The 56739-nt window shown below is 67.9% G+C and carries 48 protein-coding genes (2 of these 48 running past the window's edge); 14 read left to right on the plus strand and 34 right to left on the minus strand.

What is annotated here, in order from left to right:
* Positions 1-336: the 3' portion of a pyoverdine maturation tyrosinase PvdP gene (pvdP, locus tag PcP3B5_RS15225; RefSeq protein ID WP_061561754.1), read on the plus strand. The gene continues 1293 nt to the left of window position 1, outside the view; the window shows 336 of its 1629 coding nt (coding positions 1294-1629); its start codon lies beyond the left edge, outside the window; it ends in the stop codon at positions 334-336.
* Positions 337-389: 53 nt separating this feature from the next.
* Here the strand turns inward: pvdP and PcP3B5_RS32175 are convergent, their stop codons facing one another.
* From PcP3B5_RS32175 to PcP3B5_RS15270, 9 genes are all read right to left on the minus strand, one after another.
* Positions 390-1247 (minus strand): hypothetical protein, encoded by an 858-nt coding sequence (locus PcP3B5_RS32175; RefSeq protein WP_237143033.1) that lies wholly within the window; start codon positions 1245-1247, stop codon positions 390-392.
* Positions 1248-1377: 130 nt separating this feature from the next.
* Positions 1378-2328, minus strand: a complete 951-nt coding sequence (locus PcP3B5_RS15235) for a hypothetical protein (RefSeq protein WP_070065499.1) — start codon at positions 2326-2328, stop codon at positions 1378-1380.
* Between the two features lie 3 nt (positions 2329-2331).
* Positions 2332-5097, minus strand: a complete 2766-nt coding sequence (locus tag PcP3B5_RS15240) for a toxin VasX (RefSeq protein ID WP_061561755.1) — start codon at positions 5095-5097, stop codon at positions 2332-2334.
* Complete coding sequence (locus tag PcP3B5_RS15245) at positions 5094-5657, minus strand: DUF4123 domain-containing protein (RefSeq protein WP_061561756.1); 564 nt, start codon at positions 5655-5657, stop codon at positions 5094-5096. Before PcP3B5_RS15245 ends, PcP3B5_RS15240 begins: the two co-directional genes overlap by 4 nt.
* A complete protein-coding gene (locus PcP3B5_RS15250; RefSeq protein ID WP_061561757.1) occupies positions 5654-7705 on the minus strand; it encodes a type VI secretion system Vgr family protein in 2052 nt (683 codons plus the stop codon). The genes PcP3B5_RS15245 and PcP3B5_RS15250 overlap by 4 nt, the downstream gene beginning before the upstream one ends.
* Before the next feature lie 137 nt (positions 7706-7842).
* Complete coding sequence (locus PcP3B5_RS15255) at positions 7843-9255, minus strand: efflux transporter outer membrane subunit (RefSeq protein WP_061561758.1); 1413 nt, start codon at positions 9253-9255, stop codon at positions 7843-7845.
* A gap of 11 nt (positions 9256-9266) precedes the next feature.
* Positions 9267-11246: a MacB family efflux pump subunit gene (locus PcP3B5_RS15260; RefSeq protein ID WP_061561759.1), complete on the minus strand. Its 1980-nt coding sequence runs from the start codon at positions 11244-11246 to the stop codon at positions 9267-9269.
* Positions 11247-12419 (minus strand): efflux RND transporter periplasmic adaptor subunit, encoded by a 1173-nt coding sequence (locus PcP3B5_RS15265; RefSeq protein WP_061561760.1) that lies wholly within the window; start codon positions 12417-12419, stop codon positions 11247-11249.
* A 131-nt stretch (positions 12420-12550) separates the two neighbouring features.
* Positions 12551-13564, minus strand: coding sequence for a FecR family protein (locus PcP3B5_RS15270; protein WP_061561761.1), 1014 nt, complete (start codon positions 13562-13564; stop codon positions 12551-12553).
* Between the two features lie 284 nt (positions 13565-13848).
* Between PcP3B5_RS15270 and pvdQ the strand changes: the two genes are divergently transcribed.
* The 4 genes from pvdQ (at position 13849) to PcP3B5_RS15290 (ending at position 19104) form a co-directional block, all read left to right on the plus strand.
* Positions 13849-16137, plus strand: a complete 2289-nt coding sequence (gene pvdQ / locus PcP3B5_RS15275) for a bifunctional acylase PvdQ (protein WP_082816337.1) — start codon at positions 13849-13851, stop codon at positions 16135-16137.
* 127 nt (positions 16138-16264) lie between these two features.
* Positions 16265-16567 carry a transcriptional repressor gene (locus PcP3B5_RS15280; protein WP_051879225.1) on the plus strand — a complete coding sequence of 101 codons (303 nt, stop codon included), beginning with the start codon at positions 16265-16267 and terminating at the stop codon, positions 16565-16567.
* 164 nt (positions 16568-16731) lie between these two features.
* Positions 16732-18054 (plus strand): lysine N(6)-hydroxylase/L-ornithine N(5)-oxygenase family protein, encoded by a 1323-nt coding sequence (locus tag PcP3B5_RS15285; protein ID WP_043272787.1) that lies wholly within the window; start codon positions 16732-16734, stop codon positions 18052-18054.
* A 57-nt stretch (positions 18055-18111) separates the two neighbouring features.
* A complete protein-coding gene (locus tag PcP3B5_RS15290) occupies positions 18112-19104 on the plus strand; it encodes a GNAT family N-acetyltransferase (protein WP_061561762.1) in 993 nt (330 codons plus the stop codon).
* Between the two features lie 557 nt (positions 19105-19661).
* Here the strand turns inward: PcP3B5_RS15290 and fhuE are convergent.
* From fhuE to PcP3B5_RS15305, 3 genes are all read right to left on the minus strand, one after another.
* Positions 19662-22088, minus strand: a complete 2427-nt coding sequence (gene fhuE / locus PcP3B5_RS15295; protein WP_061561763.1) for a ferric-rhodotorulic acid/ferric-coprogen receptor FhuE — start codon at positions 22086-22088, stop codon at positions 19662-19664.
* Between the two features lie 99 nt (positions 22089-22187).
* Positions 22188-23186, minus strand: coding sequence for a FecR domain-containing protein (locus PcP3B5_RS15300; protein WP_420820172.1), 999 nt, complete (start codon positions 23184-23186; stop codon positions 22188-22190).
* Positions 23153-23677, minus strand: a complete 525-nt coding sequence (locus tag PcP3B5_RS15305; RefSeq protein ID WP_009622003.1) for a sigma-70 family RNA polymerase sigma factor — start codon at positions 23675-23677, stop codon at positions 23153-23155. Before PcP3B5_RS15305 ends, PcP3B5_RS15300 begins: the two co-directional genes overlap by 34 nt.
* 184 nt (positions 23678-23861) lie before the next feature.
* Here PcP3B5_RS15305 and PcP3B5_RS32440 point away from each other — a divergent pair, with 184 nt between their 5' ends.
* On the plus strand, positions 23862-24011 hold the full coding sequence (locus tag PcP3B5_RS32440; RefSeq protein WP_202816942.1) for a hypothetical protein: 150 nt from the start codon (positions 23862-23864) through the stop codon (positions 24009-24011).
* Positions 24012-24288: 277 nt separating this feature from the next.
* Here the strand turns inward: PcP3B5_RS32440 and PcP3B5_RS31480 are convergent, their stop codons facing one another.
* On the minus strand, positions 24289-24693 hold the full coding sequence (locus PcP3B5_RS31480) for a hypothetical protein (RefSeq protein WP_145923907.1): 405 nt from the start codon (positions 24691-24693) through the stop codon (positions 24289-24291).
* A 113-nt stretch (positions 24694-24806) separates the two neighbouring features.
* Positions 24807-26039, minus strand: coding sequence for an NADH:flavin oxidoreductase/NADH oxidase family protein (locus PcP3B5_RS15315; protein WP_061561765.1), 1233 nt, complete (start codon positions 26037-26039; stop codon positions 24807-24809).
* A 204-nt stretch (positions 26040-26243) separates the two neighbouring features.
* Here PcP3B5_RS15315 and PcP3B5_RS15320 point away from each other — a divergent pair, with 204 nt between their 5' ends.
* Positions 26244-27239 carry an acetoacetate decarboxylase family protein gene (locus PcP3B5_RS15320; protein ID WP_061561766.1) on the plus strand — a complete coding sequence of 332 codons (996 nt, stop codon included), beginning with the start codon at positions 26244-26246 and terminating at the stop codon, positions 27237-27239.
* A gap of 324 nt (positions 27240-27563) precedes the next feature.
* Here PcP3B5_RS15320 and PcP3B5_RS15325 read toward each other — a convergent pair whose 3' ends face one another.
* Positions 27564-28025, minus strand: coding sequence for a MerR family transcriptional regulator (locus PcP3B5_RS15325; RefSeq protein WP_009621970.1), 462 nt, complete (start codon positions 28023-28025; stop codon positions 27564-27566).
* Between the two features lie 133 nt (positions 28026-28158).
* On the opposite strand from PcP3B5_RS15325, the gene PcP3B5_RS15330 reads away from it, so the two are divergent.
* Both PcP3B5_RS15330 and PcP3B5_RS15335 read left to right on the plus strand, forming a co-directional pair.
* Positions 28159-28989, plus strand: a complete 831-nt coding sequence (locus PcP3B5_RS15330) for an alpha/beta fold hydrolase (RefSeq protein ID WP_061561767.1) — start codon at positions 28159-28161, stop codon at positions 28987-28989.
* A gap of 130 nt (positions 28990-29119) precedes the next feature.
* Positions 29120-30106, plus strand: coding sequence for an NAD(P)H-quinone oxidoreductase (locus tag PcP3B5_RS15335; protein ID WP_061563273.1), 987 nt, complete (start codon positions 29120-29122; stop codon positions 30104-30106).
* 183 nt (positions 30107-30289) lie between these two features.
* On the opposite strand, the gene PcP3B5_RS15340 is transcribed toward PcP3B5_RS15335, so the two are convergent.
* From PcP3B5_RS15340 to PcP3B5_RS15360, 5 genes are all read right to left on the minus strand, one after another.
* Positions 30290-31063, minus strand: coding sequence for an alpha/beta fold hydrolase (locus PcP3B5_RS15340; protein ID WP_061561768.1), 774 nt, complete (start codon positions 31061-31063; stop codon positions 30290-30292).
* A 66-nt stretch (positions 31064-31129) separates the two neighbouring features.
* Positions 31130-31633, minus strand: coding sequence for a cytochrome P460 family protein (locus PcP3B5_RS15345; RefSeq protein ID WP_061561769.1), 504 nt, complete (start codon positions 31631-31633; stop codon positions 31130-31132).
* A gap of 13 nt (positions 31634-31646) precedes the next feature.
* Positions 31647-32636: an alpha/beta fold hydrolase gene (locus PcP3B5_RS15350; RefSeq protein ID WP_061561770.1), complete on the minus strand. Its 990-nt coding sequence runs from the start codon at positions 32634-32636 to the stop codon at positions 31647-31649.
* Between the two features lie 45 nt (positions 32637-32681).
* Positions 32682-34031, minus strand: a complete 1350-nt coding sequence (locus tag PcP3B5_RS15355) for an epoxide hydrolase family protein (RefSeq protein ID WP_061561771.1) — start codon at positions 34029-34031, stop codon at positions 32682-32684.
* Between the two features lie 249 nt (positions 34032-34280).
* Complete coding sequence (locus tag PcP3B5_RS15360; RefSeq protein WP_043272815.1) at positions 34281-34697, minus strand: organic hydroperoxide resistance protein; 417 nt, start codon at positions 34695-34697, stop codon at positions 34281-34283.
* A 225-nt stretch (positions 34698-34922) separates the two neighbouring features.
* On the opposite strand from PcP3B5_RS15360, the gene PcP3B5_RS15365 reads away from it, so the two are divergent.
* From PcP3B5_RS15365 to PcP3B5_RS15375, 3 genes are read left to right on the plus strand one after another with little or no spacing between them, the layout of a single operon-like run.
* On the plus strand, positions 34923-37310 hold the full coding sequence (locus PcP3B5_RS15365; RefSeq protein ID WP_061561772.1) for a PAS domain-containing protein: 2388 nt from the start codon (positions 34923-34925) through the stop codon (positions 37308-37310).
* Positions 37307-37678 (plus strand): response regulator, encoded by a 372-nt coding sequence (locus PcP3B5_RS15370; RefSeq protein WP_009621952.1) that lies wholly within the window; start codon positions 37307-37309, stop codon positions 37676-37678. Before PcP3B5_RS15365 ends, PcP3B5_RS15370 begins: the two co-directional genes overlap by 4 nt.
* Positions 37679-37705: 27 nt before the next feature.
* Positions 37706-38377 carry a response regulator transcription factor gene (locus PcP3B5_RS15375; RefSeq protein WP_061561773.1) on the plus strand — a complete coding sequence of 224 codons (672 nt, stop codon included), beginning with the start codon at positions 37706-37708 and terminating at the stop codon, positions 38375-38377.
* 20 nt (positions 38378-38397) lie between these two features.
* Here PcP3B5_RS15375 and PcP3B5_RS15380 read toward each other — a convergent pair whose 3' ends face one another.
* Positions 38398-39603 carry an MFS transporter gene (locus PcP3B5_RS15380; RefSeq protein ID WP_237143035.1) on the minus strand — a complete coding sequence of 402 codons (1206 nt, stop codon included), beginning with the start codon at positions 39601-39603 and terminating at the stop codon, positions 38398-38400.
* Between the two features lie 281 nt (positions 39604-39884).
* On the opposite strand from PcP3B5_RS15380, the gene PcP3B5_RS15385 reads away from it, so the two are divergent.
* A complete protein-coding gene (locus PcP3B5_RS15385; RefSeq protein WP_061561775.1) occupies positions 39885-40634 on the plus strand; it encodes a creatininase family protein in 750 nt (249 codons plus the stop codon).
* Between the two features lie 91 nt (positions 40635-40725).
* Here PcP3B5_RS15385 and PcP3B5_RS15390 read toward each other — a convergent pair whose 3' ends face one another.
* The 9 genes from PcP3B5_RS15390 to PcP3B5_RS15430 form a co-directional block, all read right to left on the minus strand.
* On the minus strand, positions 40726-42165 hold the full coding sequence (locus PcP3B5_RS15390) for a catalase (protein WP_237143036.1): 1440 nt from the start codon (positions 42163-42165) through the stop codon (positions 40726-40728).
* Positions 42166-42420: 255 nt separating this feature from the next.
* A complete protein-coding gene (locus PcP3B5_RS15395; RefSeq protein ID WP_061561776.1) occupies positions 42421-45288 on the minus strand; it encodes an ATP-binding protein in 2868 nt (955 codons plus the stop codon).
* A gap of 108 nt (positions 45289-45396) precedes the next feature.
* The gene (locus PcP3B5_RS15400; RefSeq protein WP_043272823.1) at positions 45397-45813 is read right to left on the minus strand and encodes an organic hydroperoxide resistance protein; all 417 of its coding nucleotides are present in this window, start codon (positions 45811-45813) and stop codon (positions 45397-45399) included.
* A gap of 40 nt (positions 45814-45853) precedes the next feature.
* Positions 45854-46252, minus strand: a complete 399-nt coding sequence (locus PcP3B5_RS15405) for a hypothetical protein (protein WP_051879234.1) — start codon at positions 46250-46252, stop codon at positions 45854-45856.
* A 106-nt stretch (positions 46253-46358) separates the two neighbouring features.
* Complete coding sequence (locus PcP3B5_RS15410) at positions 46359-47627, minus strand: MFS transporter (protein ID WP_061561777.1); 1269 nt, start codon at positions 47625-47627, stop codon at positions 46359-46361.
* Between the two features lie 225 nt (positions 47628-47852).
* Positions 47853-48548 carry a ribonuclease activity regulator RraA gene (locus PcP3B5_RS15415; RefSeq protein WP_009621935.1) on the minus strand — a complete coding sequence of 232 codons (696 nt, stop codon included), beginning with the start codon at positions 48546-48548 and terminating at the stop codon, positions 47853-47855.
* 10 nt (positions 48549-48558) lie between these two features.
* Positions 48559-49344 (minus strand): SDR family oxidoreductase, encoded by a 786-nt coding sequence (locus tag PcP3B5_RS15420; protein WP_009621933.1) that lies wholly within the window; start codon positions 49342-49344, stop codon positions 48559-48561.
* A 135-nt stretch (positions 49345-49479) separates the two neighbouring features.
* The gene (locus PcP3B5_RS15425) at positions 49480-50826 is read right to left on the minus strand and encodes an amidase family protein (protein WP_061561778.1); all 1347 of its coding nucleotides are present in this window, start codon (positions 50824-50826) and stop codon (positions 49480-49482) included.
* A 40-nt stretch (positions 50827-50866) separates the two neighbouring features.
* On the minus strand, positions 50867-51334 hold the full coding sequence (locus PcP3B5_RS15430) for a RidA family protein (protein ID WP_043272826.1): 468 nt from the start codon (positions 51332-51334) through the stop codon (positions 50867-50869).
* A gap of 173 nt (positions 51335-51507) precedes the next feature.
* On the opposite strand from PcP3B5_RS15430, the gene PcP3B5_RS15435 reads away from it, so the two are divergent.
* Positions 51508-52410, plus strand: coding sequence for a LysR substrate-binding domain-containing protein (locus tag PcP3B5_RS15435; RefSeq protein WP_009621927.1), 903 nt, complete (start codon positions 51508-51510; stop codon positions 52408-52410).
* Between the two features lie 23 nt (positions 52411-52433).
* Here PcP3B5_RS15435 and PcP3B5_RS15440 read toward each other — a convergent pair whose 3' ends face one another.
* The 4 genes from PcP3B5_RS15440 to PcP3B5_RS15455 all read right to left on the minus strand — a co-directional run.
* The gene (locus PcP3B5_RS15440) at positions 52434-53195 is read right to left on the minus strand and encodes a maleate cis-trans isomerase family protein (protein ID WP_009621924.1); all 762 of its coding nucleotides are present in this window, start codon (positions 53193-53195) and stop codon (positions 52434-52436) included.
* Positions 53196-53207: 12 nt separating this feature from the next.
* Positions 53208-54542: a type III PLP-dependent enzyme domain-containing protein gene (locus PcP3B5_RS15445; protein WP_061561779.1), complete on the minus strand. Its 1335-nt coding sequence runs from the start codon at positions 54540-54542 to the stop codon at positions 53208-53210.
* Positions 54543-54553: 11 nt separating this feature from the next.
* Positions 54554-55696, minus strand: coding sequence for a M20 family metallopeptidase (locus PcP3B5_RS15450; RefSeq protein ID WP_061561780.1), 1143 nt, complete (start codon positions 55694-55696; stop codon positions 54554-54556).
* Between the two features lie 288 nt (positions 55697-55984).
* Positions 55985-56739 carry the 3' portion of an aldehyde dehydrogenase family protein gene (locus PcP3B5_RS15455; RefSeq protein WP_043272827.1) on the minus strand. Its footprint extends 721 nt past the window's final position, so 755 of the gene's 1476 nt are visible here — the last part of the coding sequence; the start codon falls outside the window, past its right edge — the gene reads right to left on this strand; it ends in the stop codon at positions 55985-55987.

Below are 56739 nucleotides of genomic sequence, written 5' to 3' on the forward strand. Positions count from 1 at the left end.
TGCTTCCACGGCTGGATCGACGACCGCATCGAGGACTGGTTCCGCGCCCACGAGCGCTTCCACCCGGGCGAGGTGCGCCGCGCCGAGGTGCTGGGCATGCCCTGGTTCGCCCGCGGCCGCTGGGTGGAGATCGACGACCCCTGGCTGGGCCCATCCACCCACGGCTGCGGCCTCTCCGACCTGCAGGCGAGCAGCAGCGACCTGGCCCTGGACGTGGAGACCATGAAACTGGCGCTGCGCGTCATCCTCACCGAAGACGACGAGCGCAAGGGCTGGCTCAAGCGCGCGCCGCGGCGGCCGTGGTACGCGCGCAACCTGAAGCTGGCGGAGCGCTGAGCCGGGCGGCGAGTCGCTGGTGCGCAAGGGGCGTGTCGTTGCGAGGTGGGGGCTCAGACATCCAGCCCCTGTTCCCGCTCCAGATCGATCAGCCGGGTGCTGGGACCATCGGGGCGCAGGCGTTCGCGGACCAGCTCGGGCCATTGGCGGCGGGAGCGGCGCTTGGCGACGTCGTAGGTAAACTTCTGGATGGCGAACATGGGCGCAAAAAAAGCGCCGCCCACTATGCCTACAACATCGCTGTATTCGAGATAGTTACGCCCCTTGTTGGCCTTGTATTTTTCGACGAGCACTGCCCAAAAGGCGCCTATGAGCTGACCGGATGAGTTCGTGTCCGTCAGGCTTCGTATCAACGCATCCGACTCGCTGTGTCGTCCCTGTTCATCGAACCAGGGACCGTTGTCCATGAAGGCCCGCAGGTATTCCCAGAAGCCTTGCTGCATCGACAGGCGCTTGCCGATGGGTAGGCCCACGGGAACGATGACTCGCTCCTGTGGGTGGCCGTAGCGGTGCATCAGCACTTCCAGCGCAGCATGGCGCATCCGGCCATAGTTAGGGCCCACGGTGGCGAACTCGTAGGCTGCCGCCGTAATGCCATCCCAGGGGGAGTGATACAGCTTGCCGTCCTGCTCGTAATACAGCTCACGGGTTCGGCGGTTGATAACCAGGGGGAGGGGGAGGGGGCGTAAAACTTCCCAGAGAAAGGGGACAACTAGCGAAATCAAAACGAACAGTAGGCAATAGGTAAGCCATTCCCAATCCCTTTCCATGTAGGAATGCAGCGCTCCTACTAATCCAAGGATGCCGTTTATCTCCCCTATCATTCCGGTTGGAATACCTTTGAACGAACTATCCCCATGCTTGATGGCGATATGGCTCTGCGTATGTTCCTCCACATCCGGCAGGCTCATCAGGGGAACGCCGGTGGGCTGGTCGGCATGCAACAGGCAACTATCGGATGCCCCGCGCAAGCGAGGTTCGAAGGGGTGTGGACGGGGTTCGGTCATGGACTGGCCCGAGTTGGGTTTGCCGGGGAGTCCCTCAGACATTTGGCCCTTGCTCCCGCTCCAGATCGATCAGGCGGGTGGTGGGACCATCGGGGCGCAGGCGTTCGCGGACCAGTTCTGGCCATTGGCGGTGGGAGCGGCGCTTGGCGACGTCGTAAGTGAAATACTGGATCACTTCTATGGGAAACATCAGCGGGCCGGAGAGCAGCAGTAGGAAGCGGGTCGCACTTAGGAAGTTCTTTCCATTGTTGGCCTTGTATTCTTCTTTCAGCAGCATCCAGTCCAGGCTGAGGGAAGTTCTTCTCTTGTTGATGACCAGGCTGAGGTTGAACTCAGACGACTCGCTATGTCGGCCCCGCGCATCGAACCAGGGCCCGTTGTCCATGAAGGCCCGCAGGTATTCCCAGAAGCCTTGCTGCATCGACAAGCGCTTGCCGATGGGGAGACCCACGGGAACGATGACTCGCTCCTGCGGGTGGCCATAGCGGTGCATCAGCACTTCCAGCGCAGCATGGCGCATCCGGCCATAGTTAGGGCCTACGGTGGCGAACTCGTAGGCCGCCGCCGTAATGCCATCCCAGGGGGTGTGGTACAGCTTGCCATCCTGCTCGTAATACAGCTCACGGGTTCGGCGGTTGATAACCAGAGGGAGGGGAAGAGGACGTAAAACTTCCCAGAGAAAGGGGGCGATAAAGGACATCAAACCTACCAGTAGACAGCAGGTGACCCACTCCCAGTCTCGATCCAAATAGGCAGCCCAAGCTGTTACCAGCCCGAAGATACCGCCCAGCCCTCCCAGCATCCCGGTTGGAATGCCTTTGAACGAGCTATCCCCATGTTTGATGGCGATATAGCTCTTCGTATGTTCCTCCACATCTGGCAGGCTCATCATGGACGCACCGGTTGGCTGGTCGGCATGTAGCAGGCAACTGTCGGATGCTCCGCGCAAGCGGGGTTCGAGTGGATGCGAGTAGGGTTCGGTCATGAATCAATCCAGGTCGATATCGATGGGCGGCAGGCTCAGGCCGTCGATGGGCTGATACACCAGGGTTCCGCGGATGCGCTTGAGCGCCCGGGTGTCGTCTTCCTCGTGGTAGACCCGGCGCAGGCGCAGGCTGCCGTCCGGTTCCGGCGGCAGGGCGCGGGAACCCTGGTCCAGCTGGAAGGGGATGGGGTCGTCCTCGCCCCAGGCCAGGGGCCGGCAGCCGGCCGGCTCGCTGCCTAAGCCGAACAGGCCGCCCTGTCGCCATTCCTCCTGGCCGTCGAAGCTGAGCATGCCCTGGCGGTACTGGCGCTGGCCGGGCAGGCGGATGAACAGGTAGAGGCTGCTCAGGGCGCCGGTGTAGGGGTTGATTTCGTCGAGTCGTTCCAGGCTCATGCGCACCGGCAGCACCACCTGGTAGAAAGCCTGCAGGGTGGTGAGGTAGCTGCCGGCCCAGTCGGCCGGGCGGATACCGAAGCGGGTGCCCTTGATCCAACGCTCCAGCGGAGTGTCCTGGGTGAAGAGCAGCGATACCAGGCCGGCCAGTATGGTCACCGTCAGCCCCAGCAGGCTCAGGCGCAGGGGCAGCGAGAGCACGCGAACGCCGGTGGTCAGAGCTTTGGTCTCGCCAGCCAGTACCGCGGCGCGCGCTGCCCGGTATGTCTGCATGGCCTGCCACGAGACACGGGCATAGGCTGCACTGGTCCCCGACAGGCCAGCATAGGTGGCGCTACTATCCAGGTCGCCGGCGCGGTAGGTGTCCAAAGCTTTCCAGCCGAAGAGTAAGGTATCGAGGCCAGCGGTTACTGCTTGACCAAACATGGTGGCTGCACCAACTCCCAGCGCTTTCTCCAGAAGTTCCTGAGCTGCTGAATCAATTTGACTAAGCCGTGAGGTGTAGTGCTCCCAATCCAACTCCCTAATTTGTTGAATAGTTGAGGTATAAGCAGTTCCTACTGCCAACGTAGCGCTTCCTGCTGCGATAAAGTTCTGAGCCCTTCTCTTGTCAAACCACTCTTCCCCGGACTGCCAAAGATTCCACGCCGCTACCAGGAAAATCAGCGACTTCAGCGGCGCCTCTTCGATTATCTCGCCAATACTTCTGGGTAATTCCAGCGACACTCCTTGACCCCTGAGTAGCGTGGCCGCCTCCGCAGGAGGCAGCGGAGCAGCATGGCCGGGCCGGGGGCTGGGCAGGAGTTTCAGGTGTGGCACGGCGCGCCCTTCCTGGCGCGCCAGTTCCTCCATTTGGTTCTGCAGGTTGCGGCGGCGGCCCTCGCCGTGCTCCTGGCCCATTTGCAGGCTGAGCCATTGCAGGGCCTGGCGCGGGGTCAGGGGGTCCGCTTCCAGGCGTTGCTGGCTGCGGGCGAGCATGGCTGCCATCAGGACGTAGGCGGTCTCGTCGGTCTGCTCGGCGAGGTTGCGCAGGTGGCCGCCCAGGACCGGCGCCAGCGCTGCCGGTAGGGGTTCGCTGGCTGCCGCCACGGCCAGGCGTTCGAGTTGTCCGGCGCTGTGGTTGAGGGCGGTGCTCAGGGCAAGGGCCCGGGCCATGTTGGCGCCGGCCTCCGCCAGGTCGCCGGTGAGCGTTTCCAGGGTTTCGGGAATGTGCAGCAGTTGCTTGAGTTCGGCGCCACCGATGCGTTGGGCAACGCCCAGCACCGCCCATAGCAGCCAGGGTTCGTCCTGGGCGCCGGGGCGCAGGGCCCGCTCGATGGCCTTGATGCCCGACGCGGTGGCCGAGGGACCGAGGAGGGCGGCGGCGAAGCTGGCTTCGAGGCTGCTGCGGGCGGCGGGGTCGCCGATGTCGAAATGGCTGCAGGCGCTTGCCAGGCTGTGGCAGGTGTCCGCCTCTAGGGTGTCGAACCAGTGGCTCCAGCACTCGGCGATGCGCCGCCGGTCCTGTTCCAGGGCTTCGAACTCCCTTTCCTGCTCGTACAGGGTCGCTTGCAGGCGCGGGTAGTCGACCATGTCGGGCAGGCGAATGCCCTTGTCGCTGTCGCCGACCGCTCTTATCACAGAGGCCACTGCCCAGTCGTCATTGCGGTGCCGGGTGAGTTTGTCGAACGCCTGGTTGCGGGCGCGCAGCAGGCCGGCCAGGTCGATCAGCACCGCCCAGGGGTCGTCGACCACGGCGTAATGCTGTTGTTCGCATTCGCGGAGTCGCCGCAATTCCCGCTCGCTGAGCGCCCAGTAGGCCGGCTCGCGGGCGCAGCTCCAGCGGAAGTTCTCGGGCGCGTTGTCGGCGATCTGCGGGTGGAATGCGAGCAGCGGACCGCTGGCCGGCGCCAGTCCGGGGGTGATTTTGCGCATGCAGCGCTGGCGCAGGTCGGCCTGTTCCCTGGCGGCCTGGAACCGGGCATCGCTCCAGCGGATGGGCGACCAGGCCAGGCTAGCCGGGCTGCCGGCGACGAGCATCAGGTAGTGCAGGGCATCGTGTTGCAAGGTCGCCGGGTTGCGCCGAGTCGCCTTGAGCAGCGCTCCCTCGACCTGATATTCGTTGAGCGTCTGCCGGGCCTCCTCCCACACGTACAGCCAGCCGTCCCGCAGCAGCCGCGGTACGTAGCCCAGGGCGCGGTCCTGCAACTGCGGGTGATCCGGCCCCAGGTCCGGGATGGCCCCGGCCAGCGCCGGCAGGCCCAGTGTCTTGGCTTCCAGGCTGGATGGATGGCGGGGGTCGAGGGGGCCGATGGCATAGCGCACGGGCAGTACGGCGGCCAGCAGCGGGCAGGCCGCGGGCTTGAGTTGCTCGGCGGCGCTTGGGGTGTGAGTCATGCCTGGCTTTCCTGTTCGTCGTGGGGTTCCTGGGCCAGGCTTGCCAGCAATGGCCAGCCCAGTACGATTCGCGCTTCCAGGGCCGCCGTAGCGGGGGCGCAGTCGAGTTCCGGCGCGGGATTGCTCCAGGCCCGGATCGGCCCGTCGGCGCCCGGCAGCCAGACCGCCGCCACGCCGTGCCAGAAGCCGTCCGGCCAGGCCTCGGCATTCGCCCAGGCGTTGCGCAGGGGGTTGGCGTCCGCGAGCCTCAGCCAGAACTCGCGGCCATCCGGGGCGCGGATGCGCAGGCGGCGTTGCAGGCTGGCGCACAGCACCTTGAGTGGCACCGTTCTCTCCAGCCAGACCGCCCGCTCCAGACCCGGCGCCGCTTGCGCCCAGGCCTGCTGGAGCACGCCCCCTGCCGGGGCATCGAGGAGAAATGGCCCGGCGCTCTCGATCGGCGCATAGGGCGTGCCGCGCAACAGGGGAAGCGGGGCCTGGCCCGGATAGTGACGGCGCAGCCAGCCGCCGGGATCGTCGAAGGCTGCCCCGTCGAGCAGCAATGCGCCTTGCTCGTTCATCGGGCCTCCTGCTCCTGCCTGGCTGCTTCGCAGACTTCGCAGAGGCCGCCTTTGGCTTCCTTGAACAGCACGTGTTGCTTGACCAGGGCGCTGAGCGGCAGTCCTGGCTGGGACTGGTCCGCCTGTTGCTGCGGCCCGGGCAGCAGGGGCGCGGCCGGCGTGCCGACACCGGGGCTGCCGCCACTGTTGAGCTTGACGTCGGCGCCGCTGAGGGTGACGCCACCGGGGTCGAGCTTGACGAAGCTGCCGCCGGCCTTGAGCGTCAGTTCCTGGCCCGCGTCGATCGTCACCTTCTCGCCGGCGTAGTAGTGGATCTCGTTGCCGGCCTCGATGAACTGGCCACTGCCGAGCTTCAGGTGCTGGTCGTTGCCCACCGTCAGGTGGTCGTCGGCGCGCACCTCGACCTTGCGGTCGCCATGGGTGGTGCGGTGTTCCTCGGCTTTGAACTCGCTGTAGGCGTTGGCTTCCACGGTGTCGTGGCGTTCGTGGCCGACGCGGATCTTCTGGTCGTGCTCGATGTTCTCGTCCCAGTCGCGCTGGGCATGCAGGTAGATCTGTTCCTGGCCCTTGCGGTCCTCGATGCGCAATTCGTTGTAGCCACCGCCGCCGGGGCTGGAGAGTGTCTTGAACAGGCTGCGGGTCTTGTTCGCCGGCAGTTCGTAGGCCGGCAGGTGCTCGGCGTGGTACAGGCAGCCGCTGATCAGCGGCTGGTCCGGGTCGCCCTCGAGGAAGGTCACCAGCACTTCCATGCCGATGCGCGGGATGGCGATGGCGCCGTACTGCTTGCCAGCCCAACTGGAGGCCACGCGCAGCCAGCAGCTGGTCTTGTCGTCGGCCTGGCCCTCGCGGTCCCAGTGGAACTGCACCTTGACCCTGCCGTAGCGGTCGCAGTGGATTTCCTCACCCTTGGGCCCCGTCACCACGGCGGTCTGGCTGCCCAGCACGCGCGGCTTGGGATGCGCCAGCGGCGGGCGGTGGGGCACGTCCCAGGGTGTGGCGAGGAAGCGGTTGCGGTAGCCCTGCTGGAAGTCGTCCTTGCCGTCGCGGGCGTCGCTGGTGACCGACTCTTCCAGCACCTGCGGCTGCTTGCCTTCGTGCCGCACTTCGGTGAGCAGCCAGAGGTCGTTCCACTCGCCGCGCGGGTGCTCGCGCAGGGGCAGGAAATGGCCGCTGCGCAGGCCCGACTGGTCGCTGCGGCCTTCGGCCTGGCGGTAGTCGGCGCGGTGCCTTTCCAGGCTGCGCTGGCTCAGCAGCTTGCCGCGCTCGCGGTCGGTGAAGCGGCCGGGGTAATTGTAGTCCTCGAGGTCCGGGCGACTGTCGCTGCGCGCCATGCTTTCCAGTTGCAGCCTGGGCTTCTCGAAGTCGTAGTCGCGGCGGCTGACGCGGGCGGTACGGGTATCCAGACGCTGGCCGAAGCGCTTGATCACCGGCAGGTCGGCGACCAGGCCGGAGTCCTGCTGGTAGGCCACCGGCGCCAGCTTGGGGAAGGCGGTCTGGTCGTCGCCGAACACCAGCAGGTGCCCGTCGGGGCTGTGCTCGAAGTGGTAGTGGAGGCCTTCCTCTTCGCACAGGCGCTGGACGAAGTGCAGGTCGCTCTCGTCGTACTGGGTGCAGTAGTCGCGCGGCGGGTAGACGGTGGGGCCGAGCTGGAAGCGGTAGGCGTCGGCGAGGATGCCGTGTTCCTCCAGCACCCGGGTGATGATCTGCGGCACCGTCAGCTGCTGGAAAATGCGCTGGTTATGTCGATGCGCGAGGTAGGCCAGGCGTGGCACCAGGCTCACCTGGTAGCGAGTCAGGCGCTTGCCGGATTCGCCCTGGGCCACCCGGTGCAACTGGCCATGGATGCCGTGGCCCTGCCCCAGGTCCAGGTAGGCGCCCTTGTGCAGCAGGCTTTCCAGGTCCAGGTCGGGACGTTCGCTGACCAGTTCGATGTCGAAGCGGTAGGGCTGGTTCAGGGCTTCGCGGCCATGGAATTCGAGCACCTGCAGGTCGCTGTCGAGGCCGTCGATATTCAGGCTGAAATGGGGCTGGTTGGCGAGGGAGAACATGGCTGGCTTCCTTTCCAAGGAAAGCCGCTATCACAGCAGGTCCGCACTAGGCAGGCCTGTAGGGGGTATCCGTCAACGGAGGATGAATCGGCTGAAGAAGGCAGGAGTGTCAGTGCCTGGGTGTGAAGAGCGCGGCGTCAGGGCCGCCGGGCGAGGCTGCCGCTCTCTTCCCAGCCGCCCCCCAGAGCCTTGAACAACCCCACCGCCGCCTGCAGGCGCGCCAGGCGCAGCTGCACCGCGGCGTCCTGCGCCTGGTAGAGGGTGCGCTGGGTGTCCAGCACCGTGATCAGGGTTTCCGCGCCGGCCTGGTAGCGGCTGTCGGAGAGTTCGAAGGCGCGCTGCGCCTGTTCCAGTTCCTGCTGCTGCCAGTGCAGCTGGCGGTCGATGCCGTCGATGCCGTTGAGCGAGCGCTCGGTGTCGGCGAAGGCGCCGAGGATGGCCTTGCGGTAGTTCTCCAGCAGCTCGCGTTGCAGCGCCAGGCGGCGGTCGCGCTCGGCGCCCAGGCGGCCGTGGTTGAAAATGGGCGCGAGCAGGTTGGCGCCCAGGTCGTAGTAGGAGGTGCGCAGCAGGTCGGAGGCGTGGTTGGCGCCGGAGGACAGGTTGGCCGTCAGCGTCAGGCTGGGCAGCATGGCGGCGCGGGCCACCTGCACGTCGGCCTGGGCCGCCGCCAGTTGCGCTTCGGCGCGGGCGATGTCCGGGCGGCGGGTGAGCAGTTCGCTGGGCAGGCCGGCGCCGACCTGCGGCCACTGCACGCTGTCGAACGGCTGGCCGCCCAGTTTCAGGGCCGGCAGCGGTTCGCCGATCAGGGTGGCCAGGGTGACCTGGGCATCGCGCTCCTGCTGTTGCAGCAGCGGCAACTGGCGCTGCTGGGCGGCCACCAGGCCGCTCTGCTGGGCCACTTCCAGTTCGGTGGCGGAACCGGCCTCGCGGCGGCTGCGCACTAGGCCCAGGACCTGCTCGGCATTCTCCAGGTTGAGCCGGGCGATGCGCTGCTGTTCGCGCAGGGCGAGCACCTGCAGGTAGGCGTTGGCGACCCCGGCCACCAATGTCAGTTCGACGGTGGCGCGGTCGTACTCGCTGGCCTTGAGGCTCTGCAATGCGCTGCGGTAGGCGGCGCGGCGGCCGCCCCAGAAGTCCACTTCGTAGCTGGCGCTGAGGCCGGCGCTGAAGGTATCCACCGCTTTGTCGTCCTCGCTGGCGTCGATGCCGCTGTAGCCGGCGCCGTGCAGCAGCTTCTCGCGGGTAGCGCCCAGTTGCGCGTTGACTTCCGGCAGCAGCGGCGCGCCGGCGATCACCGCGCTGGCGCGGGCCTGGTCGACGCGGGCGATGGCCGCCGCCAGGTCCTGGCTGTTGTCCAGGGCACGCTGGACCAGGCCGTCCAGCTCGCCGGCGCCGAAGCGCGTCCACCAGCGCTGCAGCTCGCCGCGGCGGGTGTCGCCGGCGCCATACTGCCAGGCGGGCGGGGCGGCGATGCCGCTGTCGAGGGGTTGCGGGGCGCCGGCGCAGGCGCCCAGCAGCAGGCAGGCGGGCAGTAGGCTCAGGGCTTTCATTCGGGTGTCCGTCATTGGCTGGCCAGGGCGGCCACCGGGTCGAGGCGGGCGGCCTTGCGCGCCGGCATGAAGCCGAACACCAGGCCGGTGGCCAGGGCGCAGGCGAAGGCGCCGAGGATGGCCGCCGGGGAGAACGCCACCGCCACCTTGCCCAGCAGCAGCGCACCGCCGATGCCCAGGGCGATGCCGACGCCGGCCAGGCCGCCGACCACCGAGAGCAGCGTGGCCTCGGTGAGGAACTGGCGCAGGATGTCGCTCTGCCGCGCGCCGGTGGCCATACGGATGCCGATCTCGCGGGTGCGTTCGCGCACGGTCATCAGCATCACGTTCATCACCCCGATGCCGCCCACCAGCAGGGAGATGGCGGCGATGGAGCCGAGCATCAGCGACAGGGTGTTCTGGGTGTGCGCCTCGGCCTGGATCAGCGCGGCGTTGTTGGTCAGCTCGTAGTCGCGCTGGCCGCGGTGCAGGCGCTGCATCAGGCGGTCGATGGCCTTTTCCGTCTCGTGCACGCGGCGCGCGTCGGCGGCGGCGATGATCACGTATTCCGGGTTGCGCGTGCCGAACAGGCGGATGCTGGCGGCGGAGTAGGGCACGGCGATGCGGTTGTCGGCGTCCTGGTCGCCGGAGCTGGAGCCCTTGGCCTGCAGCACGCCGACCACCTGGAAGGGCACGTTCTCGATGAGGATGTAGCGGCCGATCGGGCTGGCGGCGCCGAACAGCTTCTCGCGCACCTTGGCGCCGATCACCGCGACCGTGGCGGCGTTGGCCTCGTCGCGTTCGGTGAAGTAGCTGCCCTCGCTCACCGGCCAGTTGAGGATGGCCGGGAAGTCGGTGTTGTTGCCGCCGACGTAGGCGTGGTAGTCGAGGCTGCCGTGGCGCACCACCAGTTCGCCGCCGTTCACCGGCATGGCCATCTTCACCTGGGGCAGGGTGGCGATGGCCGCGACGTCGTCCAGGCTGACGACGCCCATGGGCGTGCGCGGGTTGGGCGAGTAGCCGCTGAGGTAGATGATGTTGGAGCCGAAGGCACCCATCTGCGCCATCACCTGGCGCTTGCTGCCTTCGCCGACGGCGAGCATCACCACCACCGAAGCCACGCCGATGACGATGCCCAGCAGGGTGAGGGCGGTGCGGAAGCGGTTCAGCCACATTACCCGCCAGGCCGCGCGGATGGCTTCCAGCAGTTCGGCGCGCCAGGCCCCGGCGGGCTCGGTGCTGCCCTGCTGCAGGCGCTCGCGCAGCTCCTCGGCGCGCAGGCCGGGGGTGGCCGGTTGCAACGGCGCGCCATTGGCGCTGTCGCTGACGATCTCGCCGTCGAGCACCTCGATGACGCGCTTGGCGCGGGCGGCGACGTCGCGGTCGTGGGTGATCAGGATCACCACGTGGCCCAGGGCGGCCAGCTCGTCGAGTAGCGCCATGACCTCGGCGCCGCTGTGGCTGTCGAGGGCGCCGGTGGGTTCGTCGGCGAGGATGATGTGGCCGCCGTTCATCAGGGCGCGGGCGATGGACACGCGCTGCTGCTGGCCGCCGGAAAGCTGCTGCGGGCGGTTGCCGGTGCGCTCGCCCAGGCCCAGGCGCTCCAGCAGCTGGCGGGCACGGCCGTGGCGCTGCAGGGCCGGGGTGCCGGCATAGATGGCCGGCATCTCGACGTTTTCCTGGGCCGAGGCCGAGGGGATCAGGTGGTAGCCCTGGAACACGAAGCCGAAGGCCTCGCGGCGCAGCCAGGCCTGCTCGTCGCTGTCCAGCTCGGCGACGTCGCGCCCGGCGAACAGGTAGCGGCCGCTGCTGGGGCGGTCGAGGCAGCCGAGGATGTTCATCAGCGTCGACTTGCCGGAGCCGGAGGCGCCGACGATGGCGACGAACTCGCCGGGGTGGATGCTCAGGGAGATGCCGCGCAGCACCTCGACCTCGGGGCTGCCGTTGCCGCCGTAGCGCTTGCGTACGTCGCGCAGTTCGATCAGCGGGATGTCCTGGAGGGTTTCGCTCATTCAGCCCTCGCCATTGTCCGGGGCGGCCATCAGCAGGCGTTCGCCTTCCTGCAGGCCGGACAGCACCTGAACGTGCAGGCGGTCGCTGATGCCGGTCTCGACCTTGCGGCTCTCCGGCTTGCCGTTGCGCCCCACCACCCAGACGTGGCGGCCACCCTGGCCGTCTTCATGCAGCGCGGCCACGGGGGCGGTGAGGGTGCCCTGGGCGGTGGCGGCGACGAAGAACACCTGGGCGGTCATTTCCGCCATCAACTGGTGGTCGCTGTTGTCCACGTCGACCAGCACCGTGTACAGCACCACCCGGCCGCTGCCGCTGGAGCCGCTGGCGGAGCTGCTGCCGGTGCTTTCCTGGTTGTTTGGGTCCAGCGGCTTGGGCGGCACCGGGAGGATCTGCCGCACAGTGCCGCTCCAGCGCCGCTGCTCGCCGGCGAGGGTGGTGAAGTAGGCCGGCATGCCCGGCTTGACGCGGCCGATGTCGGCCTCGGAGACCTGGGCCCAGACGGTCATCGGCGAGAGCTTGGCGATGCGCAGGATCAGCGGCGTCTGTTGCTGGGCGTTGAGCGTCTGGCCCTCGCGGGCGTCCACCGCCACCACGGTGCCGGACATCGGCGCGTAGATGCGCGTGTAGCCCAGCTCGGCCTCGTCGCTGCGCAGGGTGGCCTTGGCCTGGTGGATCTGCGCCTGGTACATGTCTATCCGCGCCTGGGTCGCCTGCACCTGCGCGTAGGCGGTCTGCACGTCTTCCTCGCGGGTGGCGCTGGCGGCGGCCAGGCGCTGCTGGCGCTGGTACTGCTGGCGCGCCAGCAGGTGCTGGGCGCGCTGCTCGGCCAGCTGCGCCTTGAGCACTTCGATGGAGTAGCGGCCGGCGTCGACCCGCGCCTGCTGGGTAGAGGGGTCTATCTCCACCAGTAGCTGGCCTTCCTTGACCTCGTCGCCGGGCTCCACGTGCAGTTTGAGTATCTGCCCCGATGCCTGGGCGCCGACGTCCACGTAGCGCCGTGGTTGCAAGGTACCGAGCGCGGTGACGCTGCTTTCGATGTCGCCACGGGCGACGGGGGCGGTGATCAGGTCATCGCCGCCGAAGGGGTGGGTCTGCCAGGCGGCGACGGCGAACAGGGAGACGAGAAGGGCTGCGATCAGCAGTATGCGACCAGTACGACGGGGGCGTTTCATTCGGGGTTCCGGCCAGGGCTTGGAAGGCATGCCGCCGCGGGGGCGCGGCCAGGCATGCGCTTTCGGGAAGACGGATGATGCCCAAGGAAATTTAGCGCCGACAGGGCTGGCGGAGCTTTATTCGCGCTCTGTTACAACTGCGCGTAGCGGCTGCTGATGCGGATGCTGCCGTTGTCCAGGCGCTGCAGTTCGACCGGCAGTACACGGGGCAGGGCGTTGACCAGTTCCTGCAGGTTGCGCGTGCGGTAGGTGCCGCCGATGCGCAGGTTGGCCACCGTCTGGTCGGCCAGCACCAGCGGGGCGTCCAGGTAGCGGTTGATCAGCGGCAGGGCGGCGCCCAGCGACAGGTCGTCGAGCACCAGGCGGCCGTCGCGCCAGGCCAGGACCTGGGCGGGGTCGGCGCTGGCCACCCGGGGCTGGAGCATGCCGGCGCGGTAGCTGGCCTGCATGCCGGGGGTCAGGCTGCTGTCGTTGCCGTCCTTCTCGCTGCGCACCCGCACCGAGCCTTCGGTGACGGTCACGGTGACCTGGTCCTGGTACTTCCACACGTCGAAGCGCGTGCCGGTGACGGTGATGCTGCCCTTGGCTGCGCGCACCACGAAGGGGTGGCTGGCGTCGTGGCTGACGTGGAAGTAGGCCTCGCCCTGGTCCAGCACCACCCGGCGCACGTCGCGGAAGTTGGCATAGGACAGGCGGGTATTGAGGTTCAGCTCGACCTCGCTGCCGTCGGGCAGCAGCACTTTGCGCAGGGTGGCGTCGGCCTGGTAGCGGTGGTAGCTGTCCGGCACCCAGCCCTGCAGCCAGCCCAGGTAGCCGGCGGCCGGCAGTACCAGCAGGGCGAGGGCGGCGGCGCGCAGTTGCTTGCGCCAGGAACGCCGGCGGCGGCCCGCCTGAGCCGGTGGGCGTGGCAGCGGTGGGCGGCGGCCGGTAGTGCGCGGGGTGGGGCGGACTTCCAGCAGGTGCGCGCTGAGCTTCCAGATCTTCTCCACTTCGGCGTACTTGGCCGCATGCCGCGAGTCGCTTTCCAGCCATTGCTGGAACTGCGCACGCTCGGCATCGCTGCAGTCCGGCTCGTGCAGGCGCATGCACCAGTGCGCGGCGGCCTGCGCCACGGGATCGCTCGAAGGGGAACGGGGGGTAGTCATGAGGGGGCCGGTTGAACCTTGCCGCGCCTGGATCCGGCGCCGCCATGGCGGAGGGATGATGGGCGCAATTATAGGAGAGCTCGCATCCTACGGAAAGCCGCGGCCGGGCGCCAGCCACCCCGATCCAGCCTTGCCGGGGCGCCTACGGCGGGCGTCGGTAAAGTTTCCCGGGTGCGCTTCGTTCCCTGAATGCCGGCGTTCGGGGCGGAGCATTCATGCCGCCGAAGGCCGCGACTCCCAGTCGTCCTGCGCCATCCGCGGCGCGCTCGTACAGAGATGAATCGATGCAAAAGCGCACCCTCGTGGCCGGCCTCGCCGGCGCCTTGCTCGGCCTGCTGCCCCAGGCTCAGGCCGACAGCGCCCGCCCGGCCGCCCTGGCCGCCGACATCCGCTGGACCGCCTACGGCGTACCGCACATCCGCGCCATCGACGAAGGCGGCCTGGGCTTCGGCGTCGGCTACGCCTACGCCCGCGACAACGCCTGCCTGCTGGCCGACGAGATCGTCACCGCCCGCGGCGAGCGTTCGCGCTATTTCGGCGCCGAGGGCGAGTCCTCGGCGCAGGTCGGCAACCTCGCCTCGGACGTCTTCTTCACCTGGCTCAACCGTCCGGAATCCGTGGAAGCCTTCCGCAAGGCCCAGTCCACGGAAGTGACGCAACTGCTGGAAGGCTACGCCGCGGGCTTCAACCGCTTCCTGCGCGAGGCCAGCGCCGACACCACCAGTTGCCTGGGCCAGCCCTGGCTGAAGCCGATCGACAGCGGCGACCTGGTGCGCCTGACCCGTCGCCTGCTGGTGGAGGGCGGTGTCGGCCAGTTCGCCCAGGCTGTGGTAGCCGCGGCGCCGCCGGGCGCTGCCAGTGCAGCCCTGACCGGCGCGGAGGGCTTCCGCCTGGCCGAGCAGCGCCGCGAGCGCTTCCGCCTGGAACGCGGCAGCAACGCCATCGCCGTCGGTGCGGAGCGCTCGGCCAGCGGCCGCGCCCTGTTGCTGGCCAACCCGCACTTCCCCTGGCAGGGCGCCATGCGCTTCTACCAGTTGCACCTGAGCATTCCCGGCAAGCTGGACGTCATGGGCGCGGCGCTGCCCGGGCTGCCGATGGTGAACATCGGCTTCAACCGGCACCTGGCCTGGACGCACACGGTGGACACCTCCAGCCACTTCACCCTCTACCGCCTGGAACTGGACCCACAGAACCCGCTGCACTACCGCCTGGACGGACGCTGGCAGCCGCTGGAGAAGCGCGTGGTGGAGGTCCAGGTACGCGGCGCCGACGGCCAGTTGCAGACGGTCGAGCACAACGTCTACGAGTCGGTCTACGGCCCGGTGCTGGTCTGGCCCGGCAAGCTCGACTGGAGCGCCGGCGAAGCCTACGCCCTGCGCGACGCCAACCTGGGCAACACCCGGGTGCTGCAGCAGTGGTACTCGATCAACCAGGCACGCGACGTGGCGGACCTGCGCCACCGCGTGGAATCCCTGCAGGGCATTCCCTGGGTGAATACCCTGGCCGCCGACGAGCACGGCGACGTGCTCTACCTGAACCAGTCCGTGGTGCCCAACCTGACCCCGGGGCAGCTGCAGGCCTGCGCCATTCCCGCGCTGGTCGCCGAGGGCCTGCCGGCGCTGCAGGGCAACCTCGGGCGTTGCGGCTGGAGCCGCGACCCCGGCGCGGCGCAGCCCGGCATCCAGCCGGCCACGCAACTGCCGGCGCTGGTGCGCCGCGACTTCGTGCAGAACTCCAACGACAGCGCCTGGATGACCAACCCGGCGGCGCCGCTGGAAGGCTTCTCGCCGCTGGCCAGCCGTCAGGACCAGCCCCTGGGCCTGCGCGCCCGCTTCGCGCTGCAGGCCCTGCAGGGCAAGGGCGCTATCGACGAACCGCTGCTGCAGCGGCTGGTCACCGGCAACCACGTCTACGCCGCCGACCTGGTGCTGCCCGACCTGCTGCAACTGTGCCGCCAGGCGCAGGAAGCAGCGCTGTCGTCCGCTTGTGGCAGCCTCGCCAAGTGGGACCGCAGCGCCAACCTCGACGCCGGCCCGGGCTTCGTCTACTTCCAGCGCTTCATGACCCACTTCGACGCGCTGGAGGGCGCCTGGAAGGTGCCGTTCGACCCCGCGCGGCCGCTGCAGACGCCCAGCGGCATCGCCCTGGACAAGCCCGAAGTGGCGAAACAGGTGCGCGAAGCGCTGCTGGCCGCGACGAAAGAGGTGCATGAGCTGGGGCTCGACCAGCGCCAACGCTGGGGCGAAGTGCAGGTCAGCAGCACGGCCAAGCCGCCGATTCCGATCCCCGGCGGCGACGGCCACCTGGGCATCTACAATGCCATGCAGAGCGTGCCCCAGGGCGACCACCTGGAGGTGGTGAGCGGCAGCAGCTACATCCAACTGGTCAGCTTCACCGCCGAGGGCCCGCAGGCCAAGGGGCTGCTGGCCTTCTCCCAGGCCAGCGAACCGCGTTCGCCGCACCATGCCGACCAGACCCGGCTGTTCTCGCGCCAGGCCTGGTCGCCGCTGCCCTTCACCGAGGCGCAGATCGACGCGGACCCGACACTCCGGGTGGTGCGCCTGGCGCAATGAAAGGAGGCGTACTCCCATGATTTCCAATGAGCTTCAGGCACCTGCGCAACGGATTCGAGCATGCAAGAGGAGGGCGGCGCACCCGCAGCACTGGCTGCGCCCGGCCCAGGGGGACAAGGAGAAGCCAATGACCCAATCCAGAGCCAGCGAGCCCGCCCGGCGGATTCTGGCCCATGCCGGCCTGCGCACCAGTCTGCCGCGGCTGGTGGTGTTGAGCGCCTTCCACGAGCAGGACGCCTATACGGTGGAAGAGCTCTACCAGCGCCTGCGCGAGCCGACCAACTCCATCACCCAGGCCTGCGTGCAGAGCACCCTGCGCAGCCTGGGGCGCAGCGGCGTGCTGGTGCGCGATGCGCAGCGCCGCTACCGCCTGGCGCCCTCGTTCTCGATGGCGCTGGACGAAGAGGGCGAGCGTCGCCGCCTGCAGTGATGCGTCTGCGCCGCTGGAATTCCTACATAAAATGCCAATGAGACGCATTCTAAATTTCCGCAAAGCGGTCTCGTCTTTCTGAAACAAGGCGCCGATGCGGCGTCTCCATGGGCCGGCGAACCGCCGTCGCGCCTCCTGGCAAACGGGCTAAGGATATTGGCAGCATGAACCAGATGATCACCCCCACCTACGACGTTCTCGGCATCGGTTTCGGGCCTTCCAACCTGGCGCTGGCGATCGCGCTGCAGGAGCAGGCGCAACGCGAGGGCCTCGACTACCACGCGCTGTTCCTCGACAAGCAGGGCGACTACCGCTGGCACGGCAACACCCTGGTGGCGCAAAGCGAACTGCAGATCTCCTTCCTCAAGGACCTGGTGAGCCTGCGCAACCCCACCAGCCCCTACAGCTTCGTCAACTACTTGCACAGCCAGGGGCGCCTGGCGGACTTCATCAACCTCGGCACCTTCTACCCGTGCCGCATGGAGTTCAACGACTACCTGCGCTGGGTCGCCCGGCACTTCGCCGAGCAGGCCCGCTACGGCGAGGAGGTGCAGCGCGTGGAGCCGGTCGCCGGCGCCCACGGCATCGACCTGCTCAAGGTGGTCTCGCGTGATGCAGAAGGCCACGAGAACTTCCGCCTGGCGCGCTCCATCGTCCTTAGCACCGGCGGCACGCCGCGCATCCCGCAGGCCTTCGCCAGCCTGCGCGGCGATGCGCGGGTGTTCCACCATGCGCGCTACCTGGAGCGCATGGCCGAACAGCCCTGCGTGCGCCACGAGCCGATGCGCATCGCCGTGGTCGGCGGCGGGCAGAGCGCCGCCGAGGCCTTCATCGACCTCAACGACAGCTATCCCTCGGTGCAGGTCGACATGATCCTGCGCGCCGCCGTGCTCAAGCCGGCCGACGACAGCCCCTTCGTCAACGAAATCTTCGCGCCCAACTACACCGACCTGGTGTTCCAGGAGCCGGAAAGCGAGCGCGAGAAGCTGATCGCCGAGTACCACAACACCAACTATTCGGTGGTGGACCTCGACCTGATCGAGCGCATCTACGCCATCTTCTACCGCCAGAAGGTTTCCGGGCAGGCCCGCCACGGCTTCCTCTGCCGCCGCCACGTCGAAGGCGTGCGCGCCGACGCCGCCGGCGTGCACCTGAGCCTGCGCGACAGCGCCACCGGCGAGGTGGAACAGAAGCAGTACGACGCGGTGATCCTGGCCACCGGCTACGAGCGCAATTCGCACCGCGAACTGCTGGCGCCGCTGCAGGCGCACCTGGGCGACTTCCGCGTCGACCGCGACTACCGCCTGCAGACCGACGCGCAACTGCGCACGCCCATCTACCTGCAGGGCTTCAGCCAGGCCAGCCACGGCCTCAGCGACACCCTGCTGTCGGTCCTGCCGGCCCGTGCCGAGGAGATTTCCGCGTCGCTGTTCCGGCACCTGCAGGTGCAGCCGGCAGCTCGCACAGTCGCCGCCGAGACCGCCTGAGCCCATGGGCCCGTTGCCGCCCCCGTCGGGGCGGCGCCTGCAAGCGAGAGTATCCGCATGTCCAGTCCGCTTCCCGAATCCATCCTGCCACTGCCCGACGGCCGCCAATTGAGTGCCGAGACGCATGGGCGACGCCTGACGCTGTCCCTCGATGGCGCGGCGCTGCTCGCCCTGGAAAGCGATGGCCATACCTGGCAGCTGTTGTCCGAGGTGTCATCCTTCGCGCTCTGGGCCTTCGCCTACTGGTGCTTCGCCCATGACGAACAGCGCCAGGTAATCCTCCTGCAAGGCGCCGGCTGCCCGGCGCCGCCCTACGCCGAAGGGCTGCTCAGCCGCAATGGCGACGGCTTGGCGCAAGTGGAGCGCAGCGCCTTCTGGCAACTGCCGCAGCCTTGGCTGCGCCAGCCCCGCGAGGTGGCGTTCCCCCAGGTGTTCCGCATCGACGCCGGCAAGCGCCACCCGCTGCGCCCGCTCAAGCCCGAAGGCGAGGTCTACCGGCGCTTCGATGCCCGCCTGGGAAGCTGGATATCCTTGCGCACCCTGGATATCGACGCCGACCTGGACCGCTTCAACCGCTGGCAGAACCACCCGCGCGTGCTGGAATTCTGGCAGGAGGGCGGAAGCCCGGTGCAGCACCGGGCCTACCTGGAAAAGCTCGCGCTCGACCCTCACGCGCTGACGCTGATCGGCTGCTTCGACGACCAGCCCTTCGCCTATTTCGAAGCCTACTGGGCCAAGGAAGACCGCATCGCGCCGTTCTACGCAGCGGACGACTACGACCGCGGCATCCACATGCTGGTGGGCGAAGACAACCAGCGCGGCCCGCACAAGGTACAGAGCTGGCTGGATGCCCTGGTCCACTACCTGCTGCTGGACGAACCGCGCACCCAGCGCATCGTTGCCGAGCCCCGCGCGGACAACGCGCGCATGATCGGCCACATGCAGCGCCTGGGCTTCTGGCGGGAAAAGGAATTCGACTTCCCGCACAAGCGCGCGGCGCTGATGGTGCAGAGCCGGGAGAACTTCTTCGAGCGCTGCGCGCTGCGCTGACCGGCGCCGCCCAAGGGCGCTCCAGGCGGGGGCCTGCTTTTCTACGGGGCTACGGGTTTGCGACGGTGTTGAGGCAGAGGTTAAAGCGCACCCTCACCCCAGCCCTCTCCCGCAAGCGGGAGAGGGGACCATTCGTGCCACCGGGGTGTCCGGCGGGGGCGTTGAATCCAATCGCGGACAAAGTCCGCTCCTACGCCCTCCGGCAAACATCAGACCCGTAGGATGGCGTTGAGCGAAGCGATACCCATCACCACGACCGCATGGGTTTCGCCAAGGCTCAACCCATCCGTTGAGGCGCGCCTTGGCGCAGCCGGCAAGACAGTTGCTCCTACGCCCGTGCTTCCTGGAACCGTAGGAGCGGACTCTGTCCGCGATTCGGCGGATAACGCCGTAGGCGTTATGCGCCCTACGGATTTCCAGAGAAACATCCGAGCACTCGGAGCGGCGCGCTACACCAAGCCCCCAACCCCACCCCACATGAAAATGCCGTTCCCCTCATAAAGAGAAACGGCATTCTTCCTTGACTGAACAGCGCCCAGGGCTTTGTCGTTCGCCGCTCAGAACTTGTAGTTCAAGGTGGCCAGGACGTTGCGGGGGGTACCCCAGACGCCCTGGCCGTACCAGTTCACCGCGGTCTGATACTTCTCGTCGAACAGGTTGTTGACGTTCAGCTGCGCCGAGATCTGCGGGGTGATGTCGTAGCGGGCCATCAGGTTGGCGACCAGGTAGTCGGACTGTTCCTGGCGCTGGCCTTGGGGCCCTACGCCGTCGTAGTAGATGCGGCTCTGCCAGTTGGCGCCGCCGCCCACCGTCAGTTGCTTCCATTGCCCCGGCAGGCGGTAGGTGGTGAACAGGCGTGCCATGGTGCGCGGCAGCTGGGTGTTCACGTCGTTGTCGTCGGAGTCCTTGGCGCTGTAGTGGGTGGCGAAGAAGAAGGCGTTCCAGTTCTCGGTGAGCGCGCCGGACAGTTCGAACTCCACGCCCTTGGAGGTGGCGCCGTCGGTGGCGTAGTAGGCCGGGCTGTCGGGGTTGCCGGGCACGGAGTAGCCGACGTCCTGCTGGCCGAGGTTGTCCTGGACGATACGGAAGGCGGCCAGGGATGCGTTCAGCCTGCCGTCGAGGAACTCGCCCTTGATGCCGGCCTCGTAGGCGTCGCCGGTGACCGGGTCGAGCCAGGCGCCGTTGCGGTCGCGGTAGTCCTGGAAGTTGAAGATGCTGGTGTAGCTGGCGTACAGCGAGTAATTCTGGTTCAGGTCGTAGACCAGGCCGGCGTAGGGGATGAACTTGTGGTCGCTGTAGTCGTACTCGCCCGAGGAGGCCCAACCGGCGCCTTCGCGGTCGTACTGGGTGAAGCGGCCGCCGAGGATCAGCTTCAGCGGGTCGGCCAGGGACAGGCGCAGGGCGGCGTAGCCGGCCTTCTGCTTGGTGTGGTTGCGCTCGGAGAGTTCGCGGTTCTCGTAGTCCCACTCCGGTTCCGCCACGTGGCCGAAGTCGTACACGCTGACCGGGGATTGCCAGGGCGTCTTGTTGCCGATCCAGTCGAACGAGTACTTGTGGTCGAAGTAGGTGGCGCCGACCACGGCCTCGTGGGTGCGCCCGAACAGTTCGAACGGGCCGGACAGGCGCAGGTCGGTGCTCTGCTGCTTGCGCTCGCCGGGGAAGCGCGACTGCGAGGGTTCGGCGTCGATCAGGCCGGTCTCGGGGTCGGGAAAGCCCCAGTTGAAGATCCGCGCGTTGTCCACTTCGTTGCGGTTGTGCATGACGCGGAACTGCGCCTGCCAGTCGTTATCGAAGCGGTGCTCGAGGTTGGCGAAGAAGTTCTTGACCTCGACTTCCTCGGTGTTCCACTTCGGCGCGATGCTGAACGAGCGGCTGTAGTGGGTCTTCGAGCCGTCGCTGTTCCACAGCGGCACGCCGCCGTAGGTCAGGCCGTCGGCGTCGGACTTCTGGTAGCTGGCGCCCAGGCTCAGGGTGGTGGCGTCGGTCAGGTCCACGTCGACCACGCCGTAGATCACGTGGCCCTCGCGGGAATAGCGGTCGAAGAAGTTCTTCTTGTCCTGGTAGGCGCCCACCAGGCGGCCGCGCACGTTGCCGGTGGGCGTCAGCGGGCCGGACAGGTCCAGGGTGCTGCGGTAGTTGTCCCAGGAGCCGGCGCTGACCTGCGCCTCGCCGCGGAACTCCTTGCTGTCGGCGCGCTTGCGCACGAGGTTGACCGAGGCCGAGGGCTCGCCGGCGCCGGTGAGCAGGCCGGTGGCGCCGCGGACGATCTCGATGCGGTCGTAAATGATGGCGTCCAGCTCGGACTCGCCCGCGGCGTAGTTGCTCTTGTAGTAGCTGGAGATGCCGTCGTACTGCAGGTCGTTGATGAAGAAGCCGCGCGAGGCGAAGACGGTGCGCTCGCTGTCCAGCTGCGGCGCGGAGATGCCCGGCGCGTTGGCCAGCACGTCGCCGAGGGTGGTCATGTTCTGGTCGTCCATCCGCTGGCGGGTGATGACGCTCACCGACTGCGGCGTCTCGCGCGTCGACAGCGGCAGGCCGGTGGCGGCGGCGGTGGCGCCGGTGGTGTAGGAGCCGGTGCCTTCGGTGGTGGTGCCCAGGGGGCTGGAGATGACCTGGGTAACGCCCAGGTTCACCGGCTCTTCCGAGACCGGCTTCATGGTGTAGCGGCCGTCGCTGTCCTGCACGGCCTGCAGGCCGGAGCCTGCCAGCAGTCGCTGCAGGGCTTGCGCCACGTCGTAGCTGCCGTCCAGGCCCTGGCTCACGCGGCCGTCGGTCAGCGCCGGGTCGAAGGAGATCAGCACCTTGGCCTCGGTGGCGAAGCGCGTCAGCACTGCGCCCAGGTCGCCTTTGCCGATGTGGTATTCGCGCACGTCGGCGCCATCGGGCTCGGCCTGGGCGGGGACGCCCAGGCCCAGTACGGCGGAAAACAGCAGAGCCTGGGCCAGCGCCAGGGGGAGGGGACGTGGGGCGAAGGGTGCTCTCATGGTGGTGTCGTGCTCTTCCAGGTTGGCAGTGGGGCGTTTGCCCTCTGCTTGATGAGTCGAAGGAGCACGGGGAAACCTATCAGCGTCCCGCAGAAATTTTCAGCGAGGCACGACCTTGACCCAATAGCGGGTGCGCTGGACGACCCGCACCGGCAGGCTGGAGGCCACCGCCCGCAGGGCCTTGTCGGTGTCGTCCAGGGAGAAGGTGCCGCTGATCCTGAGCCCCGCGATGGCGGGGTCGCAGTGCAGCCAGCCGCTGCGATAGCGAGCCAGCTCGGTCAGGAACTCATCCAGCCGCTGCCGGTTGGCGACCAGCAGCCCGCTGCTCCAGGCATCCTGGCCCGGAGAAACGGGGAAAGGCCTGCCGGTAGCATCGGCACTGAGCGAGCACTGCTGGCCGGCCTCGAGCAACAGCGGCTGGCCGTGGGCCGGCGTGAGGCGGACACGGTGCTCGAAGACCGCGACCTGGGCGCTGTCGTCCTGCAGGCGCACGGCGAAGCGGGTGCCCAGCGCCTGCACCGTTCCTTGCGGCACCTGGACGAGGAAGGGGCGGTTCAGGCTATCGGGGGCCGTGGTCACCAGCAGCTCGCCGCGACGCAAGATCAACTGGCGCTGCTGGGCGTCATAGGCGACATCCACCGCGCTGTCGCTGTTGAGCTGTACGCGGGTGCCGTCAGGCAAGGTAGTGCCGAACCGCTCGCCCAGCGGGCTGCGCAGGTCCGCATCCCATCCCGCCGTCCTGGTGTAGCGAAGGCCGCCATAGCCCAGCGCCGTGCCGCCTGCGACGAGCACGAAGCCCTTGAGCAGCGTGCGTCGGTTCAGGCGTCCGTTCCGCTCGGCCTGGAGCAGGGCCCGGGGTGCGAGCGAAGCGGGCAGGCGGCCGAACTGGCCAAGCGTCAGCTCCACCTGGCGCCAGGCCCAGGCGTTCTCGCCGCGCTCTTCCAGCCAGCGCTGCCAGGCGCTGCGGTCGTGCTCGGTGGCGTGTTCGCTCTGCAGCAGGCTGTGCCAGGTGGCGGCCTGCTCCAGCGCTTCGCGCTGCTGTCGGTCGAGGCGGTCCAGAAGGCTCAGGGCAGGGCTCCCAGGCGGAAGAGCATGCAGTGGTGGGTGGCCTTGGCGATATAGCGGGTGATGGTGACCTCGCTGAGGTCCTCGGCTTCGGCGATCTTCCGGTAGGTCATGCCCTCGAGTTGGGAGAGCAGGAAAGCGCGCCGCACCTTCGGGCCCAGCCCGGCCAGCATACGGTCCAGCTCGCAGAGCGTTTCGAGCAGGATGGCCCGGTCCTCTTCGCTGATTTCCAGCGCCTCGGGCTGGCCGGCCAACTCCGCGAGCCAGGCACGCTCCAGGCGGTCGCGCCGATAGTGGTCGATCATCAGTCTACGCGCGATGGTGGCCAGGTAGCCCCGGGGCTCGCGTACTGCCTGCAGGCGATCCGGGGCGTCCTGCGCGGTCAGGATGCGGATGAACACATCCTGCACCAAGTCCCGGGCAAGCTCGGTGCAGTTGACCCGCGGCCGCAACCAGCCGAGCAGCCAGCGGTGATTGTCTTGATAGAGGTGACTCACCAATTCCCTGGTACGCGATGCCGACATGGATAGCCCGGGTTGTGAAATTGAGACTTATTACCATCTTATGATTTTCGCCAGGCGTCCGGCAAGGCTGGCACGGAAGAGGGGATGCATTTGCTGTACAGCGATCACCACGGCTGGCTCAAGGGCTGGCTGCACAAGCGCCTTGGCAATGCCGCCGATGCGGCGGACATGGCCCTGACGTGTTTTGCGCCTGCTGCTCAAGCCTGCCTCGCGCGGCTTCTCCAGCCCGGTGGACGCGCGTGCCTACCTGCGCACGATGGCCCGCGGGATGTGCATCGACCTGTGGCGCCGGCGTGAGGTGGAACAGGCCTGGCTGGACACGCTGGCGGCCTAGCCGGAGCCTTTCGAGCCGTCGCCCGAGTTCCGCAGAGATCGAGCTTCAGATCGGCGGACTGGGAATACGAAGTCGGTTCGTAACCGGGAGCGAGGCCAGGTGCGGACATGAATGCCGATCGAGCGGAGCTGCCACGGCAGATCGACGGATCGACTCAGGGAAGATGCCGAGACGGGCAAACGAGCGGTTTTCCCTGGTGAATTCTGCAGGGGCCCATCTGCAGCTGCGCTTATCCATGACTTCGCATAATGTATATTATGTTAAATTAAATATCTGTTCATGGAGTCCTGAGCCAATCCTGGCAAGGTCTCCTCCTCGCAAGCTCTTTCGCTTCTTCTTGCCACAAAGGCAATGCCTGACTATCGACTTCTACCAGCAACAACCATTCCGGGCTGAATGGTCGTTGAGCCGCTCTTGCGTCTTTCATGCCGCTCTCGTCGGCGTCCAAGCGTTCCACGACGAATTTAATAAAGCGCCCTTCGTCCTCGATTTCCCGCAGCCGTGGAACTAGCCGGGCGCCAGGAGCAATTCCAGTTGCTGCAGGTCGCTGCGGGAAAATTCCAGCAGCTCGTCGATCATCGATCAGTCGCTCCTTCAACGGCATCCACTGCGGGACATAGAACAGGTAGCCGCTGACCACGCAGCACACCAGGCCGCAGGCCATGATCGCCAGGGCGTTCATGATCAGCAGTTACGAGCGGCGGAGCATGGTAGTTCTCCCCATTCTGGCTACCCTGGCCTATTCATGGGAGCGCCTGATCCAGCCGTATCTCCGAGGAGCCCCCCGGCAAATGATCAGCCGACAAGCCCCCTCACCCAACGCCGATACCGCCAGGTGCGAACCTGCGTATCCAGCTGCTGCTCCAGCAGCGCCAGCGCCGGCGCGACATTCGGGTTGGCCAGCTTGCCGAGGCTCAGGCGGCGCAGTTGGTGCTTCACCATCGCCATGTAGCCGATCGACGCAAGTACCTTGTTCTTCCAGGTGATGGGCCGGAGCATGGGCGCGCTTGCCTGCCCCGCCCGCCAGTCCCTGGGCAGGTTGGGGTCGATGGCCAGCGCGGTGCCCATGCCGACCATGTCGATGCCGTTGTCCAGGACCTGCTCGGCCACCGGCAGCCGGCGCACGCCGCCGGTGACCATGACCGGCATCTTTGCAACGGACGAGATGTCCTTGGCGAACTCCAGGAAGTAGGCCTCCCGGGCTAGGGTGCGGCCGTCGCGGGCCTGGCCGTGCATCGCCGGCGCTTCGTAGCTGCCGCCGGACAGCTCGATCAGGTCCACGCCCAGCGGGTTGAGCAGCGCGACCACCTGCTTCGCATCGTCCGTGCTGAACCCGCCGCGCTGGAAGTCGGCCGAGTTGAGCTTCACCGACACGGCAAACCCGGGGCCCACGGCTGAGCGGACTTCCCTGACCACCTCGAGCAGCAGCCGGGCGCGGTTCTCCAGCGCCCCGCCCCACTGGTCCGTGCGCTTGTTGGTGATCGGCGAGAGGAACTGGCTGATCAGGTAGCCGTGCGCGGCATGGATCTGCACGCCGGTGAAGCCGAAGCGTTCGGCGAGCACGGCCGTCCTGACGAAGCGCGCCTTGACGTCAGCGATGTCCGCCTCGGTCATCGCCCGCGGCGGTATGAACTGTTTGGAGAAGTTGCCCAGGTCCATGGGGACTTCCGAGGGCGCGATGGTGTCCTGCTTCAGGGCCGCGGGCATCTGCCGGCCCGGATGGTTGATCTGCATCCACACCTGCCCGCCATGGGAGCGGGCGGCTTGCGCCCAGGCCCGGAAGCGCTCGCCGAAGCGCTCGGACTCCAGCACCACCCCGCCCGGCCCGGTCATGGCGCGGCGGTCGATCATGACGTTGCCGGTGATCATCAGCCCGACCTCCCCTTCGGCCCAGGTGCGGTAGAGGCGGATCAGGGCGTCCGAGGGCGCATGGTCCTTGTCCGCCATGTTTTCTTCCATGGCGGCTTTGGCGAGACGGTTGGAAAGGACGGCCCCATTGGGCAGGGTCAACGCAGTGAACACTGTCATCACAGGCTCCAGGATTGGCGACTGCTGCACCATAACCTTTAAGTCAACTTTAATGTCAAGGGTGTTTTCGCGTGTCGTGCCAACCACTCGGAATCCGGGATTTCAGGGGCTTGACCTTAAAGTTCAGTTAAAGGTTAGGGTTCGCCGGCAAGCTGCTGGCCAGCGTGCCGCAAGCCCCACGCCTAACCCTGGAGAGAGTGAACAGTGAAACTCGGAAGTGTTGCCGCGATAGCCGGACTTTTCGTCAATGCCCTTGCAGCCTCCGCATGGGCCGAGGTTCCAGCGACCGAAAGCACGATGATCGACATCGCCGGCCATGAAGTGCCTGTGGTGAAAGGCGGGTTGTACGACCGCTACCGTTCGAACCCGCCCCTCTCGGTGATCGCCGCCGAGGCGCCGGACGTCGACCTGAGCTGGTTCAAGGGGCTCGCCAAGACGAAGGTGGACATAGGCTTCGAATCCTACTCGCCGAACTTCTACTACAAGAACAGCCGGGTCACCGCCGTCTACACGGCGGACATCGACAAACTGAGGGAGCTGATACCCGCCAAGGTCCTGGAAAAGGTGCAGCCCCTGCAGGTCTGGCCGGGGCGCGGCCTGGTGGCATTCACCGCCTACTCCTATCACTACTGCGACAACGACAGCTACAACGAAGTCGCCCTTTCCATCATCACCAACAAGCCTGGCCGCTCGAACCTCGGCCCCCTCACGCTGGTTGGCCAGTCGCTGTCCAAGGATTATTGGGGGTACGTGCTCAAGCTCCCGGTGAACACCGAACTCGCAAGGGTTCGTGGCGTGGTTGGCTACAACCTGCCGAAGTGGCTGACCGGCATCGACGTCACGGAGGATGCGCACAAGGTGACCTACGACATCGTCGATAGCCGGACAGGCAAGGTGGATGTGGTGTTCCAGGCGGCCAAGCTTGCCGAGCTTTCGCAGAAGGACGAGTTGGTGACCAACAGCTTCACCAATACCGACCGGAACGGCGAGCTGACCTATGGCTACGCGGTGTCGCGCCAGCTCAGCCATGCCTCCAGCAGCGACGGGGATTCGGCGCGGCTGATCCTCGGCGACGGCGAGCTTTCCAGCTACATCAAGTCGCTGAAGCTCGGAAAGATGCTGAAGTACGAATACGTTCCGCAGTTCCAGAGCGCGCTTTATGCGCCCAAGCCGTTGAGCGCGCTTGTCGGCAAGGACTGACCAGGCGTAGGGCGGATAACCGTTTGCGGTTATCCGCCGTTTGACCTTGACCCCCGGCGCGCCGCGGATTCCATCCGCGATCGCGGACAAGGTCCGCTCCTACGAAAAGCCGTGCTCGCCTGCAACGTAGGAGCAACTGTCTTGCGCCGAGGTGCTCTTCGCAGGATGGGTTGAGCTTGCGAAACCCATGCGGTTGCGCTGATGGGTATCGCTTCGCTCAACACCATCCTACGAAAAGCCGTGCTTCCTGGAACGTAAGCGGACTCTGTCCGCGATTCGGCGAATAACGCCGTAGGCGGAGAAACAACCGGGAGCTCCGATGGCTCACTCGGCAGAAACGCTACCGACCTTGGCCTGCCTACGGACCGGCATTGCCACACTGCCCTCCTCCCGCAGCCGCTCCAGCACCCGCTGGGTGTTGTCTGCGCACTGCATCCCTTCCGGCTTGCTCTCGATGCTCTCGATGGCCACCAGCAACTGCGCCTTGTTCTGCTCCAGGCGCTTCTGCAGCACCTCGATCTCGCCCACCTTGCGCCTGAGGCCCTCCAGCAGTTCGCCATGCTGCCAGCCACTGGCGTTCAACGGCAGCAAGGGGCGGATCTCCTCCAGCGAGAAGCCCGCGCTCTGGGCGCCGGTGATGATCTCGAGGATCACCAGCGTCTCCGGCGCGTAGTCGCGGTAGCCATTGGCCTTGCGCTCGACCGAGTTGATCAGGCCGCTGGCCTCGTAGAAACGAATGCGCGAAGGCGCCAGCCCACTGAGCTTCGCCAACTCTCCAATTCTCATGCCGCACCCTCGAAAAAGCGTTGACCTTAAAGCTTACTTTAAACCTACAGTGATTGGACGGCCAAGCGATGGGGCGTTCACGCGGTGTCGCATCGCTGGTCACCGAACTCCACCTCACACAGGAGATGCGAACATGGGATATGTCACCACGAAGGATGGCGTCGAGATCTTCTACAAAGACTGGGGCCCCCGCGATGCCCAGGTGATCCACTTCCACCATGGCTGGCCGCTCAGCGCCGACGATTGGGATGCCCAGCTGCTCTTCTTCCTGGCCAACGGCTTCCGTGTCGTCGCCCATGATCGCCGTGGGCACGGGCGTTCGAGCCAGGTGTGGGACGGCCACGACATGGACCACTACGCCGACGACGTGGCCGCGGTGGTCGATCATCTCGGCACCCGGGGCGCGGTTCACGTCGGCCACTCCACCGGCGGCGGCGAGGTCGTCCACTACATCGCCCGCCATGGCGAGGACCGTGTTTCCAAGGCCGCCATCATCAGCGCCGTCCCACCGCTGATGGTGAAGACCGACAGCAACCCCGGCGGCCTGCCCAAGGCGGTTTTCGACGACCTGCAGGCCCAACTCGCGGCCAACCGCGCACAGTTCTACTACGACGTGCCCGCAGGCCCCTTCTACGGCTACAACCGCCCAGGCGCGAAGCCCTCGGAAGGCATCATCTGGAACTGGTGGCGCCAGGGCATGATGGGCTGCGCCAAGGCCCACTACGACGGCATAGTCGCGTTCTCGCAGACGGACTTCACCGAGGACCTGAAGAAAATCACCATCCCGGTCCTGGTGATGCATGGCGACGACGACCAGATCGTCCCCTATGAGGACTCTGGCCTGCTCTCGGCGAAGCTGCTTCGCAACGGCACGCTGAAGACCTACTCAGGCTTCCCCCACGGGATGCCGACCACCGAAGCCGATACGATCAACGCCGACCTGCTCGCCTTCATCCGCGGCTGACGAGCCCGGGAGCCAGGTGCGCCTATCCTGGCTCCCCTTCTTTCCTGGTCGATCAGATCGGCCATTTCCACGCTGCGTCAATGCTTATACCGAGGTTCGCAATATGAACGCGCCCAACATTCCTTCCCACATGACAGCCATTGAGATCAGCCACCCGGGAGGACCGGATGTTCTGGTCCCGGTCCAGCGGCCCACTCCCCGCCCGAGCGAAAGGGAAGTGCTGATCAAGGTGCATGCCGCCGGCGTGAATGGGCCCGACGTCCTCCAGCGCAAAGGCCTCTATGCTCCGCCGCCTGGCGCCTCGGATATTCCCGGGCTGGAAATATCCGGCGAAATCGTGGCGCTGGGCGCCGAGGTAAGCAATTTCGCCATTGGTGACAAAGTGATGGCCCTGGTTCCCGGTGGCGGCTATGCCCAGTACGCCGTTGCAGACGAGCGCACCACCCTCCATTTGCCCGAGGGCTTGAGCCTGGAAGAAGCGGCGGCCTTGCCGGAAACCTTCATGACCGTCTGGACCAACCTGTTCCAGCGAGGGCAGTTCAAGGCCGGGGAAGCGGTGCTGATCCATGGTGGCGCTTCCGGCATCGGCACAACGGCCACCATGCTGGCCAGGGCTTTCGGCGCCTCGCAGATTTTCACCACGGTAAAGAACGAGGAACAGCAGGCTGCCAGCCGGTCTCTGGGCTCGGATCACCCCATCAACTACACCCGGCAGGATTTCGTGGCAGAGGTCCTGCGCGAGACCGGGGGGCGCGGCGTCGACGTGGTGGTCGACATCATCGGCGGGGACTACGTCGATCGAAACTTCCAGGCAGCGGCCATGAACGGCCGCATCGTTCAGATCGGGCTGGTCAAGGGGCCCGCGGCCACCGTCGATTACTTCCAGATGCTGGTGAAGCGCCTGACGCATATCGGCTCGACCCTGCGTTCTCGAAGCCACGACGAGAAAAAGGCGATCATCGATGAGCTCGAGAGCCAGGTCTGGCCCCATGTCCGCAAGGGCGAGGTCAAGCCCCTGGTTTTCAAGGTCTTCGGCCTGACGCAGGCAAGTGCAGCCCATGAGTTGATGGACTCGGGCCTGCATATCGGCAAGATCGTTCTCGCAAGCCAGCCTTGACGATTCGACCGGCTCGCCATGAAACCACGGCGAGGCCGGTCTCCCCGCTATCTCCTTTTCCCTGCATCTCATAGCGACGCCGTTTCCCGGAGCCTGCGCGGGAAAGACCAGGGGCCAGCGAATCTGGGTGTCGCTGGCCGCTCCGCAAGGAGTGGCCAGCGCCGTCACCGGCCGAGCGAACCTTTACAGCGAAGCCGCAGCCTTCTCGATCGAGCGCGCCACCGCATCGGGATGCGAGACCATCACCACGTGGGAGGCGCCGCGGACCACTTCGACGTCTTTCGCGTGGGCCCGCTGGGCCATGAAGGCCAGGGCCTGCGGGGGGATGTTGCGGTCCTGGTCGCCGTAGACGAACCACGAGGGAATGCGCTGCCAGGCGGCGGCGCCGGCCTTCTCGTTCAGCGCGGCCTCGGTGACCGGGCGTTGGGCGGCGGCCATCAGCTTGGCCTGCGCAGCGGGCACGTCGGCGGCGAACTGGTCGTGGAACTTGTCCTGCTGGATGTACAGGTCCTTGCCGCCGCCGCTGAGCGCAACCGGCGGCGCCAGGGTCGGGCCGAGGGTGCTGCCGGGGAACTTGCCGGCCAGGTCCGCGGCGCTCTCCCCCGCCTCCGGGGCGAAGGCGGCGACGTAGACCAGCGCCTTGACGTTGCCGGCGTCGCTGGCCGCGGCGCTGATGACGTTGCCGCCGTAGGAGTGCCCGACCAGCACCACCGGCGTCTTCAGGCTGGCGAGGATGTTGGCGACGTAGGCGCCGTCGTTGGCGACGCCGCGCAGCGGGTTGGCGGCGGCCACCACGGTGTAGCCGTCGTGTTCTAGGATGCGCGTCACGCCGTTCCAGCTGGAGGCGTCGGCGAAGGCGCCATGGACCAGCACCACGGTGGGTTTCGCGGCGGCGGACGCGCCGGCGGCCATGAGCAGGCCGGCGGCGCAGGCCAGGGCACCGAGGGTTCTTTTCATCGGAGATTCTCCTTGCAGGGGAATGAGGCCGGGGCGCGCGACCCCGGCCGGTGGTGGGAATAGGCGCTAGGGCGCGTAGCGGGTGAACACCAGGTCATGGTTCTTCACCCGCGCCTGGTGGCAGGCGTAGCAGGTCTGGTGCTGCGCCTCGTCGGCCGGCTTGCCGTCGATGAAGCGGGCGAAGCCCCAGCCGCCGGTGGCCGCGTACTTCTTCGAGTCCTTGACCATGAACTGCACGGTGGTGGCCGCGCCGGGGATCGAGGCCGGCTCGAACTCCGGCGACTGCACGTGCTTCCAGGCCAGCTTGGCGAGCACGCTGCCGTCGGGGAACGGCAGCTTGCCCGCGCGGTAGGCCCGCATGGCGATGTCGTTGCCGAGCACGGCGCGCAACTCGTTCAGCGGCGCCGCTTCCTGCGCCGGGGCGACCAGCTGCCAGTTGCGGTAGCCCTCGGGCATGCGCACGCCGTAGATCGGCGAGGCGTCCGCGGCGGGCGCCGGGTCGGCGCTGGCGCCGCTGGCCAGGGCAAGCGCCAGGAGCGTCGCGGCGAGTGCGGTGAGTCTGGGTGTCATGGCTGCGCTCCGCTCACAGGTGGTCGGCGTCGACCACCGCCTGGACGAAGGCCTGCGGCGCCTCCTGCGGCAGGTTGTGGCCGATGCCGCCCTTGATCAGGCGGTACTCGTATTTGCCGCTGAAGCGCTTGGCGTAGGCCTCGGCCGGCGGGTGCGGCGCGCCGTTGGCGTCGCCTTCGAGGGTGATGGTCGGCACGCCGATCGTGGGGAAGGCCGCCAGGCGCTTCTCCAGTTCCGCGTAGCGCGCCTCGCCCTCGGCCAGGCCCAGGCGCCAGCGGTAGTTGTGGATGGCGATGGGGCCCTGGTCGGGGTTGTCCAGCGCCGCCGCGCTGCGCGCGAAGGTGGCGTCGTCGAAGTTCCACTTGGGCGAGGCCAGCTGCCAGATCAGTTTGGCGAACTCGTGGCGGTACTTGTCGTAGCCTTCGCGGCCGCGCTCGGTGGCGAAGTAGAACTGGTACCACCACTGCAGTTCGGCGCTGGGCGGCAGCGGCGCCTTGCCCGCCGCCTGGCTGCCGATCAGGTAGCCGCTGACCGAGACCAGGGCCTTCACCCGCTCCGGCCACAGCGCCGCGACTATGTCGGCCGAGCGCGCGCCCCAGTCGTAGCCGGCGAGCACCGCGCGCTTGATCTTCAGCGCATCCATGAAGTCGACGACGTCCACCGCCAGGGCTGCCGGCTCGCCGTTGCGCAGCGTCTTGTCGGAAAGGAAGCGGGTGTCGCCATAGCCGCGGGCATAGGGGATGAGCACGTGGTAGCCCTTGGCCGCCAGCTGCGGCGCCACCTCGCTGTAGCTGTGGATGTCGTAGGGCCAGCCGTGCAGCAGGATGACCACTGGGCCGTCGGCTGGGCCGGCTTCGGCGTAGGCCACCTTCAGCAGCCCCGCATCCACGTGGCGCAGCGCGCCGAAGGCGTCGTCCGCGGCCTGCGCCAGGGGGATGGCGAGGTTCGCCAGGGCGAATGCGAGCACCGGGGCGCCCAGGGCTTTGTACTTGAACGGGTTCATCGGGGTTCTCCCTTGCAGGGTGCCGGGAATCGGCGGGATGTCGGTCTAGCGCTCGACCAGCGAGGCGCGCTGCGGGCGGAAGGCCTCGCGCAGTTCCTCGCTGAACAGCTGCGGTTGCTCCCAGGCGGCGAAGTGGCCGCCCTTGTCCACCGCGTGGAAGTAGTCCAGCGAGGGATAGGCGCGCTGCGCCCAGCTCTTCGGCGCGCGGTAGATTTCGCCGGGGAACACGCTGATGGCCACCGGCACCTTGATCTGCGCGGTCTTCTGCGCGGCGGCGCTGAAATTGTTGTTGTTGTTTTCCCAGTAGAAGCGCGAGGACGAGGCGCCGGTGTTGGTCAGCCAGTAGAGGGAGATGTCGTCGAGCATCTCGTCGCGGCTGAGCACGCGCTCCGGCTCGCCGCCGCTGTCGGTCCAGGCGGCGAACTTCTCGTACATCCAGGCGGCCATGCCGGCCGGCGAGTCGGCCAGGGAATAGCCGATGGTCTGCGGCCGCGTCACCATCATCGCGCCGTAGGCGGCATTACGGCCGAAGAAGGTGCTCAGCGCCTGGTAGGCGGCGCGCTCGTCGGCGGACAGGCCACCGGGCGCAGGGTCGCCGCTGTTGATTGGCTTGACCAGCTCCGCCGGGATGGTCGCCGGCATGTTCAGGTGGATGGCCAACAGCCCGGGCGGCGCCAGGCGGCCCAGGGCGTCGGAGATCACCGAGCCGTGGTCGCCGCCCTGGGATACGTACTGCCGGTAGCCCAGGCGCTTCATCAGCACGTCCCAGGCCCGGGCCACCCGGTCGGGGTTCCAGCCCAGCTCGGTCGGCTTGCCGGAGAAGCCGTGCCCGGGGATCGCCGGGATCACCACGTCGAAGGCGTCCTCGGCCTTGCCGCCGTAGGCGGTGGGGTCGGTCAGCGGGCCGATGGTCTTGAGGAACTCCAGCGGCGAGCCGGGCCAGCCATGGGTGAGGATCAGCGGCATGGCGTGGGGCTGGCGGGAGCGCACGTGGATGAACTGGATGTCCACGCCGTCGATGCGGGTGACGAACTGCGGCAGGGCGTTGAGCTTCGCCTCGGCCTTGCGCCAGTCGTAGCCGTTGCCCCAGTAGTCGACCAGCGCCTTCAGCCTGGCCAGCTGCACGCCCTGGGAGGCATCGGCGACGGTTTCCTTGTCCGGCCAGCGGGTGGCGGCGATGCGTCGGCGCAGGTCGTCCAGCTGCGCCTGGGGCACCTCGATGCGGTACGGCCGGACGCTGTCGTCCTCGCTCGCCGTGGCGTTGGCGGACGCGACCAGGGCCAGCGGCGCCAGGTGCGCGTGGCTGCCGCCGAGCAGGAACAGGCCGACGGCGCCGGCCAGGAGCGAACGGGTGAACAGGTGCTGAGTCTTCCGTGGGTGCGATGCTGCGAGCATGGTCGATCTCCTTGAGTGGGGGGCGGGGCGTGGACGCAATCGTTCGCCCTCGGCGAAGCGCGAAGCTGGCCACTGTCGGTCGCGCCCGCCCCGCAGGCGGAGGCGCCGCGCAACCTGTGGCATCGATCAGAGCAAAGGACGGCGGGCCTGGGGATTGCACGAAGGTGTCGGTCGATACCTTCGTATCGTTGGCCCGCCGGCGCCGGGGCGCTGCGGCCACGCCGGCCTGGCGTGCCGCAGCAGGCTCGTTCAGGCGAGTGAGAGCGCCACGTCGATGTTGCCGCGGGTGGCTTTCGAATAGGGGCAGGTCTGGTGGGCCGTCTCGATCAGGTCCAGGGCGGCGTCCCGTTCCAGCCCCGGCAGGCTGACCTGCAGGCGCGCCCGCAGGAAGTAGCCTTCGCCGCCCTGGCACAGCTCCACTTCGGCGTCGATGGCCAGGTTGGCCGGCAGGGCGATCTTCTTCCGCCGCGCGGCGAGGCCCAGCGCGCCTTCGAAGCAGGCCGACCAGCCGGCGGCGAACAACTGCTCCGGATTGGTGCCGGTGCCCGGCGTGCCGGGCAGCGAATGGCGGATGTCCAGGCGCCCGTCGTCGCTGCGCGAGGTGCCGCCGTCGCGGGCCCCGGTGGTGTGGACCCTGGCGGTGTAGAGAACGGTTTCGGTGGTCATGGCTGCCTCCTGGCATGTGCTCGTGCATACCGGATTCGGTATGTGCCGCCGATCAGAGCAGAGGCTGGCCGCCGGGGACGATTGCACGAAGGTATCGAGCGCCCCCACGTAACCCCCTACCCCGTCAACGACGGCGCTTTCGCCCAGCCGACACCAAGGTATGATGGGCAGCTCCGCCAAGGTGGCGCATGCTCGCGAAACGGCTACCGCCGAGAGAGGATCGGTATGCACAACGAACCCGGCCCTGTCGTCGACAGGCTGCCCGGCCTGGCCTGGACCGCCGCTGCCGACGGCCGGGTCGACTCCGTCAACCGCCCCTGGTGCGCGTACACCGGCCACTGCGCCGACGCGGCGCTGGGCGATGGCTGGCAGTCGGCGGTACACCCCGACGACCTGCCGGCGCTGCTCCAACGCTGGGCCGCCATCTTTCACACAGGCCAGGCGCAGGACATGCAGGCGCGCCTGCGGCGTTTCGACGGCGCCTACCGGCGCTTCCTGCTGCGCGTCGAGCGCCTCGACGCCGCCGCCGGCACCTGGTGCGGCCTGGCCATCGACATCGAGGACCTCGGCCCGGGCCCGGCGACCACCAGCACCCCGGCCCTGGACGCGCTCATCGACAGCATCCCCGGCTTCGTCTGGCGCACCGCGCCCGACGGCAGCGTCGAGTTTCTCAACCAGCGCTGGTTCGACTACACCGGCATGACTCCCGACGAGGCCCGCGGCACCGGCTGGATGAACGCCGTGCACCCGGGCGACGCGCCGGCGCTGGGCGCCTACTGGCAGGGCCTGCTGGCCGCCGGGCTTGCGGGCGAGTTCGAGGCCCGCCTGCGGCGCTTCGACGGCAGCTACCGCTGGTTCCTGATCCACGCCGTGCCGCAGCGTGACGAAGCCGGCCGCGTGCTCAAGTGGTACGGCGGCAACACCGACATCGACGCACGCAAGCGCGCCGAGCTGCTGCTGGCCGGCGAGAAACGCCTGCACAGCCTGATGGCCGGCGGCGCCGCCCTGCCCCTGGTGCTCGAAGCGCTGTGCCAACTGGTGGAAGCCAGCCTCGACGACTGCCTGTGCGGCATCACCCTGGTCGCGCCCCGCCGCAGCCGCCGCGCCGTGCAGGCACCGGGCGAACTGCGCCTGCAACCCGGCGCCGGCCCCGGCCTGCCGCCGGGCCTCATGGCCAGCGACGGCCAGGCGGTGGACGCCGGCAGCAGCCCTGAATCCCTGGTCGTGCTCAGCGGCGAAACCCTGGTGGTGGCCGACCTCTCCGCCGAAACGCGCTGGCCCGCCTGGTGCGCCGCCGCCCTGGCCCACGGCCTGCGGGCGAGCTGGGCGACGCCGGTGATCGCCACCGGCGGCGAAGTGAGCGGCGTCCTCTCGCTGTTCTTCCGCCACGCCTGGCAGCCCGACGAGGCGCAGCGCAACCGCATCGCGCAGTTCAGCCACCTGGCCAGCATCGCCATCGAGCGTGCCCGCGGCGAGGCCGCGCTCAAGCAGAGCGAGGCCTTCCTCGCCAAGGCCCAGCGCATCAGCCTGACCGGCACCTTCTCCTGGCACGTGGATAACGACGAGATCGCCTGGTCCGACGAGATCTACCGCCTGCTCGACCTGGACCCGGGCCTGACGCCGAGCTTCGAGCTGGTCTATTCGCGGGTCCACCCCGACGACCTCTCCCGCCTCGACGAGGTGTTCCAGCGCCAGCGCCACGCCGCCCGCGACTTCGAACACGAGCACCGGCTGCTGCTGCCTGGCGGCGTGGTCCGCCACGTGCACATCGTGGCCCAGGCGATGCGCGACGCCGACGGCGCCCTGGAATACATCGCTGCCGTGCAGGACGTCACCCAGCGCCGCCTTGCCGACGAGGCCCTGGGCCGGGTCCGCGCCGAGCTGGCGCACGTGGCCCGGGTCGCCAGCCTGGGGGCGCTCACCGCATCCATCGCCCATGAAGTCAACCAGCCGCTGGCCGGCATCATCACCAACGCCAACACCTGCCTGCGCATGCTCGGCGCCACTCCGCCCAACGTCGATGGCGCCCGCGAGACCGCGCGGCGCACCATCCGCGACGGCAACCGCGCGGCCGACGTGATCAAGCGCCTGCGCGCGCTGTTCGCCAAGGACGGGGTGGCCAGCGAGCCGGTGGACCTCAACGCGGCGGCCCGGGAAGTGCTCGCCATGCTGCAGAACGAACTGCAGCGCAACGGCGTGGCCGTGGTGCCGCAGTTCAACGAGCAGCTGCCGCCCGTGCCCGGCGACCGCGTGCAACTGCAGCAGGTGATCCTCAACCTGATCATCAACGCCATGGACGCCCTGGCCGAGGTGCACGGCCGCCCGCGGCAGTTGCGCATCAGCAGCGGCTACGACCTGGATTCCAGCGTGTTCCTGGCGGTGCGCGACAACGGCAACGGCTTCCCCCCGCAGGACGCCCACCGGCTGTTCGACGCCTTCTACACCACCAAGCGCGCCGGCATGGGCATCGGCCTGCTGGTCAGCCGCTCCATCATCGAACACCATGCCGGGCGGATCTGGGCCACGGCCCACGACGGCCCCGGCGCGACCTTCATCTTTTCCATCCCGATGCCGGCCGCGGACGCCGACGACGCCAGGGGGAACGCCCGATGACCACGCCTTTGCTCGTGTCGCTGGTGGATGACGACGAGTCCGTGCGCGAATCGCTGCCGGACCTGCTGCGCGAGTTCGGCTTCGCCGTGCAGGCCTTCGCCTCGGCGCCGGCCTTCCTCGACTCGGACTGCCTCGCGCAGACGCGCTGCCTGATCCTCGACGTGGCCATGCCGGAGATGTCCGGGCCGGAGCTGCAGAAGGAACTGGCCCGGCGCGGCTGGCGCATCCCCATCATCTTCATCACCGCCCATGGCGACGCGGCCACCCGCCCGCGCCTGATCGCCCAGGGCGCCGTGGATTGCCTGCTGAAGCCCTTCAGCGAGGCGGAACTGCTCAAGGCGCTCAGCGCCGCGCTACCGGTCGGCTGACGCCGCAGGCCACCAGGAGAACCAGGCATGTTGAACGCTGTCCCTGCCCCCCAGGGGGGAACCCGGCCACAGGCCGACGCCACGCCGCTGGTCTACGTGGTCGACGACGACGTCTCGGTGCGCGAGTCGCTGGAGCTGCTGATCCGCTTCGCCGGCTGGCAACCGGTGCTGTTCGACTCCGCCCGGGCCTTCCTCGACCAGCCCGCGGCCCTGGTGCCCAGTTGCCTGGTGCTGGACGTCAACCTGCCCGACCTCAATGGGCTGGACCTGCAGCGCAGCGTGGCCGGCGAGCGCCCGGCCATGCCGATCATCTTCATCACCGGCTACGGCGACGTGCCGCTCACGGTGCGCGCGATGAAGGCCGGCGCGGTGGAATTCCTCACCAAGCCCTTCGACGACGACACCCTGCTGCGCGCCATCGCCGAGGCCCTGGCGCACAGCCGCGTGGCCCTGCAGCAGCAGGAAAGGCTGCGCACCCTGCGCGCCGCCTACGCCAGCCTCACGCCGCGCGAACGGGACGTGCTGCGCATGGTGGTCGCCGGGCGCCTGAACAAGCAGGTGGCCGCCGACCTCGGCATCAGCGAGATCACCGTGAAGGCCCATCGCGGCCGGGCCATGCGCAAGATGAAGGCGCGCTCGCTGCCGGACCTGGTGAAGATGGCGGCGCTGCTGGAGATCGCCCCCGACGGCGAGCGCTGAGGCGCCCTCGCCGCCCGGGCTCAGGCCGGGACCGACAGCGGCCTCCGGCAGCCCAGCCAGACCAGCAGGGCCGCCAGCAGCTGGCTGCCGGCGAAGAAGTCGAACAGGTCCTGCGTGCTCCACTGGGCATCGAGCAGCACCCCGGCGATGGCAGGCGACAGGATCGCCCCCAGGCGCCCGGTCGCCAGCACCAGGCCCACGCCGCTGGTGCGAATCGCGGTGAAGAAGGCCTGGGGCGCGAGGATGAAGAGCGCCGCGATGGCGCCATTGAGCGACAGCCCCGCGCCGAAGCCCACGGCAATGGCCAGCAGCGGGACGCGGGTGGCCGGCACCAGCAGCGTCATCAGCACGGCATTGAGCAGCAGCAGGCCCAGCAACAGCTGGCGGCCCCCCGCACGATTCGCCGCCAGGCCCACCAGCAAGGCGCCGAGCATGCCGCCGAGGCCCAGCAACAGCCCGCCGGCGGAGCCCTGCTTTTCGGAAAAGCCGTTGTGCAGCATCAGCGTCGGTGTCCAGCTCATCACGAAGTAATAGCCGAACATGAGCAGCAACAGCCCCAGGGCCAGCGAAAGGGTCAGCTGCCACTGGCCGGGGGCGAACAGCTGCCGGTATTCCGCGCCTCGCGATGGCCGTGCCCCTTCATTCGGTTGCCGGTCGAGGGCCAGGAATTCCGGCGACTCGCGCAGCCAGAGCGCACCCGCCGCCACGGCCGCGAGCGTGACCACGCCGCCGGCTAGAAACACGTAGCGCCAGCCGAGCCACTCGTTGAACAGGTGGGCCAGCAGGCCGCCCAGGCTCACGCCCAGCGCGAAGGCGAGGGATTGCAGGGCGATGGCCAGGCTACGCCGATGCGCCCCGGTGTACTCATGGGCCAGCACATTGGCGCCCACCAGCACCGCGCCGGTGCCGACGCCGGTCAGCATGCGCAGAAGCATCAGCACCTGGTGGTTCGGGCTGCAGAACGACAGCAGCATGCTGACGCTGCTGAGCGAAAGGCCCGCCAGCAGCAAGGGCCGGCGCCCGTAGCGGTCCGCCCGGGGGCTGATGAACGAGCCGCAGGCCATGCCCACCAGGCTGGCGCTGAGCAGCGCGCCGAGCTGGGTCGCACTCAGCCCCCACTCCGTCGACACGCTGCCGCCGGTGAAGGCCATGGCCATTGCATCCAGGCCGTCGATCACGTTGAAGAGCATGCACAGGCCGACGACGCCCCACGGGGACGGGGCCATTGCAGCATTGTTGTTCATAGCCTTGGGCACGCAGCCTGTTTCCTTTTTGACGCGCGGTTCGAAGCGGTGCTCGGCCATACCCTTGCGTGCATACCTAAGTATCGACCGACACCATCGTGCAATCGCCGAAGCGACATCCGGGTGCTTTGATCGATCTGCGCAAGCGGCGCCGAATGCAGGGCCGGAAGCATATTACGTCCCGGCCGCTACAGACAGGGCCCCGCGCCTCGAACCCCACCCCACCGGGTTCCGCCAGGAACCTTTCCAAGGAGAGCCCCCAGATGTTCCTGCATCTATCGACCTGGGCCGAGATCGGCCAGTTTCTCGAACGCAGCCGCACCATCGTCATCCCCATCGGCTCCAACGAACAGCACGGCCCCACCGGCCTGCTGGGCACCGACTGGATGTGCCCGGAGATCATCGCCGGCGAAGCGCAGAAGCTGGCGGACATCCTCATCGCCCCGACCTTCAACATCGGCATGGCCCAGCACCACCTGGGCTTCCCCGGCACCATTTCGCTGCGGCCCTCGACCTTCATGGCCGCCATCGGCGACTGGGTGCGCTCGCTGGCCGGCCACGGCTTCGAGAAGATCTTCTTTCTCAATGGCCACGGCGGCAACATCGCCTCGATCGAAGCGGCCTTCTCGGAGCTCTACGCCGAAGCGAGTTTCGCCCGGCGCCGCGCCGGCTTCGCCCTGAAGCTGTGCAACTGGTGGGACCTGGAAGGCGTCGATGCCCTGGCGCGGGAACAGTTCCCCACTGGCCACGGCATCCATGCCACGCCCACCGAGATCGCCGTGACCCAGTGGGCCTATCCGGACTTCATCAAGTCCGCCGAGTATTCGCCACGGATCGCCAACTGGGGCCCCATCCGCGAAGCGCTCGACTTCCGCGCGCGCCACCCGGACGGCCGCATGGGCTCGGACCCGGCGCAAGCCTCCGTCGAAAAGGGCCGGCAACTGGTGGCCCTCGCCGCCCAGAGCCTGGTGCAAGAGGTCCAGGCCTTCGGCGACGAGTCGATACCGGGCTAGATCCGCTGCGAGCCGGCCGCGCGCCCATGGATGGGCGCGCGGCTTTTTCCATGGGCAGCAGAAGCGGCAACGGCCGCTTCTGCCCCGGGCGCTAGCCCCGGCCCAGCCGTTCGATGGCGCTTGCCACGCCCGCGCCGTACGCCGGATCCGCCTTGCTGCAGTTATCGATATGCCGCTGCTTGGTCTGCGCCGAGGCGCCCTGGATCGAGCGCGCGGTGTTGTCGAACAGCGCCTGTTGCTGCTCGAAGGTCATCAGGCGGAACAGCGCGCCGGGCTGGGAGAAATAGTCCTGGTCCTCGCGATGGTCCCAGTGGCCCGCGCTGCCTTGCAGCGCCAGGGGCGGCTCGCTGAAGTCCGGCTGTTCCTGCCATTGCCCGTAGCTGTTGGGCTCGTAGCCCAGGGTGCTGCCGGCGTTGCCGTCGGTGCGCATCTGCCCGTCCCGGTGATAGCTGTGGAACGGACATTTCGGCGCGTTCACCGGAATCTGGTGGTGGTTGACGCCCAGGCGGTAGCGCTGCGCATCGCCATAGGAGAACAGCCGCGCCTGCAGCATCTTGTCCGGCGAGAAGCCGATGCCGGGCACCACGTTGGCCGGGCTGAAGGCCGCCTGCTCCACCTCGGCGAAGTAGTTCGCGGGGTTGCGGTTGAGTTCGAGGACGCCGACTTCGATCAGCGGGTAATCGCCGTGCGGCCAGACCTTGGTCAGGTCGAAGGGGTTGATCGGGCAGGTCGCCGCGTCCGCCTCCGGCATGATCTGCACATACAGCGTCCAGCGCGGGAAGCGGCCTTCCTCGATGCTGCCATACAGGTCCCGCTGGGCGCTTTCGCGATCGCGGCCGACCAGGGCTTCGGCCTGCTGGTCGGTGAGGTTCTCGATGCCCTGCTGGGTCTTCCAGGTGAACTTCACCCAGGAGCGCTCGTTCCGCGGGCTTATGAAGCTGAAGGTGTGGCTGCCGAAGCCGTGCATGTGCCGGTACGAGCGGGGCAGCCCGCGGTCGCTCATGACGATGGTGACCTGGTGCAGGGCTTCGGGCAGCAGGGTCCAGAAGTCCCAGTTGTTTTCGGCGCTGCGCAGATGGGTGCGCGGGTCGCGCTTGACCGCATGATTGAGGTCGGGGAACTTCAACGGATCGCGCAGGAAGAATACCGGCGTGTTATTGCCCACCAGGTCCCAGTTGCCCTGTTCGGTATAGAACTTTATGGCGAACCCGCGAATGTCACGCTCGGCATCGGCGGCGCCGCGTTCCCCGGCCACGGTGGAAAAGCGCACGAAAACTTCGGTGCTCTTGCCGATCTCGGAAAACAGCCGGGCCTTGGTATAACGGCTTATGTCGTGGGTGACGGTGAAGGTTCCATGGGCGCCCGAGCCCTTGGCGTGCATGCGCCGCTCGGGAATCACCTCGCGGTCGAAGTGCGCGAGCTTTTCCAGCAGCCAGACGTCCTGCAGCAGCACCGGGCCCCTGGGGCCTGCGGTCTGCGAATTGTTGTTGTCGACCACCGGCGCACCAGCGGCTGTCGTGAGCTTTTTCATGGTTTTGTCCTGGATGATTGGCGCAATGAACAAACAAGGGGAAACGCCAACCCATCAAACCAAGTTATGCAACCGCCAACCATGATACGAAGGTGTCGCCCGGTAATAGGAAAGTTGTTTGAAGCCTTCCGGTGCCGGATAAAAAAGAATAAACAGGCAGGATATGAATACAGTGGCCAGTTAAGGTAAACAGTTCTGTTTCGTTATATAGGGCGCACTCTTCTGCAACGTGCAGAAGAGTGCGCTCTACCCGCCTCAGCCCAGCTGCTGGCGCAACTGCGCCAATCGGCGCATGTCCAGGCTGTCGAAGCCTTCGCTGAGTGCGCAGGCATCGAGCAACTGCGCCGCCTCCGTGTTGCGCCCCTGCTCCAGGTGCAGCTTCGCGCGGTCCATGCCCGCGCGCAGCTCCCAGGCCCGCGCGCCTTGCTGGCGCGCCAGGGCCAGCGACTCGTCGAGCACGGCATCGACCGCCGCGGCGCCCTCGCCCAGCGCCTTGAGCACCTGAGCCTGCAAGCGCAGCAGTTCCGGCAGGGCGAAGGCGTCGCCGCTGCGCCGGCAGTGCTGGACGCTGCGCTGGATCACCGCCAGGGCCCGCGCGTATTGCCCATCGAGGATCAGGCCTTCGGCCAGGGAAATCTCGAACGAAGTGGTCAGCAGCTCGTAGCGCATGCCCTGCAGCCGCGACAGGCTCTCCTCCAGCAGCGGCACCGCGTCGCCGGGCTGCTCGCGGCGGATGGCGATGGCCCCGCGCAGGCCCAGAGAGGCCGCCACGTACGGGGCGAAGGCATTGGCGTGGGCGATCTGGCTGAAGGCCTGCAGGCTCGCCTCGGCCTGCGCCAGGTCGCCGTTCCAGATGTGGATGCACAGCGTCCACACCAGGGCGATACAGTAGGTGGCCGGGTGCTTCAGCTCCGCGGCTTCGGCCTCCACTTGCGTGGCGAGGCGCCGCGCCTGGTCCGGGAAGCCCAGCAGCCACAGCGTGCGCGCCAGCGCCAGGCCGGTGCGGTTGTGGTGGTCGAAGCCGTAGTGCAGGGTCCGGCTGCGCTCGGAGGGCAGGCTGTTGCGCAGCGAGCGCTCCAGTTCCTGGCGCGCCAGGCGCTGGTCGCCCAGCAGGTGGTGGGAAATACCCGCCAGCGAGGCGGCGATAGCGATGGCCTCCGGCTCGCCCAGGCTGTCGCCGATCGCCAGCGCGCGCTCGGCCCAGGCCAGCGACGAGGCGAAGTCGCCGATGCGCTCGTAGAAGATCTGCAGGCGGCCCAGCAGGCGCAGCTGCGCCCAGCGGTCGTCCAGCGCCACGGCGATGTCCAGGGCCCGCAGCAAGGCGGTTTCGGCCGCGCCGCTGTTGCCGCGGGTGAACATCAGCACCAGGCCCAGCGCGGCCTGCAGCTCCATTTCCGTGGGCGTGCCGTGGTAGCCCAGCTCCAGCAGTTCGGTGGCCCGCGCGCACCAGGTGCGGCATTCCACCTGCAGCGAGAAGTGCAGGAACAGGGGCGCGCTGGCCGCCGCCAGGGGCAGCGCCAGGCCGGGGTCGCCCTGGGGGCCGAAGCTCCATTCCAGGGCGCTGCGAATGTTGCCGAGCTGGCTGGCCAGGCGCGCGCAACCGTCGAAGATGTCTTCCGGCGAGCTGCCCAGGCCCTCCAGCAGCTTCAGGTAGAAAAGCGCATGGCGGAAGCCGAGGCTGTGCATCTCGGCCGCGCCGTGGGCCGGCAGCTTGTCGCGCACGTAGGCGCGGGTCATCTCCAGCAGGCGGTAGGTGACCGTCGTTTCGCTGCGGTCGACCGTCACCAGCCCCTTGGCGGCGAGTTCGTCCAGGGTGGCGGCGGCTTCCAGCTCGTCGATCCGGGCATCGGCGACGATCTGCGAGGCCGCCTGCAGCGAGAACGGCCCGACGAACACCGCCAGGCGGTCGAACACCAGGCGCTGCGGGGCGCTGAGCAGGTCATAGCTCCAGTCGAGCATCGCTCGCAGCGTCTGGTGGCGCGGCTGCGCGGTGCGCCAGCCGGCCCAGCCGAGCGAGAAACGTTCGCCCAGCAGGGCATGGGTGGCCTTGACGCCGTGGCTGGCAGCGCGCATCGCCGCCAGCTCGATCGGCAGCGCCATGCCGTCCAGGCGCCGGCACATGTCGGCGACCAGCTGGGCGTCGCCCTCCTCCAGCGCCAGCGAGGCGTTGCCGGCCTTCGCCCGTTCGACGAACAGCCGCAGCGCCGGGAATGCCAGCAGTTGCTCCAGGCTCAGCCCCTCGCTGTCGGCCGGAAAGCCCAGCGGCCCCAGCCAGTGCACCTGCTCGCCGCGCACCCGCAGCGGCTCGCGGCTGGTGGCCAGCAGCGCGACGCCGGGCGCGGCCTCGCCGATGCGCTCGGCGACGGCGGACACCGCGTCCACCAGGTGCTCGCAGTTGTCGATGATCAGCAGCAGCCGCTGCCCGCGCAGGTGGGCGAGCAGCACGAACAGCGGGTCCTCGACCTGCACGGGGATGCCCAGCGAGGCGGCCAGCGCCGAAGGCACCAGCGCCGCATCCTCGACCTGCGCCAGGTCGACGAAGCGCACCGGCTCCAGGCGCTCGCCGGCGGCGCGGTGGCCCACCTCGACGGCCAGGCTGGTCTTGCCGACGCCGCCGGTGCCGACGATGGTGAACAGCCGCGGCTGCGCCAGGCGCTCCAGCACCAGGGCCACGTCCGCCTCGCGGCCGAACAGCCTGGCCCGCGGCGGCAGGCCGCCCACGCTTTCGCCGAGCGGCGCCACGGGCGTGGCCGAAGGCGCTGCGTCCAGGGCCGGGCGCCGGTTCACCGGGGCGACGAAGGCATAGCCGACGCCGACCTGGGTGGCGATGTAGCGCGCCCCCTGCTCGCCGTCGCCGAGGGCGCGGCGCAGGCTGTTCATATGAAAGCGCAGGCTGCCCTCTTCGACCACCACATCGGGCCAGACGCGCTTGATCAGCTCACGCTTGGACAGCACCTGGCCCGGCTTCTCCAGCAGGGCGATGAGCAGGTCGAGGGCGCGGCCGCCGATCTCCACCGGCTCGCCATCGCGGCTGAGCAGGCGCTTGCCGGGCATGACGCGGAAGGGACCGAACTCGAGGGACGGGTCAAAGGAATCGTGCAATGCGTCCGTTACGGACTCCACGGGAAATTCTCTCGGGCTCGGAAATCCTACGAGGATAGGCGTTTTGCTCGGGCAATCAAGCACATCCTGTAGCGGCCGTGTGGACGCCGCCACAGGATGCGCACCTGTCTACTGCAGGCTCAGCAGCAGCGGAATGTTGCCGCGGGTGGCCTTGGTGAACGGGCAGCTCTGCCGGGCGGCGTCCAGCAGGCAGCGGGCCAGCTCCGCCTCGACGCCGGGCAGCGAGATGGCCAGGTGCGCCCGCAGGAAGAAGCCGTGCTCGCCGTGCACCAGGTCCACGTCCGCCTCCACCGTGGCATCGGGGGGAAACGGGACTTTCCGGGCATTGGCGGCATGCCGCAGCGCACCGATGAAGCTGGCCGACCAGCCGACGGCCAGGAGCTGCTCCGGGTTGGTGCCCTGCCCCGGCGCGCCCGGCGGCGAAAAGCGCAGGTCCAGGCGGCCATCGTCGCTGCGCGCGATGCCGTCGCGGCCGCCGAGGGTGCGGGTGTGCGCGGTGTAGAGAACCTTCTCGATCGACTGCATCGGTACTTCCTGACGAACGATGACCGGCGGGCCCGGCGATTCAGAGCACCCGCGCACACTTGCGGCTGGTGCGGGAAAGGCGTTGCCTGGCGTCGGCCTGGGGCAACACCACCTGCGCCGCCGAGCGCCGCTGGTATTCGCCCAGCTCCTGCCGGGCGATATCCAGCAGCCAGGCACGGAAAGGGCCCGCGGGGTCATAGCTGGCACGCTGTGAATCCACGGCCTTCAACGTAGCCCGCAGGACCTCGCCGAGGTCTTCCCCGCGCATCCGCCCGGCCTGTACCTGCCCTTCGAAGAACGCCACGAGCAGCGGAACCAGCGCCTTGAGCAGGCGCGGCGACGCCTCGCCACCGCCCTGTTGCGCCTGGACCAGCAATGCACCGAATTCCGCATTGCTGCAGCGCCCTGCCAGGCTCATGCAGCCGATACCTTCAGTCATCCGCCCAACCTCCCTTTCCCAAGCAGCCCTGCATTGACTGTCCTGCGCCTTGGCGCGAGGACAGGGACTGCTCATGAGAATGGGGCAGGAGTGCCAAAGTCGCCCGTTATATGCTGTTAGCGCCTGTTAGGCGGGTGCGGCCCCGGGGCACCGGCTCCGCTGCCGGGGGCGTGCGGCTCCCGACCAACCTGGGGCCGACGAGCGTCATCAGCAGCATGAGCGCCATAGGGAAGAACAGCAGCACGTCCAGGCCATAGTGATCGACCGCCAGCGAGATGCCGGCCGGCCCGACCAGCATGCCGGAGAAGCCCACGCAGTTGACGATGCCGATATTCCGGCCGGCGTTGCGCGGGTCCTTGCGGCCGGCGCTGGACAGCAACAGCGGGGCCAGGCAGGACATGCCCAGCCCGAACAGCGCGAACCCGATCAGGGCGAGCCGGGCGTCGCCGAGTTGCGCGAGAACCAGCCCGGCCAGCGACACCGCGCCGCTGGCCATGACCACCCGTGCGGCGCCGAAACGCAGGGTGAGGCGGTCGCCGATCAGCCGCCCGATGAATTCGGCGCCGGTGAAGCAACTGATGGCCAGCCCGGCGAAGGCCGTGGTCGCACCCAGTTCGCGGTGGATGAACTCCTGGCCCCAGTCGCCCACCGCGCCCTCTCCCACCATGACCGCAAGCAGCAGCAGGCCGAAGCCGAGCATCAGCAGGAACGGGCGCCCTTCGCCACGCTCGGCGGGCAGCGCTGTAGCATGCCCGCTTTGGGTTTGCGCCAGCACCTCGTCCTTCTCCAGCATGAAACCGCTGAACGCGAGGCTGAGCAGCAACAGCAGCGTCCCCGTGATCGCGAACGGGTACAGGGCGCTCTGTGGCTGCAGGCCAGCGAAATAGCTGCCCAGCATGCCGAACAGGAAGCCTCCGAGGGAGAAACAGGCGTGGAAGTTGGACATGATGGGCCGGCCGTAGAAGCGCTCGACCTGCACGCCATGGGCGTTCAGCGCCGTCTCGGTGGCACCGCGGAATACGCCTAGCAGCACGCCGACGGACAGTGCGAAGCAGAATTCGCTGGCGAAGCCCAGGGGAATGATCGAAAGCGGATAGAGGATCACCGCGACGCGCACGACCTTGCGCGCGCCGAAGCGGTCCAGCAGGCGGCCGGTGAACAGCGCGCCCGCCGCCGCCCCGGCCCCGATGCCGAAGGCGATCATGCCGTAGTTCAGGTCGCCGGCGCTGCCCGCCAGACCTAGCTGGTGGCGCAAGGCACTGACGCCTGTGGACCAGATGTACATCATGCCGCCGATCATCATGAAGCCCAGGATGGTGGCCAGGCGCGCATGGCGGATCCTGCGCGCGATTCCGGTGTCGTTGCGTATTGTCATTGTTCTGAGCAACCCGTTGGAAAGGAGGTTCGAAGCGGAAAAGGGGCCGCGATGACGGCCCCCTGGATCACCGAGAGGAATCTACCCTGCCCGGCGGGCCGGACGCCAAGCCGGCGGATAGCCGGGCAGCGAATGGCCGCGGATGGGATGAAGGCAAACGCCGGGCCGCCTTGTGTGCGCCCCGGGTGGAACCCCGCCGGGCGAGCCGGCGAGACAGGCGGCGGATTATCTCTCGGCTTCGTAGCGCGCGCGGTTTTCCGCGTTCGGTGGGTACAGGCCCGGCAGCGAGGCGCCGGCATCCACCTGTTGCATGATCCAGCCCTCCAGGCGCTCCTGTTCGGCGGCGATTTCCACCACCTCTTCCAGCAGCCCCTTGGGAATGAGCACCGCGCCGTCGTCGTCGACGACTATCACGTCGTCCGGGAATACCGCGACACCGCCGCAGGCGATCGCCTCCTGCCAGTTGACGAAGGTCAGCCCGGCCACCGACGGCGGCGCCGCCACGCCCTGGCACCAGACCGGCAGGCCGGTGCCGAGCACGCCGGCGACGTCGCGCACCACGCCATCGGTGATCAAGGCGGCCACACCGCGCTTGTGCATGCGCGCGCAGAGGATGTCGCCGAAGATGCCGGCATCGGTGACGCCCATGGCGTCGACCACGGCGATGCAGCCCTCCGGCATGGCTTCGATCGCCGCGCGGGTGGAGATCGGCGAGGACCAGGATTCGGGCGTCGCCAGGTCTTCGCGGGCCGGCACGAAGCGCAGGGTGAAGGCCCGCCCGACCAGGCGCGGCTGGCCCGGGCGGATTGGCCGGGTGCCGCGCAGCCAGACGTTACGCAGCCCCTTCTTCAGCAGTACGGTGGTCAGCGTCGCGGTGGAGATGCCGCTGAGAATCTCGCGGATGGAAGGATCGAGTGTCATCGCCATGTCCTCAGATGCTGGAGATCAGCCCGCCATCCACGCGGATGACTGAACCGGTGATGTAGGAAGCGCGAGCGCTGGCGAGGAAGGCCACCGTATCGGCGTATTCCTGGGGTTCGCCGTAGCGGCCCACGGGGATGGAGTCGGTACTCTCGCGGGACACCTCTTCCACGCTGCGCCCTTCCCGCTCGGCCTTCTTCTGGTCGAGGAAACGGATGCGGTCGGTGGCGATCCGCCCCGGCAGGATGATGTTGCTGGTGATGCCGTCGCGGGCGACTTCCCGGGCGAGGGTCTTCGACCAGCCCAGCAGCGATAGGCGCAGGGCATTGGAAATGCCCAGGTTGGGAATCGGCGACACCACGCCCGACGAGGCGCTGGTGATGATCCGCCCCCACTGGCGCTCGCGCATACCCGGCAGCAGCCGGTCGGTGATGGCGATCACCGACAGCACCATGGCCTGGAACTGCTTCTGCCACAGCACCGGATCCTGGCCGGCGACCGGCGTCGGCGGCGGGCCGCCGGTGTTGTTGACAAGGATGTCGACACCACCGAAGCGCGCCTCGATCGCTGCGGCATGGCCTTCCACCTGGGCGAGGTCGCCGAGGTCCCAGGTGAGCGCCATGCCCTGGGCGCCAGCGGACAGCAGCGCATCCAGGGTGGCCCGGGCCGCCTGCGGGTCGATGTCGGCGACCACCAGGTTCGCCCCTTCCGCAGCCAGGGTGCGTGCGATGGCGCCGCCCAGCCCTCCTCCGGCGCCCAGTACCAACGCGGTCCTGCCTTTCAATTGAAGATCCATGCCTTGCCCTCTTTCTGGTTCGCGCGCCCTGCGGGCGCCTTGGGTAATGGGTGGACGCCGGCCGCCCCGAACCGCGGGCAGCCGCACGCCTGCGCCAGGGCCGCAGGCCCGGGCGTGAATCGGAAAAACCGTGTTTCAGCGGTGCTCGGCGAAGGCCGCTTCCACCGCCAGGCCCAGGGCCAGAACCTCGTCGTCGCGGCCCTGGACCGCGGAGATCAGCGCCGAGGTCGGCAGCCCCTGGGGATCGACGCCGGAGGGGATGGCCACGCCCGGCATGTTCAGGAAGCTGCCGATCATGGTCAGGGACAGCGTGGCCATGTTCGTCGTGGCGAACAGCGCGTCGTCCCGTTCCAGCGGTGCCAGTGGCGGCGCGACGTGCCTGACCGTCGGCATCGCCAGGAAGGCGCCGTCCAGCTCGGCGGCGATGGCTTGCAGCAGGCGCTGGCGGGCCGCGCGGATCGCCGCCACCCGCTGCGCGGGAATGTCCGCCGCGCTGCGCAGGCGGCTGCTGACCCGATGGTCGATGACGCCGCCCTGCCGACCGCTGACCAGGTCCTTGAGGAAATCCCAGCCTTCGATGGCGCCCAGCCAGCCATCGCGTGGAATCAGCTGGCGCACCTCCGCCACCGCCGCGAGCCGCCGCCATTCGAGCCTGGCGCCCTGCGCTTGCAGGTGCCGCATCAGCGTTAGAAAGTTGCTGCGTACCGCCGGCTCGATGCCGCCGTCGTCGAGAATGCCCGCCTCGATGACCAGCCGGCTGCCCGCAAGGGGCGCCGCCTCGATCAACGGCGCACGCAGCCCGCGCATCGCGGCGTCGAGCAGTACGCAGTCGCCCACGGTGCGCGCGATGGGGCCAAGGCTGTCGAGGCTGCGGGCCAGCGGATGCACGCCCACCATCGGGTAACGTTCTGGCGAACTCTTGAACCCCGCCAGCCCGTTGAAGGCCGCCGGCACCCGCACCGATCCGCCGGTGTCGCTGCCCAGCGCGGCGCTGACGATGCCGCGCTGCACCGCCACCGCCGAGCCCGCCGACGAACCGCCGGGGGCCCTGGGCTCGACGCCCGGGAAATCCGGGGTGGGCGTGCCGAAGTGCGGGTTGAGGCCCAGCCCGGAGAACGCCAGCTCGCTCAGGTTGGTCTTGCCCAGGGCAATCATGCCGTTGGCCCTGAGGGCAGCCACCACCGCGGCATCGGCCTGCGCCGGCGGCACCTCGCGGCGGGTCAGGGAGCCGGCGAGCGTCCGGCTGCCGCGCACGTCGAAGATGTCCTTGATCGCCAGCGGTATGCCGTCCAGCGCGCTCAGCGCCTGGCCCCGGGCGCGCCGGGCATCGGCGGCGCTGGCCTGCGCCAGGGCCTCCGCGGCGAAGAGCTCGGTGAACACGTGAGCGCTGCTGCGGGCCCTTTCCAGCGCCGCAGTCACCAGCGCCAGCGCCGTCGTTTCGCCCCGTTCGAGGGCGCGGGATGTTTCTGCCAACGTAGCCATGGGTTCCTCGACTTCCTTCAGACCGGGTACCGGAATGCGCCTAGCGCAGTTCTGCGACCAACTCCACCTCGACGCAGGCGCCGCTGGGGATCTGCGCCACGCCGAAGGCGCTGCGGGCATGCTTGCCCGGCGCGCCGAGGATGTGTTCGAGGGTTTCCGAGAAGCCGTTGGCGACGATGTGGTGTTCCCGATACTGCGAACCGCTATTGACCAGGCAGAGTACCTTGACGATGCGCGCGATGCGGTTGAGGTCCCCGGTCGCCGCCTGCAGGGTGCCCAGCACGTCGATGGCGATGTTACGCGCCGCGCGGATGCCGGTTTCGGTGTCCATGTCCGTGCCCAACTGGCCCACCCAGGGCTGGCCCTTCTGCTTGGCGATATGCCCGGACAGGAACAGCAACTTTCCCGATTCCACGAAAGGCACATAAGCGGCCACCGGAATACCCGGCGGGCTCAATACGATACCGGCTTCTTCGATGCGTCCGTAAATGGAATTCGAATCACTCATTTCGACTCTCTCGGGATATTATAAGCAGCAATAAAACTCAAACTTTAGAGCAGCACTAACAGCTGAACTTTCGACGCTAGATTCTTTCAATCCGAGGCTTGATACAAGTTACTCTTTTCATCTAACCTGTAAATCAAACTAACATCTCAGCCTCGTGCAAGAGGGACTCCGAAATGCCCAGCATTCCTCCGCTCGCCAGCCTCCGCGCCTTCGAGGCCGCGGCGCGCCTGCGCAGCGTCACCAAGGCCGCGGCCGAGCTGAACGTCACGCATCCGGCCATCAGCCACCAGATCAAGCAGCTCGAGGACCACTTCGGCGTGCAGATGGTGCAGCGCGTCGGACGCGGGATAGTGCCCACGCCGATTGGCGAACAACTCTCAAATCTACTAACGGATTCATTCCAGCAGATCGAGAACTTCTGCGATGAAATAATCCGCTCCAAGAAAGGCAAGACACTGTCCGTCGCCTCGGTTGCCTCATTCGCTTCACGCTGGCTCATTCCGCGACTGCCGAAGTTCATGGCGGCCCATCCGGATATCGATATCCGGGTCATTTACGCGCCCCATGAAATATTCGAGATGCGCAGTGACTGCGATGTCGTGATCCGTTACCAGGCACACCCCGTCGCGGCCAATGAAGTGGGCGTCGAACTCTTTTCCGGTGAATCCCGCCCCCTGTGCAGCCCCGCCTTCGTGGCCCGCTACGGCGACCTCTCGACGCCGGAGAAGATCGCCCGCGTACCGCTGCTGCACGACAACGACCGCGAGGTCTGGGCCTCCTGGTTCAAGTCCGCCGGCGTCGAGCTCAACGCCCCGCTGGCCGGCATCGTCTACGAAGATTTCAACCTGATGAGCACCGCCGCCATCGCCGGCCACGGCGTGGCCCTGTGCCCGGTGGAGCTGGTGCGCGAAGACATCGCCCAGAACAACCTGGTGGTGCTGTCCGACATCGGCGTCAAATGCGATGGCAACTACTTGCTGTTGCACCGCAAGGTACCGAGCAACACCGTGCTGACCTTCCGCGACTGGATGCTCAAGGAAGTGAAGCGCGACGCAGGCAAGCCGGCTCGCGACTGACTTGCGCCGCCCAGGGCTCCGGCTCAGTGCTCGAACAGCCGGCCGAAGCCCTTCACCGGCGCAGCAGCCTTGCCCAGGCGCAGGGCATGCCAGAAGGTGGCCTGGTTGCTTGAGATGACGAACTTGCCGGTTTCCCGTTCGAGCCTTTCGATCACGTTCAACGAACGGATGGCGGTGCACGACAGGAAGATCGCGTCCGCGCTTTGCCAATCCAGCGCAAGCGCCTGTTGCAGCAACAGCTCCTCGCTGATTCGCGCATGGTTGTCGTCCAGGTCGACGCCCAGGCACGCCACGCTGCTTAGCTCCAAGCCATTGGATTCGAAGAACGCCACGGCCGCCTCGGTCACCGACAGCGTATAGGGCGTCAGCATGGCCACGCGCTTCGCACCGACCGCGCGCAGGGCCTCCACTACCGCGATCGCCGGGTTGGTCACCGCGATGCCCTCGCGGCCAAGCTGCACGGCGGCCTCCACTTCCGGCGTGCCGATCAGCATCGAGGCGGCGGTGCAACCGAACACCGCCACGTCCAGCCGTGAGCGCGGCAGGATGAGCTGCGCGATGTTGGGCAGCTCGCGCTCCAGTTCGCGGAAGGTTTCCTCGGTGTTCGGCTCGCGAAGCCGTATCCGGGTGGTGAACACGGCCACCTCGTCGGTGTTCGCCATGCGGTGGAAGTCACGCTCGATGGCGACATCGGCGGACAACGCGATCAGGCCGACGCGCAGCTGTTCGCCATAGGCGGGGCCGGCGGGGGTGGGAATGCGGATTTCGTTGATTTCAGCGCTCATCGTTGCTCCAGCTCAGAAGAAGGTACGTATGGCCGAGCGGACGTCGTAGACGTCGTCCACCACGGGGATCAGTTGCCACTTGTCGAAGGTGGTGCAGGGATGGGAAATGCCGAAGCCGATCAGGTCGCCGACCTGCACGTCGGCCTGCGCGTCGCACTGCACGAATGCGTGCTGGTCGTTGAGGCGGGTCACCCGGTACTGCGCATCCAGCGCCCTGGGCCGGGCGCCGAAGGCCGGCCGGTAATGCAGGCGCGCCACCGGCATCTCGAAGTCGAAGCTGATGTCGCGCTTGCCCACGGTGACGATGAAGGTCCCCGGCTCCGGGCGGGACTGGACGATGCCCCACACCTCCAGCGCCCCCGCCAGGTGCGGGGCGATGCCATCCAGTTCCGGCTGGCGCGCGAGCAGGCGGTCGAAGGCCCGCGCATAGGCCAGGTGGTCGTGGGCGAGGTAGCAGCCGCTGCGGATCACCACCACCTGCCCTTGCAGCGCGCGCCACTCGCTCAGCCGCTTCACGACGATGTCGAAGTATTCCGACCCGCCGCTGGACAACACGATCTCCCCTGCCGCGAACCACCCCGCCGCCAGGCAGTCGCTGGCGAGCCCGAGCATGGCCTGGAGCATGCGCTCGATGCGCGGCAGCTTGTCTTCCTCCGGCAGCCCGGGGAACACGCTTTCGTAGGACTCCAGGCCACGCAGCTCGACGATATCGCTACCAGCTATGCGCTGCGCCAATGCGCACGCTTCGGCTGCATCGCGCAGGCCCGTGCGGCCACCCGGCGCGCCGACTTCCAGCAGCACGCCGAGGCGGCGTTTCAGCGCCCTGCCCCGCCCGCCTTCGAGCAGCGCCTCTAGGGACGACGCGGAGTCGACTATCACCAGCAGCTCGGCACCCTCCTCGCGCGCCAGCTCATCGAACAGCAGGGCGACGTTCTGCCGGCCGAGCACCTGATTGGCGATGAGGATGCGCGGCACACCGAAGCGGCGCAGGACCGCCACCTGGTTCGCGGTGGCAGCCGTCAGCGCCCAGGCGCCGTCTTCCAGCTGGGCCTGGAACAGCTGCGGCGACATGCTGGTCTTGACGTGGGGCGCGATCCGCGCGCCGGTATGGCGCAGGAACGCTTTCATCCATTCGCGGTTGTTCTGCACGGCGCTGCGCTTGAGCACCGCGACGGGGAACGCCAGATCCTGGTTCAGCAGGTTCCAGCCCTGCTGGCCGATCTCGCGGAACGCGATGGGCGCCAGTGTCGGCGGCAGACCCTTGCAGGTGCCGTCGACCGGCTGCGCATCCAGTGCCTGCATGGCCCGCTCGAAGGCGGCGGGCAGTTTCGGCTCGATGTCGTTCATCGCGCGGCCCGTCATGCCAGGTAGCGCAGGGCGATGTCGGCGAAGATGCGCGCGGAGGCTTCGAGCTTGTCGAGCTCGACGTACTCGTCCACCGAGCCGCTTTTGCCCACTTCGCCGGGGCCGATGATGACCATGGGGACGTTGAGCGCGGGCGCTATCACCGCGGCGTCGGAGTAGTAGGAAACCCCGGTCACCACCGGCTCGGCGCCGCGCTCGGCGGTCACCGAGGAAACGCACAGCGAGACGAAGGGGTGCTCCAGCGGGGTGTCGATCGGCGGCTTCTCGTCGACGACTTCCAGGCTGACGTGGGGGCCGGCGATGGCCTGGAACTGCTGGACCACGTCGTCCGCGGTTAGGCCCGGCACGGTGCGGATGTCGATGCAGGCGTGGCACTCGGGGGCGATCAGCGGCCAGGAAATGCCGCCCTCGATCATGCCGACATTGACGGTCGGCGAGCCCAGCATCGGATGCACCGGGGCCTGCAGCTTCAGGTCGCGCACCCGGCAGAGGAACTCGGCCATGCGCAGGATCGCGCTGCCGCGATCGCCAGTGCGGTCCGCGGAGAAGGCGTTGTGGCCGTACTCGCCCTTGGCGGTGGCGCGAATCCACAGGGCGCCCTTCTCGGCGGTGAAGACGTCGAGGGAAGTCGGCTCGCTCACCAGCAGCGCACCGGCGCCGGCCAGCGCGCCACTTTCCACCAGGTGCTTGGCGCCCAGGCAGCTGGAGTTCTCCGCCGCGCTGAAGGCGAGGATCAGGTCGCCCTGGAGTTCGTCCTTGCGCTGCTGCATGGCGATGCCGGCCACCACCATGGCGGCCAGCGCGGCCTTCATGTCGGTGGCGCCGCGGCCGTAGAGGCGGCCATCCTTCACCAGCGCGCCGAAAGGCGGCACGCTCCACTCGCCCTCGTTGACACTGATGGTGTCCAGGTGGGCGGAGAAGATCAGTGCCGGGCGCTGGCCCTTGCCCTTGATCCGGGCGACCACGTTGGCGCGGTTCTCGCCGATGGATTGCAGTTCGCTTTCGATGCCGAAGTCGGCGAGTACCGAGGCGACCAACTGGGCGGCCGGCAGCTCATTGCCCGGCGGATCGAAGGTGACCAGTTGGATCAGCCGGCGGGACAGATCGAGAAGCAGGGTGTTGTCGATGTCGCTCATGAAACCTTCTCCAGGGCAGTGAGTGTCGCTCCCGCGTCGGCGCGGGCGGCGAGCATGATCGGTACGGCGGGAGCATCCACGGGGGCTCGTCCCGGCCGCTGGAGCCAGTTAACGGTCTCCCGCACGGGGGCTCAATTGATTAAATTTGCGTACCTGTAAGCTGGGCTTACACGAGCCCGGGCCCTGCAAGGACGCGCCTCGCCGGCCGGCGGTCGGGCATAAAAAACTGCCGCCGCACCGGGTGGGCGCGGCGGCAGAAAGCGTGGCAAACGGGTGTTTCGAGGCGCCTCAGCGGGCGTTGAAATGGCCCCAGGCATCCGCGCTGGTGTAGGTGGTGACCTGCTTGAGTTCGAGGAACTCGTGCATGCCCCACTCGCCCAGCCCGCGACGGAACCCGCTCTGCTTCACCCCGCCCCAGGGCGCCTGGATGAAGGCCGGCCCCGAGCAGTTGGCCCAGACGATGCCGGCGACCAGTTGCGCGGCGACCCGCTCGCGGCGTTCGCCGTCGTCGGAGAGCACCGCCGCAGCCAGGCCGTAGCGGCTGTCGTTGGCCAGTTCAATGGCCTGCGCCTCGTTGCCGAAGCGGGCGACGCAGAGCACCGGGCCGAAGACTTCCTCGCGCCACAGCACGTTGTCGCGGGAGACATCCAGCGCCACCGTCGGTAGGTAGAAATAGCCCTTGTCCAGTTGCCCGGGAGCCTCGCCGCCGCACAGCAGCCGGGCGCCCTGCTCCACGCCCTGGCGGACCAGGGCGGCGACGCGCTCGCGCTGGGCCGCGCTGATTAGCGGGCCGACCTGGGTCGAGTCGTCCAGCCCCGCTCCGACGCGCAGGCCCTGCACCGCGTGCCGCAGCTTCTCCAGCAGCGCGTCGAAGATCGAGTCCTGCACCAGCACGCGGCTGGTGGCGGCGCAGACCTGCCCCTGGTTGTACATCGAGCCCATCAGAATCCACTCGACCGCATGGTCCAGGTCGACGTCGTCGAAGACAATCATCGCCGACTTGCCGCCCAGCTCCAGCGCCAGGTCGCCGATCAGATTGGCGC

Origin of the sequence: Pseudomonas citronellolis, assembly GCF_001586155.1 — a bacterium.
Taxonomy (GTDB): Bacteria; Pseudomonadota; Gammaproteobacteria; order Pseudomonadales; family Pseudomonadaceae; genus Pseudomonas; species Pseudomonas citronellolis.

Coding starts and splice junctions, on each gene's coding strand:
- PcP3B5_RS32175 (WP_237143033.1), bottom strand. CDS start 1,247: ATGAGCCTGCCGGATGTGGAGGAACATACGCAGAGCCATATCGCCATC.
- PcP3B5_RS15235 (WP_070065499.1), bottom strand. CDS start 2,328: ATGACCGAACCCTACTCGCATCCACTCGAACCCCGCTTGCGCGGAGCA.
- PcP3B5_RS15240 (WP_061561755.1), bottom strand. CDS start 5,097: ATGACTCACACCCCAAGCGCCGCCGAGCAACTCAAGCCCGCGGCCTGC.
- PcP3B5_RS15245 (WP_061561756.1), bottom strand. CDS start 5,657: ATGAACGAGCAAGGCGCATTGCTGCTCGACGGGGCAGCCTTCGACGAT.
- PcP3B5_RS15250 (WP_061561757.1), bottom strand. CDS start 7,705: ATGTTCTCCCTCGCCAACCAGCCCCATTTCAGCCTGAATATCGACGGC.
- PcP3B5_RS15255 (WP_061561758.1), bottom strand. CDS start 9,255: ATGAAAGCCCTGAGCCTACTGCCCGCCTGCCTGCTGCTGGGCGCCTGC.
- PcP3B5_RS15260 (WP_061561759.1), bottom strand. CDS start 11,246: ATGAGCGAAACCCTCCAGGACATCCCGCTGATCGAACTGCGCGACGTA.
- PcP3B5_RS15265 (WP_061561760.1), bottom strand. CDS start 12,419: ATGAAACGCCCCCGTCGTACTGGTCGCATACTGCTGATCGCAGCCCTT.
- PcP3B5_RS15270 (WP_061561761.1), bottom strand. CDS start 13,564: ATGACTACCCCCCGTTCCCCTTCGAGCGATCCCGTGGCGCAGGCCGCC.
- pvdQ (WP_082816337.1), top strand. CDS start 13,849: ATGCAAAAGCGCACCCTCGTGGCCGGCCTCGCCGGCGCCTTGCTCGGC.
- PcP3B5_RS15280 (WP_051879225.1), top strand. CDS start 16,265: ATGACCCAATCCAGAGCCAGCGAGCCCGCCCGGCGGATTCTGGCCCAT.
- PcP3B5_RS15285 (WP_043272787.1), top strand. CDS start 16,732: ATGAACCAGATGATCACCCCCACCTACGACGTTCTCGGCATCGGTTTC.
- PcP3B5_RS15290 (WP_061561762.1), top strand. CDS start 18,112: ATGTCCAGTCCGCTTCCCGAATCCATCCTGCCACTGCCCGACGGCCGC.
- fhuE (WP_061561763.1), bottom strand. CDS start 22,088: ATGAGAGCACCCTTCGCCCCACGTCCCCTCCCCCTGGCGCTGGCCCAG.
- PcP3B5_RS15305 (WP_009622003.1), bottom strand. CDS start 23,677: ATGTCGGCATCGCGTACCAGGGAATTGGTGAGTCACCTCTATCAAGAC.
- PcP3B5_RS31480 (WP_145923907.1), bottom strand. CDS start 24,693: ATGAACGCCCTGGCGATCATGGCCTGCGGCCTGGTGTGCTGCGTGGTC.
- PcP3B5_RS15315 (WP_061561765.1), bottom strand. CDS start 26,039: ATGACAGTGTTCACTGCGTTGACCCTGCCCAATGGGGCCGTCCTTTCC.
- PcP3B5_RS15325 (WP_009621970.1), bottom strand. CDS start 28,025: ATGAGAATTGGAGAGTTGGCGAAGCTCAGTGGGCTGGCGCCTTCGCGC.
- PcP3B5_RS15330 (WP_061561767.1), top strand. CDS start 28,159: ATGGGATATGTCACCACGAAGGATGGCGTCGAGATCTTCTACAAAGAC.
- PcP3B5_RS15335 (WP_061563273.1), top strand. CDS start 29,120: ATGACAGCCATTGAGATCAGCCACCCGGGAGGACCGGATGTTCTGGTC.
- PcP3B5_RS15340 (WP_061561768.1), bottom strand. CDS start 31,063: ATGAAAAGAACCCTCGGTGCCCTGGCCTGCGCCGCCGGCCTGCTCATG.
- PcP3B5_RS15345 (WP_061561769.1), bottom strand. CDS start 31,633: ATGACACCCAGACTCACCGCACTCGCCGCGACGCTCCTGGCGCTTGCC.
- PcP3B5_RS15350 (WP_061561770.1), bottom strand. CDS start 32,636: ATGAACCCGTTCAAGTACAAAGCCCTGGGCGCCCCGGTGCTCGCATTC.
- PcP3B5_RS15355 (WP_061561771.1), bottom strand. CDS start 34,031: ATGCTCGCAGCATCGCACCCACGGAAGACTCAGCACCTGTTCACCCGT.
- PcP3B5_RS15360 (WP_043272815.1), bottom strand. CDS start 34,697: ATGACCACCGAAACCGTTCTCTACACCGCCAGGGTCCACACCACCGGG.
- PcP3B5_RS15365 (WP_061561772.1), top strand. CDS start 34,923: ATGCACAACGAACCCGGCCCTGTCGTCGACAGGCTGCCCGGCCTGGCC.
- PcP3B5_RS15370 (WP_009621952.1), top strand. CDS start 37,307: ATGACCACGCCTTTGCTCGTGTCGCTGGTGGATGACGACGAGTCCGTG.
- PcP3B5_RS15375 (WP_061561773.1), top strand. CDS start 37,706: ATGTTGAACGCTGTCCCTGCCCCCCAGGGGGGAACCCGGCCACAGGCC.
- PcP3B5_RS15380 (WP_237143035.1), bottom strand. CDS start 39,603: ATGGCCCCGTCCCCGTGGGGCGTCGTCGGCCTGTGCATGCTCTTCAAC.
- PcP3B5_RS15385 (WP_061561775.1), top strand. CDS start 39,885: ATGTTCCTGCATCTATCGACCTGGGCCGAGATCGGCCAGTTTCTCGAA.
- PcP3B5_RS15390 (WP_237143036.1), bottom strand. CDS start 42,165: ATGAAAAAGCTCACGACAGCCGCTGGTGCGCCGGTGGTCGACAACAAC.
- PcP3B5_RS15400 (WP_043272823.1), bottom strand. CDS start 45,813: ATGCAGTCGATCGAGAAGGTTCTCTACACCGCGCACACCCGCACCCTC.
- PcP3B5_RS15405 (WP_051879234.1), bottom strand. CDS start 46,252: ATGACTGAAGGTATCGGCTGCATGAGCCTGGCAGGGCGCTGCAGCAAT.
- PcP3B5_RS15410 (WP_061561777.1), bottom strand. CDS start 47,627: ATGACAATACGCAACGACACCGGAATCGCGCGCAGGATCCGCCATGCG.
- PcP3B5_RS15415 (WP_009621935.1), bottom strand. CDS start 48,548: ATGACACTCGATCCTTCCATCCGCGAGATTCTCAGCGGCATCTCCACC.
- PcP3B5_RS15420 (WP_009621933.1), bottom strand. CDS start 49,344: ATGGATCTTCAATTGAAAGGCAGGACCGCGTTGGTACTGGGCGCCGGA.
- PcP3B5_RS15425 (WP_061561778.1), bottom strand. CDS start 50,826: ATGGCTACGTTGGCAGAAACATCCCGCGCCCTCGAACGGGGCGAAACG.
- PcP3B5_RS15430 (WP_043272826.1), bottom strand. CDS start 51,334: ATGAGTGATTCGAATTCCATTTACGGACGCATCGAAGAAGCCGGTATC.
- PcP3B5_RS15435 (WP_009621927.1), top strand. CDS start 51,508: ATGCCCAGCATTCCTCCGCTCGCCAGCCTCCGCGCCTTCGAGGCCGCG.
- PcP3B5_RS15440 (WP_009621924.1), bottom strand. CDS start 53,195: ATGAGCGCTGAAATCAACGAAATCCGCATTCCCACCCCCGCCGGCCCC.
- PcP3B5_RS15445 (WP_061561779.1), bottom strand. CDS start 54,542: ATGAACGACATCGAGCCGAAACTGCCCGCCGCCTTCGAGCGGGCCATG.
- PcP3B5_RS15450 (WP_061561780.1), bottom strand. CDS start 55,696: ATGAGCGACATCGACAACACCCTGCTTCTCGATCTGTCCCGCCGGCTG.